This is a genomic window from Curvibacter sp. GW821-FHT01G03 (genome assembly GCF_059422285.1).
This window is the reverse complement of the sequence record NZ_JBWKWP010000016.1, coordinates 111,857-158,213: the sequence shown is the minus strand read 5'-3', so window position 1 is coordinate 158,213 and position 46,357 is coordinate 111,857. Positions and strand designations below refer to the sequence as shown.

The 46,357-nt window shown below is 63.5% G+C and carries 41 protein-coding genes and 1 pseudogene; 15 read left to right on the top strand and 27 right to left on the bottom strand.

From position 1 onward, the window contains the following. Together AC07VS_RS22120 and AC07VS_RS22115 are read left to right on the top strand one after the other, a co-directional pair. Nucleotides 1-180: pseudogene (locus AC07VS_RS22120) on the top strand (porin); the annotation flags it as partial. Nucleotides 181-489: 309 nt separating this feature from the next. Next, nucleotides 490-3,897 carry an EAL domain-containing protein gene (locus tag AC07VS_RS22115; protein ID WP_494752006.1) on the top strand — a complete coding sequence of 1,136 codons (3,408 nt, stop codon included), beginning with the start codon at nt 490-492 and terminating at the stop codon, nt 3,895-3,897. Nucleotides 3,898-3,943: 46 nt separating this feature from the next. On the opposite strand, the gene AC07VS_RS22110 is transcribed toward AC07VS_RS22115, so the two are convergent. The 4 genes from AC07VS_RS22110 to AC07VS_RS22095 form a co-directional block, all read right to left on the bottom strand. Continuing rightward, entirely contained in the window at nt 3,944-4,600 is a 657-nt protein-coding gene (locus tag AC07VS_RS22110) for a DUF799 domain-containing protein (protein WP_492345915.1), read from the bottom strand. Beyond that, nucleotides 4,587-4,949, bottom strand: a complete 363-nt coding sequence (locus AC07VS_RS22105) for a DUF4810 domain-containing protein (RefSeq protein ID WP_492345916.1) — start codon at nt 4,947-4,949, stop codon at nt 4,587-4,589. Before AC07VS_RS22105 ends, AC07VS_RS22110 begins: the two co-directional genes overlap by 14 nt. A gap of 5 nt (nt 4,950-4,954) precedes the next feature. Beyond that, a complete protein-coding gene (locus AC07VS_RS22100; protein WP_494752014.1) occupies nt 4,955-5,629 on the bottom strand; it encodes a CsgG/HfaB family protein in 675 nt (224 codons plus the stop codon). 683 nt (nt 5,630-6,312) lie between these two features. Further along, nucleotides 6,313-7,107 (bottom strand): sulfite exporter TauE/SafE family protein, encoded by a 795-nt coding sequence (locus AC07VS_RS22095; protein WP_494752005.1) that lies wholly within the window; start codon nt 7,105-7,107, stop codon nt 6,313-6,315. A 184-nt stretch (nt 7,108-7,291) separates the two neighbouring features. Here AC07VS_RS22095 and AC07VS_RS22090 point away from each other — a divergent pair, with 184 nt between their 5' ends. The 4 genes from AC07VS_RS22090 (at nt 7,292) to AC07VS_RS22075 (ending at nt 10,696) form a co-directional block, all read left to right on the top strand. Then, nucleotides 7,292-7,762 carry a sigma-70 family RNA polymerase sigma factor gene (locus AC07VS_RS22090; protein ID WP_494659013.1) on the top strand — a complete coding sequence of 157 codons (471 nt, stop codon included), beginning with the start codon at nt 7,292-7,294 and terminating at the stop codon, nt 7,760-7,762. A gap of 277 nt (nt 7,763-8,039) precedes the next feature. Beyond that, nucleotides 8,040-9,545 (top strand): cation:proton antiporter domain-containing protein, encoded by a 1,506-nt coding sequence (locus AC07VS_RS22085; RefSeq protein ID WP_494752004.1) that lies wholly within the window; start codon nt 8,040-8,042, stop codon nt 9,543-9,545. Further along, the gene (locus AC07VS_RS22080; protein ID WP_494752003.1) at nt 9,526-10,167 is read left to right on the top strand and encodes a hypothetical protein; all 642 of its coding nucleotides are present in this window, start codon (nt 9,526-9,528) and stop codon (nt 10,165-10,167) included. Before AC07VS_RS22085 ends, AC07VS_RS22080 begins: the two co-directional genes overlap by 20 nt. Before the next feature lie 94 nt (nt 10,168-10,261). Continuing rightward, entirely contained in the window at nt 10,262-10,696 is a 435-nt protein-coding gene (locus AC07VS_RS22075) for a DUF2267 domain-containing protein (RefSeq protein WP_492345920.1), read from the top strand. 187 nt (nt 10,697-10,883) lie between these two features. On the opposite strand, the gene AC07VS_RS22070 is transcribed toward AC07VS_RS22075, so the two are convergent. Both AC07VS_RS22070 and AC07VS_RS22065 read right to left on the bottom strand, forming a co-directional pair. Further along, nucleotides 10,884-11,537, bottom strand: a complete 654-nt coding sequence (locus AC07VS_RS22070; RefSeq protein WP_492345921.1) for an NAD(P)-dependent oxidoreductase — start codon at nt 11,535-11,537, stop codon at nt 10,884-10,886. Nucleotides 11,538-11,541: 4 nt separating this feature from the next. Next, the gene (locus AC07VS_RS22065) at nt 11,542-12,159 is read right to left on the bottom strand and encodes an FMN-dependent NADH-azoreductase (RefSeq protein WP_492345922.1); all 618 of its coding nucleotides are present in this window, start codon (nt 12,157-12,159) and stop codon (nt 11,542-11,544) included. A gap of 109 nt (nt 12,160-12,268) precedes the next feature. Between AC07VS_RS22065 and AC07VS_RS22060 the strand changes: the two genes are divergently transcribed. Beyond that, the gene (locus tag AC07VS_RS22060) at nt 12,269-12,703 is read left to right on the top strand and encodes a winged helix-turn-helix transcriptional regulator (RefSeq protein WP_492346162.1); all 435 of its coding nucleotides are present in this window, start codon (nt 12,269-12,271) and stop codon (nt 12,701-12,703) included. A 445-nt stretch (nt 12,704-13,148) separates the two neighbouring features. Here AC07VS_RS22060 and dkgB read toward each other — a convergent pair whose 3' ends face one another. Continuing rightward, nucleotides 13,149-13,961, bottom strand: coding sequence for a 2,5-didehydrogluconate reductase DkgB (gene dkgB, locus AC07VS_RS22055; protein ID WP_492345923.1), 813 nt, complete (start codon nt 13,959-13,961; stop codon nt 13,149-13,151). A 38-nt stretch (nt 13,962-13,999) separates the two neighbouring features. Further along, nucleotides 14,000-15,202, bottom strand: a complete 1,203-nt coding sequence (locus tag AC07VS_RS22050; RefSeq protein WP_494752002.1) for an MFS transporter — start codon at nt 15,200-15,202, stop codon at nt 14,000-14,002. A 98-nt stretch (nt 15,203-15,300) separates the two neighbouring features. On the opposite strand from AC07VS_RS22050, the gene AC07VS_RS22045 reads away from it, so the two are divergent. Then, the gene (locus tag AC07VS_RS22045) at nt 15,301-16,263 is read left to right on the top strand and encodes a LysR substrate-binding domain-containing protein (RefSeq protein WP_494752001.1); all 963 of its coding nucleotides are present in this window, start codon (nt 15,301-15,303) and stop codon (nt 16,261-16,263) included. 33 nt (nt 16,264-16,296) lie between these two features. Here AC07VS_RS22045 and AC07VS_RS22040 read toward each other — a convergent pair whose 3' ends face one another. The 4 genes from AC07VS_RS22040 to AC07VS_RS22025 are packed head-to-tail and all read right to left on the bottom strand — an operon-like array spanning nt 16,297 to nt 18,708. Then, nucleotides 16,297-16,491 carry a hypothetical protein gene (locus AC07VS_RS22040; protein WP_494659016.1) on the bottom strand — a complete coding sequence of 65 codons (195 nt, stop codon included), beginning with the start codon at nt 16,489-16,491 and terminating at the stop codon, nt 16,297-16,299. Next, nucleotides 16,488-17,348 (bottom strand): isocitrate lyase/PEP mutase family protein, encoded by an 861-nt coding sequence (locus AC07VS_RS22035; RefSeq protein WP_494752000.1) that lies wholly within the window; start codon nt 17,346-17,348, stop codon nt 16,488-16,490. The genes AC07VS_RS22040 and AC07VS_RS22035 overlap by 4 nt, the downstream gene beginning before the upstream one ends. A 17-nt stretch (nt 17,349-17,365) precedes the next feature. Beyond that, nucleotides 17,366-17,488, bottom strand: a complete 123-nt coding sequence (locus AC07VS_RS22030; protein WP_492345927.1) for a hypothetical protein — start codon at nt 17,486-17,488, stop codon at nt 17,366-17,368. Further along, complete coding sequence (locus AC07VS_RS22025) at nt 17,485-18,708, bottom strand: MFS transporter (RefSeq protein WP_494751999.1); 1,224 nt, start codon at nt 18,706-18,708, stop codon at nt 17,485-17,487. Before AC07VS_RS22025 ends, AC07VS_RS22030 begins: the two co-directional genes overlap by 4 nt. A 111-nt stretch (nt 18,709-18,819) precedes the next feature. Here AC07VS_RS22025 and AC07VS_RS22020 point away from each other — a divergent pair, with 111 nt between their 5' ends. Beyond that, nucleotides 18,820-19,749: a LysR substrate-binding domain-containing protein gene (locus tag AC07VS_RS22020; protein ID WP_494751998.1), complete on the top strand. Its 930-nt coding sequence runs from the start codon at nt 18,820-18,822 to the stop codon at nt 19,747-19,749. Here the strand turns inward: AC07VS_RS22020 and AC07VS_RS22015 are convergent. The 3 genes from AC07VS_RS22015 to AC07VS_RS22005 all read right to left on the bottom strand — a co-directional run bounded on the left by AC07VS_RS22015 (nt 19,746) and on the right by AC07VS_RS22005 (nt 22,660). Then, entirely contained in the window at nt 19,746-20,735 is a 990-nt protein-coding gene (locus AC07VS_RS22015; protein ID WP_494751997.1) for an alpha/beta hydrolase family protein, read from the bottom strand. The genes AC07VS_RS22020 and AC07VS_RS22015 overlap by 4 nt on opposite strands. A 315-nt stretch (nt 20,736-21,050) precedes the next feature. After that, the gene (locus AC07VS_RS22010) at nt 21,051-21,920 is read right to left on the bottom strand and encodes an HD-GYP domain-containing protein (RefSeq protein ID WP_492345931.1); all 870 of its coding nucleotides are present in this window, start codon (nt 21,918-21,920) and stop codon (nt 21,051-21,053) included. Between the two features lie 191 nt (nt 21,921-22,111). Next, nucleotides 22,112-22,660, bottom strand: a complete 549-nt coding sequence (locus AC07VS_RS22005) for a carboxymuconolactone decarboxylase family protein (protein ID WP_494751996.1) — start codon at nt 22,658-22,660, stop codon at nt 22,112-22,114. A 139-nt stretch (nt 22,661-22,799) separates the two neighbouring features. Between AC07VS_RS22005 and AC07VS_RS22000 the strand changes: the two genes are divergently transcribed. Beyond that, a complete protein-coding gene (locus AC07VS_RS22000) occupies nt 22,800-23,702 on the top strand; it encodes a LysR family transcriptional regulator (protein ID WP_492345933.1) in 903 nt (300 codons plus the stop codon). Between the two features lie 19 nt (nt 23,703-23,721). On the opposite strand, the gene AC07VS_RS21995 is transcribed toward AC07VS_RS22000, so the two are convergent. The 7 genes from AC07VS_RS21995 to AC07VS_RS21965 form a co-directional block, all read right to left on the bottom strand. Further along, the gene (locus AC07VS_RS21995) at nt 23,722-24,063 is read right to left on the bottom strand and encodes a hypothetical protein (RefSeq protein WP_492345934.1); all 342 of its coding nucleotides are present in this window, start codon (nt 24,061-24,063) and stop codon (nt 23,722-23,724) included. A gap of 85 nt (nt 24,064-24,148) precedes the next feature. After that, nucleotides 24,149-24,787, bottom strand: a complete 639-nt coding sequence (locus tag AC07VS_RS21990) for a pyridoxamine 5'-phosphate oxidase family protein (RefSeq protein ID WP_492345935.1) — start codon at nt 24,785-24,787, stop codon at nt 24,149-24,151. 140 nt (nt 24,788-24,927) lie between these two features. Then, nucleotides 24,928-26,139: a hypothetical protein gene (locus AC07VS_RS21985; protein ID WP_492345936.1), complete on the bottom strand. Its 1,212-nt coding sequence runs from the start codon at nt 26,137-26,139 to the stop codon at nt 24,928-24,930. 1 nt (nt 26,140) lies between these two features. Beyond that, nucleotides 26,141-26,956, bottom strand: coding sequence for an outer membrane lipoprotein-sorting protein (locus AC07VS_RS21980; protein WP_494751995.1), 816 nt, complete (start codon nt 26,954-26,956; stop codon nt 26,141-26,143). Beyond that, nucleotides 26,953-29,487: an RND transporter family protein gene (locus AC07VS_RS21975; RefSeq protein ID WP_494751994.1), complete on the bottom strand. Its 2,535-nt coding sequence runs from the start codon at nt 29,485-29,487 to the stop codon at nt 26,953-26,955. Before AC07VS_RS21975 ends, AC07VS_RS21980 begins: the two co-directional genes overlap by 4 nt. A 14-nt stretch (nt 29,488-29,501) precedes the next feature. After that, nucleotides 29,502-30,665 (bottom strand): hypothetical protein, encoded by a 1,164-nt coding sequence (locus AC07VS_RS21970; protein WP_494751993.1) that lies wholly within the window; start codon nt 30,663-30,665, stop codon nt 29,502-29,504. A gap of 112 nt (nt 30,666-30,777) precedes the next feature. Beyond that, nucleotides 30,778-32,661 carry a sensor histidine kinase gene (locus AC07VS_RS21965; RefSeq protein WP_494751992.1) on the bottom strand — a complete coding sequence of 628 codons (1,884 nt, stop codon included), beginning with the start codon at nt 32,659-32,661 and terminating at the stop codon, nt 30,778-30,780. Between the two features lie 19 nt (nt 32,662-32,680). Between AC07VS_RS21965 and AC07VS_RS21960 the strand changes: the two genes are divergently transcribed. After that, the gene (locus AC07VS_RS21960) at nt 32,681-33,340 is read left to right on the top strand and encodes a LuxR C-terminal-related transcriptional regulator (protein ID WP_494751991.1); all 660 of its coding nucleotides are present in this window, start codon (nt 32,681-32,683) and stop codon (nt 33,338-33,340) included. 126 nt (nt 33,341-33,466) lie between these two features. Here AC07VS_RS21960 and AC07VS_RS21955 read toward each other — a convergent pair whose 3' ends face one another. The 4 genes from AC07VS_RS21955 to AC07VS_RS21940 form a co-directional block, all read right to left on the bottom strand. Next, entirely contained in the window at nt 33,467-37,573 is a 4,107-nt protein-coding gene (locus AC07VS_RS21955) for a PAS domain S-box protein (RefSeq protein WP_494751990.1), read from the bottom strand. Next, nucleotides 37,483-38,109, bottom strand: a complete 627-nt coding sequence (locus AC07VS_RS21950; protein WP_494752013.1) for a GNAT family N-acetyltransferase — start codon at nt 38,107-38,109, stop codon at nt 37,483-37,485. The genes AC07VS_RS21955 and AC07VS_RS21950 overlap by 91 nt, the downstream gene beginning before the upstream one ends. A gap of 71 nt (nt 38,110-38,180) precedes the next feature. Continuing rightward, a complete protein-coding gene (locus AC07VS_RS21945) occupies nt 38,181-38,663 on the bottom strand; it encodes a GNAT family N-acetyltransferase (RefSeq protein ID WP_494751989.1) in 483 nt (160 codons plus the stop codon). Next, nucleotides 38,626-39,054, bottom strand: a complete 429-nt coding sequence (locus tag AC07VS_RS21940) for a type 2 periplasmic-binding domain-containing protein (RefSeq protein WP_494751988.1) — start codon at nt 39,052-39,054, stop codon at nt 38,626-38,628. The genes AC07VS_RS21945 and AC07VS_RS21940 overlap by 38 nt, the downstream gene beginning before the upstream one ends. 314 nt (nt 39,055-39,368) lie before the next feature. Here AC07VS_RS21940 and AC07VS_RS21935 point away from each other — a divergent pair, with 314 nt between their 5' ends. After that, entirely contained in the window at nt 39,369-40,640 is a 1,272-nt protein-coding gene (locus AC07VS_RS21935; RefSeq protein WP_494751987.1) for an HD-GYP domain-containing protein, read from the top strand. A gap of 658 nt (nt 40,641-41,298) precedes the next feature. Here AC07VS_RS21935 and AC07VS_RS21930 read toward each other — a convergent pair. Next, nucleotides 41,299-43,137 carry a SulP family inorganic anion transporter gene (locus AC07VS_RS21930; protein WP_494752012.1) on the bottom strand — a complete coding sequence of 613 codons (1,839 nt, stop codon included), beginning with the start codon at nt 43,135-43,137 and terminating at the stop codon, nt 41,299-41,301. A gap of 361 nt (nt 43,138-43,498) precedes the next feature. On the opposite strand from AC07VS_RS21930, the gene AC07VS_RS21925 reads away from it, so the two are divergent. The 3 genes from AC07VS_RS21925 (at nt 43,499) to moaA (ending at nt 46,298) form a co-directional block, all read left to right on the top strand. Continuing rightward, on the top strand, nt 43,499-43,936 hold the full coding sequence (locus AC07VS_RS21925) for a peptidylprolyl isomerase (RefSeq protein ID WP_492345956.1): 438 nt from the start codon (nt 43,499-43,501) through the stop codon (nt 43,934-43,936). Nucleotides 43,937-44,027: 91 nt separating this feature from the next. Further along, the gene (locus AC07VS_RS21920; RefSeq protein WP_494752011.1) at nt 44,028-45,215 is read left to right on the top strand and encodes an NAD(P)H-dependent flavin oxidoreductase; all 1,188 of its coding nucleotides are present in this window, start codon (nt 44,028-44,030) and stop codon (nt 45,213-45,215) included. Nucleotides 45,216-45,302: 87 nt separating this feature from the next. Further along, the gene (gene moaA, locus AC07VS_RS21915) at nt 45,303-46,298 is read left to right on the top strand and encodes a GTP 3',8-cyclase MoaA (RefSeq protein ID WP_494657045.1); all 996 of its coding nucleotides are present in this window, start codon (nt 45,303-45,305) and stop codon (nt 46,296-46,298) included. The last annotated feature ends 59 nt before the right edge of the window (nt 46,299-46,357 follow it).

Below are 46,357 nucleotides of genomic sequence, written 5' to 3'. Positions count from 1 at the left end.
ATCTACAACCTCTCCAAGCGCACCGCCGCCTACGCCACCCTGGCCCGCGTCAGCAACTCCGGCGGCGCCTCCATGGCCGCCAACTCCTACGGCTCCGGCGCCCTCGGCCCCGTCACCGGCGCCAACAACGTCAATGGCAACTCCACCGGCTTTGACATCGGCCTGCGCCTGGCGTTCTGACCCCAGGCCAGCACCGAGGGTGCTGTTGACCGCCCTTCGAGGGCGGCTGGCAGCTTCATTCATTCCATCCAAGGTTTGAGCCTCGCCGCCGGCGGGGCTCTTTTTTTTGGCGTCTTTTCACCCCTCATCTCAGCACATGCCTGGCTGGCTTGAAAGTTCAAATACGGCTAATCTTGGCGAAGCCGCATGCCTCAGCGTCGGACGAAGATCCGGACTGATCCATGCATCCCACCAATCAACGCCTTAAGGGAGGTGTTACATGTCGCCCCGATTGCCCCATGTGAATGGCCCTGGAACGGGCCCCGAAGCATGCTGCGTTTGACCATGGCCCCTCACCCTGAACTGCAAGGGGGGTTCAATGCCAAGGTATTGCTGGCCTTTGCCGCTGCCGCCCTGGTGGTCACCGCCCTCTTGGGACTGACCTGGAAGTTGGCCCGTGATGCGGCCATTGCCACCCAGAGCGTGCACCACACCCAGGAAGTGCTGAATTCGCTGGCCATCACCCGTGGCGACATGCTGCAGGTCGAGCTGAGCACGCAGAACTTCCGAATGACGGGCGACAACAGCTATCTGCTTGAGAGAGAAAAGGCCTCCCGCTCACGCGAAGCGGCCCTGGGCAGCCTGGCCCAACTCACCACCGACAACCCCGAGCAACAGAACCGCTGGCAGCAACTGCGCGAGGTGGTGGACCAGCGCATCGCCATTGCCCGCCAGGTCGAGTTGCTGCGCAAGACCCAGGGCGTCGAGGCGGCCACGGCCTATGTGGCCCAGGCGCCCTTGCGCGAAACCCGAGACAAGGTCTATGGTCTGCTGGACCAGATGCGCGACGAAGAACTGCGCCTGCTCAGTGCCCGGGACACCGAGCAACTGCGCAGCCGCCAATGGCTGTTGGGCGGGGGCTTGCTGGTATCGGCCCTGCTGTTGGGCTTGCTGGCGGCCACCTACAAATTGATCCAGCGTCAGTTGCAACAGCTGGCGCGCAATCGCGAGGCCCTGGCAGAGCGCGAGGAAGACCTGGCCATCACCCTTTGGTCCATCGGTGACGGTGTTCTGGCCACCGATCTCGAGGGCTGCATCACGCGCCTCAACCCCGTGGCAGAGCGACTGACCGGGTGGAGCGAAGCCGAGGCCCGCGGCCGCCCGGCCGAAGAGGTGTTCGTGATCGTCCACGAGAGCACCCGTGCGTCTGTCGAGGTGCCGATTGTCCGCGTGCTACAGACCGGCCAGCAACAGGATCTGGCCAACCACACCAGCCTGATCGCCCGTGATGGCAGCGAATGCCCCATTGCCGACAGCGCGGCACCGATCCGCGATGCCGCGGGCAAGATGCGCGGCACGGTGCTGGTGTTTCGCGACGTGACCCAACAGTACAAGGCCGAGTTGCAGATCGAACGCCAGAACGCCTTGCTGGAACAGCATGTGCGGGAGCGAACCCAGCAATTGCATGAAAGCGAAGAACACCTGCGCAGCGTGATGGCGGCGGTCCCGGCCTTGATCGGCTATGTCGACGCCCAGCAACGCTACGTGTATGTCAACGATCTATACCGGCGCCGGTTCGCACCCGAGCGGGCCGACATCACCGGATGCAGCGTGATCGAGATCCTGGGCCCGGATCGCTATGCCATCGCCGCACCCATGATTCAAAAGGCGCTGCAAGGCCAGGCACAGAGCTTTGACTGGCAGCCTGAACCCGACCTGTGGCACGCGGTGAATTATTTCCCGAAGCGCGACGAGCAGGGCCATGTGCTCGGCTATTACCTGCTGGGCAGCGACATCACCGAGCGCAAACGCAGCGAGGCCGCCATCCAGGACCTGAACGCCGAGTTGGCCCAACGCGTGCAAGAGCTGGAGCACCTGGGCCGGGCACTGCGCACCCTGAGCGCCGTCAACCGGACCATGCTGCGCGCCAATACGGAGGACGAGTTGCTGCAACACATGTGCCAAGCGATCGTCAGCACCGGCGGCTATGGCATGGCCGCCGTGTGGTATCGGCTCGACGACGCAGCCCAGACCTTGAAGCTGATGGCCCAAAGCGGCAACCAGCATGGCCTCGAATTCCTGAGCCGTCTGCCCCTGACCTGGGCCGATACCGAAAATGGGCAGGGGGCCACGGCCCAATCGGTGCGAACCGGCCAGACCACCGTGATCGCCAATGTGCTGGATAGCCCGGGCTACGTGCCCTGGCTGGAGTACCTGGACGGCAACCGATCCGCCCTGGCCTGCCCCTTGCGCGTCGGCCAGAAGGTCATTGGCGCACTGGCGCTCTATGACCGTGAACCCAACACCTTCAACCCCGACGAGGTGAGGTTGCTCAGTGAATCGGCCGACGATCTGGCCTTTGGCATCGCCACGCTGCGCAGCCAGGTCGAGCAGGCGCAGATCGAACAGGCCATGCAGCACCTGACCCGCCACGATGCCCTGACAGGCCTGCCCAACGAGACCCAGTTCACCGAAAGCCTCAGCATGGCGCTGGCGTTGGCGGAGCATCAGGGCCCGTCCAAGTTTGCGGTCTTGCAGATCAACATCGAGCGCATCGGCGAAATCAACGACGCCCTTGGCTTCAGTTTTGGCGATCAGCTGTTGTGCGAATTCGGCCAGAGATTGAGTCAGAGTGTGCCGCCTGACGCCAGTGTGGCCCGCCTGCGCGGCGACGAATTCGCCATCCTGCTGCCCGATGGCAATGCCCAGGCCGCGCTGGCTCAGGTGGAGAGACTGAACGCCGCCCTGACCCGACCCATGCCCCTGGACGACATCGAGATCGACATTTCGGCCCGCACCGGCATCGCGCTGTACCCCCAACACGGGACGACCCCGCACGATCTGTATCGGCACATGGACATTGCCTTGCAGATGGCGCGCAAGAAAGGGCTGCGGCAGGTGATCTTCGACCCGGCCAAAGGCGCCCGGCAGCCGCATCAGCTCAACCTGGCCGGCCAACTTCGCCGCGCCATCGAGGGCGGCGATCTGCTGCTGCACTTGCAGCCCAAGATCGACATGCGCAGTGGCGCCGTCTGCGGTGCCGAAGGCCTGGTGCGTTGGCAGCACAGCCAGCGCGGCCTGGTGCCCCCCATGGAGTTCATCGGCCTGGCCGAGCAGACCGGCCTGATCACCCCCCTGACCGATTGGGTGATCGAGGCCGCTCTGCGCCTGAACCACCACTGGGCCCTGCAGGGTTGCGCGGTGCCCATCGCCGTCAACCTGTCGGCCCGCAATCTGCGCGATGAGAACCTGCTGACACGGCTGCGCCATCTGCGCAGCACCTGGAACGGTGCGCCCCACCTGCTGGAGATGGAAATCACCGAATCCGCGGTGATGGAAGACGCCGAGTACGCGCTGGGCGTCTTGCAAAGCCTGCGTGCCGAGGGCATCGCCCTGTACATCGATGACTTTGGCACCGGCTATTCAGCGCTCAGTTACCTGCAGAAGCTGCCGGTCGACTACATCAAGATCGACCAGTCTTTTGTGCGCGACATGTGCAACAACAAGGATTCGGCCGCCATCGTGCGCTCGACCATCGATCTGGTGCACGACCTGGGCCGCAAGACTGTGGCCGAGGGCGTCGAAACCCAGGCCCACTGGGACCAACTGGCCAGCCTGGGTTGCGATTTTGCCCAGGGCTACCTCATGGCCCGGCCGATGCCGCCGGAAGCCTTTCAGGCCTGGCGGCAGGCCCATGAAGGCACCCATCAGGCCAAGAACCCACACCCCAAGGATTGAAACGCCACCTCGCCCCCGATCGGGCAGGCGCCCCTCTGGGCAACGATCAGTGCTTTGGATAGGCAGGGTGACGCGGCCCCGGAATCAATGCCCCAGGGCTTTGTGCGGACAGCAGGCGCTGCGTTGTCATGCCGGCAATGGGGAAGCTCTGATCCAGGGCAGTGGCCATCACCTGCTTGACCAGCGCCGTGATCAACATCCCGGCAATGCCGCCACTGCTTTGAGATTGCTCTTCGGAAGATGCCCGCGCCACACCACTCCAAAGCACCTCGCCCGTTCGAAGGTCGACCAAGCGGCCCTCGGCCGCCACCACCGTGTTGCTGCCGATCACATAATATTTGGAGCCATACTCTTTCACATCGATGTACAGAACTGCGTCCGCTCCAAACACCTCTCTCAATTTTCCGATGTCAATTGCGTGAATATCATCAGCAATGGTCAGGCCTTGCGCTTTGAAATGCTCATCGACCAATGAGATTGGCAGCACATAAAAGCCGGCTTCTGCGACCGGCTGAGATGTTTGAGCGTAAACACCATAAGTCGCTTTGACATCAGGACTGCTGTTTTTAGGCGGCAGAATCAAGATCGTCTTGGGATCAGCAGCGCGAAATGCAGAGTAGTCTTTGGCTTGAGGTGCTGCGCACCCTACCAGCACCGTCGACCCAAGCAAAGCGGCATACAAGACATATTTATTTTTTGACATCGGAAGCCCCCACTTTCGATTGACCGATCAGACGATCGATGTAATTTTTTGACTCTGGAAAATTGTCTTTCTCCTTCTGCAAAGCCGACATCTGATCAGCATCACGACCGACCTGGCCATAGAGAACGGCCAGATGCGCCATGTAGCCCGGCGGCAGGGATTTCCCAGAATCCCGCACGATCTGAGCATGCTTCTCCATGACATCAATCTGGGCCTGAGGTGATTCACTTTTGAAATGTGAATACAGCTGAGATTCATAGGGCCCCCACTGGTACAAGGTAGGTGGCCCCGCACAAGCCGCCAACGCCATCGACACAGTGATCACCGAAAATAATGTATAGGACCGCATGGGCATCACCTTGTCGCTGGCATTTGGAATGCACCTGAATCAGCGGCAGCAGCCAACTTATCAACTGCCTGACGGATGGCCAGATCAAGAACTTTCCCGTTCAGGGTAGCGTCATAGCCTGCAGTGCCACCGAAACCGATCACCTCACGATTGGACAAAGAGAATTCACCCGCCCCCTGGGCCGAGTAAATCACCTCAGAGCTTGATGCATCGACCACATTCAAAACAACTTTGGCATATGCGATCTGCTCTTTGGCGCGACCCAAGATGCCAAAAAGCTGATGATCGCCAACCTCTTTGCGCCCAAACTCAGTCACATCGCCCGCGATCAAAAAGTCAGCCCCTTTTATTTTCTGGGCTTGACCTTTTATTTTGGCTTCCTGGCTCGATTCACTCATGTTTTCGCGATCGAGCACAGAAAATCGATTGGACTGCTGCAAGTGGGAAATCAATATTGTTTTGGACTGATTACCCAGACGATCCACACCATCGCTGAAGATCCCACGCTGGAATGGCGATCTATTTTCGAACTTGCCAACCGATATGGGCAACTTCTGGCCCGTAAAGTGACTCGACGCGGCAGCGACAGTCTTGGTCTCAAGCACCCTGGAATTTTCCGTTGCGCAACCTGCCATGGTTGCAAGCACACACGCACCAGCCAACAGAGGAATCCATTTCATATTCAACGCTCCTTGCACATCACGACCAACTTGACTTTCGAATCGTGAATAGAAAATAAATCTCTCTTTCTCGCGATCCAAAAATCGGCAGCTCGTGAGTACAGCATCGGCGCCCACTCTCCAGAACGGGAAATGTAAGAAACCCCGCAGCTCACGCCGGCCCTGGACCTGAAGCGGCGCCCCCAAAAACGGATGATGAGCCCGTTCAAAACGCAGAACAGGCCGCTCAATCTGCAAGCCGCAAAATCCTGAAACAAAAATAGTTTCAGCCTGTATTGATCAAAATACTGATATGGCTTTTTGTTGCACTCTATCGGCCGCCAAGATAGCCCTTGGCATTGCCTGCGGCAGCGGCAGCGGCAGCGGCCACGCGCTTGCACAAGACCATGTGCCAAACCCGCTTGGATGGGGCCTGCTGCGCAGCAAATTGGCCTTGATCGGCAGATCCGCCTGCTCAAGGCCAGACCAAGGCCATGCGCACTTCACTGCAGACGGCAATCACTGGCACCACTGTTGACGTGGCCCGCCAACGACGTGCGCGCCTTGCTCAAGCGGCTTGCCGAGGTGCCAGCCACGGCATCGATGAACATCGAGGGTTTGGGCACCCGCTGTTCGGCATGCCCCCTTGCAGAAGCAGCCGGGGCCCCGCGCCAAGATCAAGCCGCCAGGCCTGACGCCTGGCCTCAACCCTGCGGCATGCCCCAGGCATCCATGATCAGCTTGAGCGACACCAGCAGCAGGCCGACCTGCACCAGGCGGTAGAACCAGGCGTCCGCCAGGCGGCGGGTCAGCCAGGCGCCGGCCACTGTGCCGGCCAGCGCAAAAGGCAACAGGGCTGCGGCCCCCCACAGCGCCTGGGCCGAGTAGGGGCGTAGAAACTGGTAGGGCACGATCTTGGCCAGATTGATGGCTGCAAACAACAGTGTGGCGGTGCCGGCAAACTGCGCCTTGGGCAGCTTCTGAGGCAACACATAAACCTGGAATGGCGGCGCTCCGGCGTGTGAAATGAAGCTGGTGAAGCCGGTCACCGTGCCCCAGAAGCACCCCTTGTACAGGTGGGCCGGCTGAGGTGGGGCATCGCTTTGCCGACGCAGCCAGGCATACAGGCAAAAACCCAGCCCCATCAAACCGATCAAGAAGGTGACCACCCGGTCTGACACCCAGGCCGCGGTGGCCCAGCCCAGCAAGACGCCGCCCAGCCCGGCCGGCACCAGGATGCGCAGATTGGGCGCGCTGAAGTCGCGCCGGTACAGCCACAGGCCCGCCATGTCAGACACCACATAGATCGGCAACAGCAGCACGGCGGCCTGCACGGGCGACATGGACAAGGCCATCAGGGGCACGGCCAGCATGCCAATGGCCGGCAGCCCCCCTTTGGACAGCCCCACCAGCAGGGCAGCCAAGGCAGCCACCCACGAGAAATGTTGCAGCAGTTCAGACACTCGGTACACCCGCAAATACAAGTTCAGCCCCAACATCCCGCAGGCGCCACGGCAAGACATTGTGCCCCGGGCACCTACCAGCGCAGGCAGCACGCCCCATGAAACCTGCCCAGGCAAGGACATTGGGGAGTGCGCCGGCGCGAAAGCCGCCGGCAAGGCACACTCCGGCCCCGCGATGAACGGAACCTTCCGACCGCCGACGGGTCAAGCCCTCTGCCCCATGACACATCCGACCGAATCCCACCGCCTGATCCAGCTGCTGGAACGCATCGCCCAGGGCGAGCGCCTGGCCTTGACCGAACTGCACGATGCCACCGCCAACCGCCTGTATGTTCTGGCCTTGATGCTGGTGGCCACGCCGCCCTGGGCCGAGCAGGTGCTGCAAGCCTGTTACGTGCGGGTTTGGCAGCAGGCACGGCAGTACCGCCGCAACACCGGCCCGGCCATTGACTGGATGGCCATGCTGTTGCGCCAGTGCGCCCAGCACCTGCTGCAGGGGCGAGCCGGTGAGCAGGCCCGCCAGGCCCGGGCACTGGACCAGTTGCTGGAAGCCCCCCGCGACCCCGCCGCATCGGCGGCGCCGGCCGCCGCGCGATCGACCACCACGCTGCCCGCCCCGGAAAGCCGCGAGGCCGAGCCCAAAGCCCCCCCGAAACGCCCGCGCCGCCTTCGCCTGAGCCGCCCAGCCTGAGACTGTGCTGCAGCACGCCCCCCCGCAGTGGAAGGGGTTTGGCCTCTTTTGCCTGTTTTTTCACGGCATTCAGTGCATCGATTGCAATGGCTTGCACTCTTTGCACACCTTGCTTGATCCAGGTGCTGCCGCCTGCGGCTGGCCCGGCGCAGACGGGGCTATCATGGCCCTGGCCTGGGTGCCTGCACCCGCCACGGCCTGTGATGGATGCCTTGCCGCCCCCCTACTTTCCCCCGCCCACTTCAGGACCGGTGCCTGACCGGCACCTGATCACCCCGTGCCCAGTCTTGCCGAACTGCTTGTTCTGACCGCCTGCCTGCTGGCCATCGTGGCCCTGGTGCAGGTCGCCTCCGCCCGCATGGGCGCCCCCGAATCCACCTTGCTGTCGCTGGTCGGCATCACCTTGGGGGCCAGCTATGTGGCCATCGACTCGGTGGCCCCCGAGTTTGCTGCCTTCTTTTTTGCCCCCCTGATCAGCCCCGACTTTCCGGCCGAGGCCTATCTGTGGCTGTTTCTGCCGCCGCTGCTGTTTCAGGTGGCGCTGACCGTGGACGTGCGCAACATGCTGCAGGATGCCGCGCCCATCCTATTGCTGGCCGTGGTGGCCGTGTTTGTGGCCACCGGGGCCATCGGCCTGGGCCTGGCACTGGTCGCGCCGCAAAGCCTGGTGGTGTGCCTGCTGCTGGGCGCCATCGTGGCCACCACCGACCCCTCGGCCGTGGTCGGCATCTTCCGTGACGTGGGCGCGCCCGGACGTCTGATCCGCCTGGTGGAGGGCGAAAGCCTGCTCAACGATGCCGCCGCCATTGCCCTGGCCGCCGTGCTCATGAGCATGCTGACCCGGCACGGGGCCTCGGTCAGTTGGGTAGACGGTCTGGCCAGCCTGGGCTATTCATTTGGCGGCGGGGTGGTGCTGGGCCTGGTGGTGGGTCGGGCCGTGGCCTTTGTGTTGCCGCTGATGAACAACATCGCCTCGGCCGAAACGGCTTTGACCATGGCGGTGCCCTACGCGCTGTACCTGCTGGGGGGCGAATGGCTGGATGTGTCGGGCGTGGTGGCGGTGGTCTGCGCCGGGCTGGTCATCAACGGCCTGGCCAAGACCCGGTTGGCGCCGCGCAATTGGGACCACGTGCAACTGGTGTGGGAACAGATCGCCGTGCTGGCCGGCGCCATCGTCTTTTTGCTGGCCGCGGTGCGGGTGCCCCATCTGTTGCAGGATGTGGCCTGGCACGACGTAGGGTACCTGCTCGCCACCGTGGTTGCCGCGTTTGTGGGGCGGCTGGCCGTGCTGTACCTGATGCTGCCCGCCCTGAGCAGGCTGCACTTGAGCGCCCCCATCTCTTCGGCCTACAAGCTGGCCATGGCCTGGGGGGGGGCTTCGGGGCGCCGTCACCCTGGTACTGGCCATGGGCGTGGCCGAAAACACCGCCCTGCCCGCGGCCACCCGGCATTTTGTGTCGGTGATTGCCACCGGCTTTGTGCTGTTCAGCCTGCTGGTCAATGGCAGCTCGCTGCGCTGGGTGATCCGGCAACTGGGGCTGGACCGACTCTCCGCCCAGGATCAGGCCCTGCAGCAGCAGGCTATCAACCTGTCCACCGAAGAGGTCGAGGCCACGGTCAAACGCATCGCCGCCACCTTTCACTTTCAGCCCGAGGCGGCCGCCGAGGTCAACCAGCTGTACCGCAATGGCCTGGCCCTGGGCCAGGCCCCGCTGGCCACCGACCTGACCGAACGCGAGCGCCTCGCCATCGGCCTGACCACCTTGGCCACGCGCGAGCGTGACCTGATCCCCGAGTACGGCAACGGCATTTTGAGTGTGCGCAACCTTGACGCCATGATGAGCAACACCGGCCACATGATCGATGCCGCCCGCAACGAGGGGCGCCTGGGTTACAACCGCGCCGCACGCCGCATCCTGGAGCCACACATCAGCTACCAGTTGGCCCTGTGGCTGCACCGCCACCTGCACCTCGACCGCCCCCTGGCAGCCGCCCTGGCCGACCGCTTCGAGCTGCTGATCTGCCGCCGCGCCGTGCTGGAGCGCCTGCACCGCTACAACCAGAGCCGCCTCAAACCCCTGCTGGGCGAGCGCATGGCCGGCTTGCTCGACACCGTGCTGCTGGCCCGCAGCCAATCAGCCGAACAAGCCATCCAGGCCCTGCGCGACGCCCACCCCGACTTCACCCAGGCCCTGGAACGCCGCCTGCTGCTGCTGTTTGCCCTGCGCCAGGGCCGCACCGCCCTGGAAGCCATGGTGTCAGAAAGCATGATTTCCAAAGAGGTCTACACCTGGGTCGATCAGGAACTGGGGCGTGCCTGGCAGTTGGGGGTGGCGCGACCGACGTTGAAGAGACGCCATGGGCCAGAAGCCACTCAGACGGGGGCCGAGGGGCCGCAAGGCTGAAGGGGACGTTGATTCGTGGGGGGATTGATTTGGGATGGGCTAGACTTTCCGCAAACGTCAGGCCTCAGCAACAAAGCCCTCACATCCGATCCCCATGCCATGGCCTCCTGAGTACCAGCGCGCCTCCATTGACTTCGAAAAATTCATGGTGACTGCGCGTGATCGCGCTGGTCTTGCGACGACGAACATGGCCTGGAACATGGTCGTAGGCGTACTCCATGCGTTCCGTCGTAGGCTTACGCTTCACCAAGCACTTCGCTTTGCAGATCAGTTACCACCAGCAATTCGTGGCCTCTTCATTGAAGGATGGAACCCTGGCGAGCAACCCGCAACGATTGGCAATCGGGATGACATCCTGAAAGAGGTTCGCTCGCTGCGTCACAAACACAACTTCTCGCCGGATAACGCCATTGAGGCCGTTGGCTTAGCATTGTTCTCGGTTGTTCCATCGGACGCTTTCGCCCGCGCGCTAGACGCCCTGCCACCCGAAATGCGCAAGCTTTGGAGTAGCGTTAGCTCGCACAACTGACCCCTGCCAGTCACTCCAGACGATGCCTCACCCCTTGCTCGGGCCGACTGCTCCGTTTCAATGGAGAACGGCAGTATTGGGGCGTCTGCAGAGGGCAGGTCAACGATAAAGGTCTTTCCGGTTTGATCGGGTACATCCGCGTTGGTGAATCCGCTCATGGCGCGAGCCTTGCCGAGAGGTTGTTGCGTCAATGATTAGCGATACCTGGTGCGGCACGCAAGAACTCCTCGTCGGTCACTTGGTCAACCAGGAACTTCGCAAGATTGCCTCTGGAGAGCTTCATGCTGAGTTTGGTCTTTCCATACCAACCCACATCCAAGCGGCCCTCGGCGGGGCCATCCTTGAGGTTCGGGATGCGGACCAGTGTCCAGTCCAGGTCTGAATTGGCGATCAATTCGCCGGTCGCCTTGATGTCCTCATACCCCTTGCGCGCGACTATCTTGAACAACAGCACGAATGCCTGGGTTTGGAAAGCAAAGCCATCCTTGGGATCACGATAAGCAGCGGTAGAAATCTGGACAAGGCGATGCACGCCCGCATGCTTCATCGCGGCGATGACGTGGCTTAAGCCGTTCATGACCGGTTTATCGCCTTGAACCTTGAGACTATTGGGGCCAAGGGCGCTGACGACCGCATCGGCGCCCAGGACGCATTTCGCAATGGCGCTTTGGTTTTGCAGGTCGCCGACCACAATTTCGATTCTTCCTGCGAACGATGCGAGTTTTTTCTCGTCGCGCGCATAGACCGTCAGGTGGTAACCCTGCTTCAAGGCTTCTTCGATGATGTGCCTTCCGGTCGGCCCCGTCGCACCGAACAGCGCGATTGATTTTTTTCCGGCCATTCGATTACGCGACCTTCGCCAATAAGGCTGTGATGGCCGTCTCGGTGCTGACGATCGCGGCCTTCACTGCCTCGGGGCCGAGAACCGTGCCTTCGACACGCACCACTTCGACGTCGGTCAGGCCGATGAAACCGAGCAGGTGCAGCAAATAGTTGGTCTGAAAGTCGAACGGTGCCCAGGAGCCCTCCGAGAACACGCCTCCCGCAGCGGTCACGAGATAGACCTTCTTGCCGGTGAGCAGCCCTTTCGGTCCGGTGTCGCCATAGCCGAATGTAACGCGTGGCCAGGTGACGTGATCGAACCACGCCTTGAGTTGTGAGGGCAGGCCGAAGTTGATCATGCCCGACCCGAGCACGATCACATCGGCAACTTTCAACTCATCGACCAACTCTTGCGCGACCTTCACAGCCTCGACTTGTTCCGGCGCGCGTTCTTCGGGCGAGGTGATCCGGCCTTGGATATAGGCCGGCGTGATGTGCGGCGGTGGATTCTCGGCGAGGTCGCGCACGGTCAGTGGGCCGCCCGAGCGGGCCCGGATGCCCTCGGCGATTTCGGTGGCAAAGCGAGTGGAAAGGCTGTCAGCCCCGCGCGGGCTGGAAGTGACAAGCAGGGTGTGGCTCATGGCGGCTCCTAGGTATAAATTAATAACTAAGTCATGTATTTATTCTGACTTACCAATTCATACAAAGGATGCTATGGTTTCCGCCGTTTCCTCACAAGAAGGCACACGCGTGTCACTTAGTCACACCGAATTGCTGGCCGATATGCCCGCACCTGATGCTGGCGGCTGTCTTGCAACCCGTGAAATCCTGGATCGCATCGGCGACAAGTGGAGCCTCTACATTGTCGCCATGCTGGCCAATGGCCCGCGGCGATTCAACGAGTTGAAGCGCAGCATCGACGGCATTTCCCAGCGGATGCTGACCCTGACATTGCGCGGGCTTGAACGCGATGGGCTGATCACGCGAACGATGTTTGCGACCATTCCTCCACGCGTTGATTACGAACTCACTGAAATGGGAAGAACGCTGTTGGAGCCTGTTATGGCACTGGTCAACTGGGCCAACAAGAACCAACTCGCCATTGCCGAGGCGCATCAACGTTTTGATGAGGAACCGGAGCCGGATCAGGTCTTGGTTCAGGGCGTTGTCTACCAGCGGCGATAAACGAGCCTGGACCGAAGGCTTGTGCAAACACAGCGGCAACATCCAAATGCCGGCTCGCGTTGGGGCCTGTGTCCCAATTCGGATCTTTCTTGGGGTGTCAAGGCGCAATACATTCACCGATCTATCCAAGCAAGAGTTGGTCACGACTGATCGAAAAAATCGCGTACACCACACGCCGGTTGCCGGTCGCGGCCCCAGCAGCAGGTGATCGCAACCTGCCGCAGCACCGTCGATGCAGACTTCCACGTCGGCAGCACTTCGCGGATCGGCAGCACGGCGGCGGCTGGAGGAACGAAGGGGCGAACGAAGGGGCGTATGGTGACACGTCACGAGCCCGCAGTGCCCGAAAGCCCAGGCGGACTGCCGTACTTGTCGAGCGAGGCTTTGATCCCGAGGCTCAAGTTGCCGGCCGTCAGGCGTGACGGGGTGCATCCAGGGGTACGAGTCAGTCCCACTTCGGGGCCAGACCTGCCGGATCGACTTCGCGACCGTTGCGCTCCAGCGTGGCGATCCTCGCCATGTCGTCAGCGTCGAGTTGCAGATCACGGGCTCGCAGGTTAGAAGCAAGGTTCTCGCGTTGGGTCGACGACGGGATCACGGCATAGCCCAGCTGCAAGGCCCAGGCCAACGCGACCTGCGCGACGGTGGCGTGATGCTTGGCCGCGATGTCAACCAGCACCGGGTCGTTGAGCACCTTGCCATAAGCCAATGTCATGTATGAAGTCACAGCGATGCCTTGCGCCTCCAGGAAGGCGGTGAGCTTGCGGCTCTGCAAGTAGGGGCTCAGCTCGATCTGGTTGGTGGCGATCACACCGGGGCCCACTGTGGCGACAGCCTGCCGGGTCAGCTCGATGTTGAAATTCGAGATACCGATCTCACGCGTCAAACCCTGCTCCCTGGCCGCCATCAATGCGCCGAGGGTTTCAGCAAGCGGCACGGCGCCACCCGGGGAAGGCCAGTGGATCAAGGTAAGGTCCACGTAGTCCGTGCGCAGCTTGGCAAGGCTCTCATCCAGGCTGGTCAGGAGGCGTTGAGGGCCGAGGTTCTCGGTCCAGATCTTGGTGGTCAGGAACAGCTGCGAGCGCGCAACGCTGGACTCGGCGATCGCCAGGCCAAGCTCGGCCTCGTTGCCGTAGATCTGGGCGGTGTCAATCGCGCGGTAGCCAAGCTCCAGTGCGTTGCGCACCGAATCGATGACAGTCTGGCCGGTGAGGCGGAAGGTGCCAAGACCGAAGTCGGGGATGCGGGGTTCGTTCATGAGGGTCCTTGGGTTCGAGGTTGTGGGGGCGGTGCAGGTCAGTGCCCCGCCGGGCGGGCGCCATTGAAGCGCAGAGGCACGCCGCTGCGACGGTCCAGCGCGCCGCTCCATGAGGTGAGCGCCAGCGACACCAGCACCACCAGCGCGCCGATCCAGGGCGTATGCATCAGCCCCAGATGGGTGACGATCAGGCCGCCGGCCCAGGCAGCGCCGGCGATGCCGAGGTTGAAGGCCGCGATGTTCAGGCCCGAGGCGACATCGACCGCCTGGGGGGCGACGCGCTCGGCCTGCTGCACCACGTAGACCTGCAGACCCGGCACGTTGCCGAAGGCGACCGCGCCCCACAGCAGCACCGTCGCGACGGCCAGCCAGGGATGCGGTGCGGTAAAGGTCAGCATCAGGAGCACGGCGGCGAGCAGCGCGAAGATGATCTGCAGTGCGGGAATCGCCCCCTTGCGGTCGGCCAGCTTGCCGCCCCACAAATTGCCGACGGCCACCGAGACGCCGTAGACCAGCATCACCCAACCGACCGCGCCCGGCGCGAAGCCTGAGATGTCCTGCAAGATCGGAGCGAGGAAGGTGAAAGGGATGAACGATCCCCCGTAGCCGATCGCGGTCTTGGCGTAGACAAGCAGCAGGCGTGGCTCGGCAAGCACACGCGCCTGCTGGAGCAGCGACGCCGGCGGCGCATGGCGCAGGTGGCCGGGCACGAACAGGGCACTGCCGACAAAGGCGATCACGCCCAGCGAGGACACCGCAAGAAAGGTCGCGCGCCAACCGAAATGCTGGCCGATGAAGGTCCCCAGCGGCACCCCGGTGACCAGCGCGACCGTCAGTCCGGTGAACATGATGGCAATGGCGCTAGCGGCCTTCTCCTTGGACACCAGGCTGGTCGCCAGGGTCGAGCCGATAGAGAAGAACACACCGTGTGCCAGGCCGGTCAGCACGCGTGCCACGACCAAGGACTCGTAGCCCGGCGCTTGCCAGGCCATCAGGTTGCCGAGCGTGAACAAGGCCATCAGTGAAAGCAATAGCGCCTTGCGCGGCAGCTTGCCGGTCAGCGCGGTGAGCACCGGCGCGCCAATGGCGACGCCGAGCGCATAGAGGCTGACCAGCAAGCCGGCCGAAGGCAAGCCGACGCCGAGGTCGGCGGCGACGGTGGGAATCAGACCGACGATGACAAACTCAGTCGTTCCGATCGCAAAAGCGCTGAGGGTCAGCGCAAACAGGGCAAGTGGCATGGGGGGCTCCGGACAAAATGTCGAGGTCGCAGTGTCCCAACCTTATTGATTCCCAAAAAGCCGCTATCAGGCAGAATTCTCTTGACTAGGAGTCAAGAATGAAAATCAGCCTCGACGAACTGCTCGCCTTCACCACGGTGATCGACAGCGGCTCGATCACCGCCGCAGCCGAGCAACTCGAACAGACGGTTTCTGGCACCAGCCGCGCCTTGGGCCGGCTGGAGAGCAAGCTCGGCACCACGCTGTTGAGACGCACGACGCGCAAGCTCGAACTGACCGAGGAAGGGGTGGTGTTTCTGACGCATGCGCGCGCCATCCTTGGTGCCGTGGAGATGGCCGAAGACCAGATGGCCACGCGCCACCAGCGCCCGGCAGGGCGGTTGCGCGTCAACGCGGCTTCGCCCTTCATGCTGCACGTCGTCGTGCCGCTGATCGGGGAGTTCTGCGAGCGCTTCCCCGAGATCGAAATCGAACTGCACAGCAGCGACAGCATCATCGATCTGATCGAACAGCGCACCGACGTGGCCCTTCGCATCGGCCACCTGCGCGATTCCACCTTGCATGCTCGCCCGCTCGGCAGTTTCCGATTGCGTGTGCTGGCGACGCCCGCCTACCTCGAAGCGAATGGGCGCCCCAAGCGCGTGGCTGATTTGCGAAAGCACCGCCTGATCGGCTTCACGCAACCAGAGAGCCTCAACCATTGGCCCTTGCGCAGCGAACACGGGCAAGCCTACGAGGTCATGCCGAACATCAAGGCCTCAAGCGGCGAGACAGTGAGGCAGTTGGCGCTGGCCGGTCAGGGCATCGCCTGCCTGGCTGACTTCATGACCCGTGATGACCGCATGCGCGGTGACCTCGTCCAGTTGCTGGCAAAGGACACGGTTGAGGTCCTGCAGCCGGTGCATGCCGTGTATTACCGCAACACGCCACTCACGGCACGGATTCGATGCTTTCTCGACTATCTCGCGACGCGGATGCCCACGCCATCGGCACTCGAACAGGATGCCAGCTCATCGTTGCAGGCGCCGGCTGGCTCTTGCGTCAGGTCGTCGTGCGGATGACCCCAACAACAGGGGGCAGCCGCTGATGGCCTCTCAGCGTTGTCGCCGGGTGGCGTCGCCCGCAAAGTGGCCGGCCTGAATGGCCACCCAATCAGCGTGGCAAAGCCCGAGGTCTTTGATGACCTCGGCGGGCAGACTGGGCTGGTCGAGGCGCCGTGGGCGCGACTTCCAGCGGGCTTTGAGCGCGGCCCACGTGCCAGACCAGCGGGCCAAGGCTTGCGCGATCATGGTGCGGGCCCTGGGGCTTGGCGGGCTGGCAGGCGCTTGGCAAAACGCTGATTCAGTTCAGGATTCGGAATCGCTTGATCCGCATAGCTGAAGCGGCCCTGGTGCTGCATGTCTTCGATGGCGCGGCACATGGCGGCCAGCGCGGTTCGAGCCAGCGAGCCGCCGAGGCTGATGCGCCGCACACCGAGCTCGCTCAGCGCCTGGAGACCAAACTCGGGCGAGGCAAACCCCATCATCACGTTCACCGGTCGGTCGACCGATTGCGTCAAGGTGGCGATGTGCTGAAGTGAGCGCATGCCCGGCGCAAACAAGACGTCGGCGCCCGCTTTGTCGTAGGCCTGCAGCCTGCAGAGCGCATCATCAAGGTCTGGGTGGGTACAGCAGACGAAGTTCTCAGCACGTGCCGTGAGTGTGAATGGAAAGCTCAGACTTCGAGCGGCCTCAGCCGCCGCCTGAATGCGCTCCACGGCCAATGACAGTGGGTACAAAGGCGCACCGGGGTTGCCGGTCGAGTCTTCGATCGAGCCCCCCACCACCCCGGCCTCGGCGGCCCGGACGATGGTGCGGGCGACCTCCTCGGGCGAATGTCCGAAGCCGTTTTCCAGATCGGCACTGACGGGCAGGTGCGTCGCCGATGTCAGCGCCTTCAGATGTTGCAGCGTTCGCTCCAGGCCCACCTGGTTGTCAGGCAGACCGCATGAGAATGCCAGGCCTGCACCGGTGCTGGCCAGGGCCTGAAAGCCCATCTGCTCCAGCAGGATGGCCGAGCCGGCATCCCAGGGGTTGGGGGTGACAAAGGTCTGGGCTTGGGCATGCAAGGCCTTGAACCTGGCCGCCTTTTGGTATTGGGATGTCATGGCAGATCCTTGAAACGTCATGGGCAAAATGTGCTGAGCGCCGCCAGCTTGCGGGCCAGTTCGGGCACCGACCAGGCCTTGAACACCACAACCAGGGCACAGGCCAGGCCGCAAAGCTGAAGCACGCGGGCGGGCCTCATGCGGGCACCTCAGAAGCACTTGGCAGGGCCCGGTCATCGATCGGAAAGTGCAGGCAGGCCGCCGCCAGACCCAAAGCCATGCTGATCACCCACAGCGGCAGGTACGAGTGGGTGGCTTCGAAAACGTAACCACCCAACCAGACCCCGAAAAACGCACCGAGTTGATGACCGAAAAACACAAAGCCGAACAAGGTGCTGAGGTAGCGCAGGCCAAACACCTGCGAGATCAGCCCCGTGGTCAAAGGCACGGTGCCCAGCCATAAAAAGCCCATCACCGCACAAAACGCATACAGGCTCCAGGTGCTGAGGGGCAGCAGCACAAACAAGGCCATGGCGGCAGACCGGATCAGGTAGAGGCTGCTGAGCAGGTGCTTGCGCCGGCCCTGTCCGCCCAGCCAGCCGCACGCATAGGTACCGGCCACATTGGCCAGGGCAATGATGGCCAGGCCAGTGACGGCCTCCGACGCCCGCAAGCCCTGGTCCATCACATAGGCCGGCAGGTGCGAGGCGATGAAGGCCAGTTGAAAGCCGCAGGCCAGAAACCCGAGGTTGAGCAACCAGAACCCACGGAGCGAAAACGCCTCGGCCAGCGCGGCCTTCAGGCTTTGCTGCCGCTGGCCCTCGGCCTGAGGCCGGTCCTGGATGGGCAGCACACAGGGCAGCAGCATGACGCAGCCGGCTGCCAGGGCCGCCAAAGCCCCGGCCCATCCCAGGCTCTGGATCAAGCCCTGCGACAAGGGCACGAGCACAAACTGCCCCAAGCCGCCGACCGCGCCAGCCACACCCAAACCCCAACTGCGACTTTCCGCGGGCAGCATGCGGCTGAGCGCACCGTACACCACCCCGAAGGCCGTGCCAGACAAGCCCAGCCCCACCCCCAGACCAGCACAGAACAGGAAACCAGAGGGCGTCGCCGCCACCGACATGCCCAGCAAGCCCAGGGCATACAAGACAAGCCCCCCCACCAGCACAGGGCGCGAACCATGTCGGTCCGCCCACATGCCGGTGAAAGGTTGCGCCAGGCCCCACAGCAGGTTTTGCAAGGCGATGGCCAAACCGAAATCTTCGCGCGACCAGCCCCGGTCCAGGGTGATGGGCAACAGAAAAATGCCTTGCGCGTGGCGCACCCCCAGCGACAAACCCATGATCAAGCCGGCGGACAAGACCAGGGGCCAAAGGCTGGAGGAGCTTGGCGATGAAAGTGGTTGACGAGACTGCATGTGTTTTTACATTCTTTTTGAGAATGTGAAAATGAAAGAACAGCCTCATTAAAATCTTCAAGCTTCTTCTATTCAAACGACTTCTAGTCCCCACTTACATTCATATTGAGAATGTCAAAACCCCTGGTCAGCTTGCCCTCCCTCGACGGTATCAAAGGCTTTGTCGTCGTGGGCCGGCGCATGAGCATCACCTTGGCGGCCCAAGACCTTTGTTTGACGCAATCTGCCGTCAGTCGCCAGATCCAGACGCTGGAAGAGGCCCTGGGCATGAAACTTCTGGAGCGCGGCCATCGCCGCATCGCCTTCACCCCGGAGGGTGAACGGCTGTTCCGCAGCGCCGATACGGCGGTGCAGCAGATTCAGGACGTGGTGGAAGCCCTTCAGCCAAGCCGAGGTGCCAAGCTGGTCACACTGACCACCACCGTGGGCTTTGCCGGGCTGTGGTTGCTGCCTCGGCTGGGCCGGTTCATCGAGGCCCATCCCGACATCGATGTGCGCATGTCGGCGGGCAATCGCCTGGCCGATCTGCAGGCCGAGGGGGTGGACCTGGCCATCCGCTACGGCAACCACCACTCGGTGCCGGCCGGTGCCCATCGCCTGTTCAGCGAGACGGTGGTGCCGGTTGCGCACCCCTCGCTGAGCGCGGGTGCGCTGATCGAGCCCGAGCAATTGGCCCAACAGGTGCTGCTGGAGTTCGACGGCCCCTACCGCCCCTGGCTGCAGTGGGGCGAGTGGCTGGCCGCACGAGGCTGGGCAGGAGTTCGGCCCAGAGGCATGCTGCGATTCAACCAATACGACCAGATCATCCATGCCACCGTGGCCGGGCAAGGCATTGCACTCGGTCGCCAACCGCTGGTGAATGACATGCTGGCCGATGGCCGTCTGGTGGAACTGCCCTGCCGCCCCCCCCTGACCGGGTCGGAGCCCCTGCAGGACGATGGCCACGCGTTCTGGTTGATCCAGGCCGACGCCCTGCCCCGCCCTGAAGTCAGGAAGGTGATCGATTGGGTACTGGCCCAGTCTGCAGGGCTGGCGAGCTAGCTCGCTACATTTGGCCAGGCTCGCCCCTGGCGTGTCAGCTCGCCCTTCAGGCCGGGGTGCAGTCGAGCGTGGCCCAACCAATCCAGGGCCAAGGGCCAGAGGCTGTGCTCAAAACGTTGGTGAAAGAACGCGAAATGCCCCACCCCCGCGGCACCCGCCTCGCCCAGGGCCCGGGGGTCAAGGTGCAGATGAACCCGCTCGCAACCCGAAAAATAGGCCAACAGGCGATCGATGGCGGCCACGGTTCCAAATTCGTCGTCGCTCAGGCTCAGTGCCAGCAGATCGGCCTGCAGGGCTGCAAACCGGCTGACCAGCGCTTGCCGCTCCGCCACACTCAGTGCCGCCTCGCCGCGGCGCCAAAGGTCTTCAAACCGCGGGGCTGGCGAGGTCCAGTCACGCACCACGCCCTTGGGCGTGTCTTCCAGCCAGCCAAGGCGCTTGCCTGGAAAGTAGCCGAACACCGCCGTCAATGCCGGCATCACCACATGCCATTTGAGCCACATGCGCCAGCGCTTGTCGCGGGCATAGTCCCGCCAGTGCGCGTACTGGGCCCCCACGGTGAACGCGCGCGAAACCAGCGCGCTGGAGGGCGCCAACCCGATCAGAAAGCCCCCCACGCTGTGACCCACCACCTGGATCGGCTGGCCCGCAAACCGGTGCCTTGCCCACTGCAGCACGGCCTCGAAATCCAGCCGCCCCCAGTCGATCCACCCGGCCCGAAAGCCGCGCAGACTGGGGGGACGCGACTCGCCAATGCCCCGGTAGTCGTAGGTCAGCACATCCCATCCGTGTTGATGCAGATACGCCGCAAACCGCGCGTAATACCGGCAACACACGGAGGTTGCAGGGTTGATCACCACCACAGGCCGCGGTGTGGTGCCGCAGGCGCTGCCGCCATGGCGCCAGCATTGGCCCTTCAGCCGATAGCCATCGCTTGCCGTGATCTCGATGGCCTGAGGCAAAGCGGTGCGTCTGGGGTGGTTCATCGTTCGATCCGGGACGGGTTCAGTGAAAAAGAGTCCATGGGTCGAATCTAGCGATGCAGAAAACGGCTTCAAGCGAAAAAATGGACGCCCACGCATGAGGCGCATGCATGGGTGACAGTGGCGCCTGGGCCTTGGGGACTGCAATGCCGACGCGACGTCGATGAAGGGGCTCAAAAGCCATCCAAACTCAGCCCAGGCGATCGCGCCCCGCCAATCCGGCCCATTTCAAAGACCCAGACCCGAGCGGATGCCCTGCGGCACTGCCGGTACTGGCTGCGGTGCGGCCAAGAGGCCGTGCCCTGGCAAGGCAGGCCTTCAAAGCCCCGTCAACGCGTCGCCCCAATCAAGCACCAGGGCCTCGATCTGGACCCGGTCCAGCCCAGGCTCCAGTTCGGCCGCCGTCGCAGGCTCGCCGGTCGGTACGGCACGGAGCCCGTGTGCCGTGTCGGCCCAGGCAAAGCGCGCCGTGCAGGCCGGACAACCCAAGTGGTCGCCCGCGCGCGCACTGCGTGTGCGGACAAGGGTGGGCCCACAGACCGGACAGTGCTGCAACGGCATGGCCTCGTCACTGTGGCCCACGATGGCGTCGAAAGCGCCGCGACGGCCCATCTGCACGAACGTGCTGCCCAGCGCCAGATCAAACTGCTGGCCGAGCTCGGATTCGATGATGTCCAGGGCTTTGGCGATGGACATGCCGGTGCGGTAGGGCCGAGTGCTGGTCATGGCATCGAAGGCATCGCAGATCCCCACCAGGCGGGCGTCGTGCGGGATCTCCGTATCGACCAGCCCCATGGGGTAGCCCCGGCCGTTGGGCATTTCGTGGTGGTGGTGAATCACCTCGACGACCAGCGCCGCCAGGGGATGGCCAGCCAACATGCGAGCTCCGACCCTGGGGTGCGTCTTGATCGTGGCGAACTCTTCATCGCTGAGTCGGCCCGGCTTGCGCAGGATGGCATCTGGAATGCCCACTTTGCCCAGGTCGTGCAAAAACCCGGCCACGGCGACGCGACTGGCCTCACGCGGCGTGCTGCCCGACGCCAGCGCCAGTGCATGGGCCATGCGAGCCACCCGCCAGAGGTGACCACCGGTATAAGGGTCACGCGCCTCGACCATCCAGGCAGAGACCAGGAGGCTGGCCAGCAAAGCCTGGCGCAGCGCCCCTGCTTCATGATTCGGTGCTTGCATTTCGGAATTTCTCATGTCTCGTCTGCGGGGGCGCCATGGCGCGAGCCAAAGCCATGGGCCGCCCCCTTCCCCGCTGCACGGGTCTTCAGCGCTGGGGATGTCGTGCCGCCCGGTCGCGGGGCGCCCGACGCCAAGAAGGTGCTTCGGGTCGCGATGGCGGGGTGCAAGGTGCCAGCGTGTGAGCCAGCCGCTCAGGCCGCCTGCCGGGCGCTGACCCGCGGAAAGTCAATGTCGGTCTGCGCCACGTTGTTGACGTAGTTGGTCAACACGTTGAGCGCGACGTTCAAGACAATCTCCAGCACAGCGGCTTCGTCGAAGCCGGCGGCACGCAGCGTGGCCAGGTCAGCGTCAGACACCTGGCCCCGCGTTTCGGCCACCCGGCGGGCAAAATGCAACGCGGCGGCGGCGCGCGCATCCTCAGAGCGGCCATCGCGGGCCGCGTCGATTTCGACGGCACTGAGCTTGGCGACGTTCGTGCTCAGGTAGCTGTGCACCGACAGGCAGTAGTCGCAGCCATTGAACTCGGCGATGGCCAAGGCAATGCGCTCGCGCAGCGGATGGCTCAAATGGCCCTTGTTCAGGGCACCGTTGAGCGCCAGATAGCCCTCCAGCGCGGCAGGGCTGTGGCCCACCAGTTTCATCAGGTTGGGCACCACACCCAGTTGCTTTTCGACGGCGGCCAGCAGCGGCTTGCTGGCGGCGAGGGATTGGTCAACGGTAGGGATGCTGAGTCGGGACATGTTCAATCTCCAAAGTGGATCAAAGGGGTTTCAGGTTTCGCATCCGCTGCGTATTCAGCGAATGGATGAACTGTCGTTGAATCGGCAGACGATTAGAATCACATAAAAACCCAATTCACCATTACGAATGGAGGAACAATTGGATCGACTGCATCTCATCAATGTCTTTGTGGCGGTGGTTGATGTGGGTGGCTTTGCCGGGGCAGCCCGCAAGCTGGGCATTTCCCCTCCAGCCGTGACCCGGGCCATCGGCGAGCTGGAAACCCACTTGGGGGCCCGGCTGCTGACGCGCACGACGCGGGTTGTGCGGGTGACCGAGGCCGGGGCCCGTTATGTGGAGGACTGCAGGCGCATCCTGGCGGAACTGGCCGAGGCCGACGAGTCGGTCAGCGGCCTGCACGGGGCGCCCCGGGGGCGCCTGACGGTCACTGCGCCCATGTTGTTTGGCGCGCTGCATGTGACGCCCGTGGTGACTGAGTTTTTACAGCGCTACCCCGAGGTCACGGCCTCGTGCTGGTTTCTGGACCGGGTGGTGAACCTGACGGACGAAGGCGTGGATGTGGCCGTGCGCATTGGCGAACTGCCGGATTCCTCGCTGCAGGCGGTTCGGGTGGGCAGCGTGCGCCGCGTGATCTGTGGCGCCCCCAGCTACCTGGCAGAGCACGGTGAGCCGCAGCGGCCCGAAGACCTGCTTGGCCACACGCTGATTTCGGCAAATGCGGTCACGCCGGCACCCGAGTGGCGCTTCAAGGTGGCCGACGGGATCAGCGCAGTCAAGGTCACGCCACGCCTGCTGACCACCACCAACGATGCGGCCGTTGCAGCCACCGTGGGCGGGTTTGGCTTGACCCGATTGATGTCCTACCAGGTTGACGAGTTGGTACGCAAGGGACAACTGCGGCGGGTGCTGGAGCCATTTGAATTGGCGCCGCTTCCGGTGCACCTGGTGCACCGGGAGGGCCGCCATGCCTCACTCAAGGCACGGGCCTTCCTCGACCTGGCGCTGGAGAGGCTGCGCGAGCGCCTGGGCGCCCTCGCCTGAAGCGATGGCGGCAGGGCTCTCAGGCCGTCTTGCTGACGATCAGGTTGCAGACCTGCTCGTGAAGGTCTTGCAGATCTTGGGGTGCCTGCGAGAAGTTCATCTTCTGGTCCATGCGCATGCGCGCATCGGCCAGCGCGGCCTTGCTCGGGCGATCCCATTGGGGCCCGAGCAAGCCTTTCATGACGACGGTGGCATGGTGCTCGGCCTGCTCATCGCTGAGGGGCCTGCCCAGCAAGGCCGCGCCGCGCTTGAGTGTCTCGCCATGGATGGTGACAAAACAACCGAGCATCGCGTCGCGCGCTTCGACCGGGGTGATGGCGGCGTCAGAACGGGCCTTGCTGAGCATTTGCTTGATGTGCATGAGAGAACTCCTTGGGTTGAGGCGGGATGGGCAGGCCAGCCCCGGTGGCCTCGCACCGGGACTGAGGTAACAAAGGCGCGACGGCTCAGGTCTGGAGCGACGGAGCGGCCTGCAAGCTGGCCCGAAGGCGGGCCACTTCGCCTCGCAGTTGTTCGAGTTCGGTGCGCAAGGGCTGCACGGCCTGCTCGACCTCGGCCTCAGTGAAGCGCGGCGTGATGTGCTGCGGGCAGTTCCAGTCGAAGGCCTCGACAGCGATGACGACTGCCCGTTCGACCTGGGCGCGGTAAGACGGCAGCCTGAGCTGCGCCAGTACTGCGGGGGCTTCGGCCTCACTCAGCAAGCGCACGCGGCCAAGGATCTTCAGGCGCTGCCGGCTCGCGTAGTCCATCAGCATCAGCGAGACGCGCTCGTTGCCGCCCAGATTGCCCACGCTGATGTACTGCCGATTGCCGCGAAAGTCGCCATAGGCCAGGGTCTTGGCATCCAGCACCTTGAGAAAGCCAGCCGGGCCCCCTCTGAACTGCACGTAGGGCCAGCCAGTTTCGCTGACGGTGGCCTGGTAGAAGCCGTCACGCTCACGGATGAAGTCAGCCTCCAACTCGGTCAGCACGTCGCGCCTGTCGTCAGTGCGGTCCAGTTGGGCGTAAGCCGATCGGCTGCCCATGCGGGTCTGCATGGCACGCACCGCAGGCGTGAAGGCAAGATCAGAGTAGGCGCGGCTCATGGTTCGGTCCCTCAGGGTTGACGCCGTCGCGATGGGTGCAACAGGCGATGCAACTATCGTCGGGCCCCGCCAAAAACAGAACGCCTACCGGCCCGAATGCAGTGTTCCGCCGAGCGGAATGACGGCATCCGGGGTCCGGCCTACAGCCGCCACAACAGGCTGGCGGTCCAGCGGCTGAGGCGCCGGTACTGGCCCCAGAAGGTGTCCGGTTGCCCAGCAATGGCCACAGCCCCCAAGGTCAGCTCCAGCTGGTTGTTGAGGCGCCGCTGCGCCTCCAGCCGGATGAAGCGCTGGCGCTCGCCCGGCTTCCAGCTGCCTTCCAGGCTCAGGCGCCAGGCCTCGGGGTCATCGGTCTGTTGCTGCGCACGGGCCAGCATCTGGTGGTTGAACAGCCGCCTGAAGTCCCACCACCCTTCGGGGATCTCGGGGGAGCGGCGCACGGCGTATTCGCCCTGCCACTGCAGAACCAGGTGCCAGTCCTCATTGCCCGGGCCATTCAGCGTCTGTTCAATGCCCGCCACCCATTGACTGAAGCTGTCGCTGCGCCGGGCCTGGTGCAGCCCCCACTCCAGACGCAGCAGAGACTGTGACCCCAACTCACGGACATGCCCCAGCGCCACGGCATTGAGCCGGTCTTGCAGCGGCTGCAAGGCGGGCAGACCAGCGTCGGTCTGCGCCCAGACCGCGGTGGGCGCATGGCTGTGGCCGTGGTAAAGAACCAGGCTGGTGTCGCCACCCAGCGCCTGCCCGGTCCAGCGCAAACCGAGCTGGGCCTGTTGCGCTGGGTGTTGCACCGGCAACAGGCTGATGCCCACGGGCAACGCGGGCGCCCAGACGCCGTCGGGCAGGCGCGAGGCCGTGGCCCCAGGGCTGAAGACCAGCTCCAACTGATGGCCAGCCTGGGCATGGCGCAGGCTCAACGAGGGCAGCGCGATCTTGCGCGAGCGGGTCGGGTCACGCCAGTCGCGGGGGTTCAGCAGGTCGCTGGGCGAAACCGTGTCGGTGACGCCCCAGTCGTGGACCTGTCGGCCCAAGGTCCATTGCCAGTGCCCCTGTCGATGCCGGTAAAAGGCCTGCCCCAGGCGAGCCTCCTGCACACCCCGGGCACGCCACAGGCCCTCCAGCTCCAGGTGCCATTGCTGCTCGTCGGCCTGCTTCCAGTTCAGGTGCTGTTGCCAGCGTGTCTCGGCTTCATCGCTTTCATGGCCCTGCCAGCCCAGACCGAGCCGGGTTTCACTGCGGGCATCGCTCGACCTTTGCCACGGCCCTGGGTCGGCGACAGCCGCAGCACCTGATGCGCCGGCCCAGACCCCCAGGGCCAGCCACCACACCGCTTGCTTGCTGAGGTTCATGTCAGTCGTTGCTCAGGTCGTCTGGGTTGAAGCGGTTGGCGATGGTACCGGGGTCAAATTGACGCTGGGTGATCTCGATCACCGTGCGGCGGTCCTCCTGCAGGTTGTCGATCACCACCTGCAGGGGGCGCCAGCGGCCCGATCCCTCCAGTTGCAGCTGCGGGTGGCGCTGCACCTTCAAGAGCCGGCCCTGGGTGTCGTGGTAGTCGATGCGCTCCACCGCCAAAGCGGGCGTCAGCTGGATGATCCGTTTGCCGTACGCGCTGAGCACGCCCGGCTTGGGACGGGCTTCGATGCGCCAGCCGGTAGGGTCGGCGGCCAGCAACTGGTAGTCAAAATCGGCCACCGCCTCACCCAGCAACTGGCGGTTGTCCTCGAACGTGAGGTCGGTACCGCCAAAGTAGCGGCTCTCGCGATCACCACTCAGGCGCCGGGCCTGGGTCCAGCTGGGCATGCGCAGCCACATCTGGGTGCCGTTGCCGGCGGCCTGGGCCTGCCTGACCACCAACAGGCCCAGGCCTTTGTCCAGCGCAGGTTCAGTGAATTGCACCCGAACCTTGTCGCCCTCGCTGGAGAACCGGGTCCACCGGACCAGGGATTTCAGTTCAGGCTGGCGCTGGGGCCGCTCCACACGCACCTGGATCTGCTCCAGCTCGGTCTGGACACCGCTGCGGTACAGGCTCCAGCTGCGGGCGATCAACTGCGCGGGATCGGGGGGCGCCCCCCAGGCGCTCCAGGCCCCGCAGGCCAGCCCGGCGAGGCAAAAAAGGCTGAGAGCCCGCCGCCCGATGCAGCGCGGTGCTGGGTTGTGCATCATGTCAGGGCCTCCGGGGCCAGGGTGGTGTCTGCCTCCACGCAACTGCGCAGCACACCGGTCATGAGAAACAGCGCACCAAAGGCGCAGGCCAACAGAAGCACCATCATCATCAGGCCCAGTCGCTGGATGGGCAGGAAGGGCGAGCACAGCAAAAAGCTGAAACACACCGCGTTGAGTTGGGCATCGATCAGCGTGACCCGCCCGCGGTCATGCAAGGCGTAATGCAGGGCCGCATCCGGCGAATCACCCTGGCCCAGCCGGCTGGCAAAGTCATCCACCACATAGATGTCAAAGTCGATGGCGGCATTGATGCCCAGCGCCGTGGCACACGCGGTGGCCTGGTCCAAGGGGATCTGGCAAAGCGCCATCATCATCACCACCAGCGAATAGGCAAACACGAAGGGCAGGCTGATGGCCAGGGCGCTGCGCAACGGGGCCAGCGTCCGGGCGCCCACCGCGCGGCTTTTGCGCTGGGCGACCTGCCGCCAACCCAGCCAGATCAGGCACACGCCCAGCACCAGCGGGAACGACGTCAGGACGTTCAGAGGCTTGCCCTGGCTGATGTACTGGTCGGTCTGATGGTAGGTGTGCAAGCGGCCAAAGGGCAGCACCTGCAGGCCCGGAAAATCGTGTTCGGCCAGCGCCATCGTCGCATCGGCGAAATCACGCAAATCGCGCGAGTTGTCTGCCGCGTGGGCGGCATACAGCACCAGGCCCTGGTCCGACCAGAAGTAGCCGGCCAGCTTGTCGTCATCCAGATCCCAGCGGATCATCTGTAGCAGCTCATGGGCCTGGGCCCGGTCGTGTGGCAAGGCCGCGTGCACGTCGGGGCTGCGCTCGGCCAGCTGGCCCAGCTTGTCGAGCACCGAGCGCACCGGCATCGCCCCCGGCAGGGCCGCCACCCGCTTCTGAAATTCAAAGGCCTGGGCCAGAAAGGCAGGGTCTTCGATGGCGGCCTGCCCGGCCTGGACGTGGCGCGGCAGCACCAGGTAGGACAGGCGCGCGAAGCCCGCGCCACCAGGCCGGTTGAGCATGGCACGCGCACGGTCGACAATGGTGTGGGGCAGGTAGTCGATCGGCCGTTCCTGCACCTTGACCCAGGCGTTGGCGGGGTGCCCGACATCGTGCAACACGATGCCCAGTGCGCCGCCCAGGGCCAGCCCGGTCAGGCCCAGCGAGAGCAACAGGCTTTGCCGTGGACGCAAGGCGGCAATCAGACGCCAGGCGGCCCGGGGCGGCCCATCGATCACCTGCAGGTATCGCGCATGCAGGCGGCTCAGCCGACCCGACCGATGTGGTCCCAGCTCGTCGTGCAGCCCACCCACGCACAGATGCAAGGCCGGCAACACCTGGCCTGCCAGCAGGCGCTGCAAGGCAATGCCCAGAGCAGACAGCACGCCCACCTCCATGATGCCGCGAATGCCAATCTGGGGCAGCGTGGCAAAGTTCAGGAAGGCGATCAGGGCCACCACATTGAACTTGCCGCGCAAGCCTGCGCCCACCTGGCGCCACCGCTCGGCCGGCGGGGTGGCCGGGTGCTCGCGCCAGGCGTCGTTGTAGGCCTCGAAGGCGCGCACATTGAAAGAGATGCCCGACACGATCAAGGCTGACAACACCAACAGAAAATACACCCGCTCATACACCGGCAGGCCCTGAAAGCGAAGCCCCAGCCAGTCCATCACCGGGATGGCGGCGCGCACCAGCACGAAGGACATGAGGATCAAGGCGCTGACCTGCAAGGCCTGGCGCCACGACCCGAGCGAGAACACCGCCGCCAGGGTTGCAATGAGCAGGCCCAGGGTCGAGTAGAACAGCACATCCGAGATCAGCGCGTAATGCATCAGGCCCCGGGCCACGGCCCACCCGCCCAGGCTGACGTTGGCATAGGCGGGGGCTGGCCGGATGTCCCCTTTGAACAGCATCCACTGCCAGGTGGGGGTGTCGCGCTGCTCCAGGTAGCGCGCGCAGCGCTCAAGAATGCCTTGCTCGCTGTAGTCGGGCGGCAAAAAGACCACGATCTGGGCGTGATCAAAGCCAGGGCCGATCAGCACCGGATACACCGAGCGGTCCTGCTGCACCTGCTGCTTCCAGGCGGCCAGGTCGAAATCGGCCGCAACATGGCCATGGGGGTCCAGCAGAGCCTGGGACAGGTGGGGGCGACTCTCCAGGGTGGCCCTGCCCTGCTGCGCATCGACCCGGTAGTCGGCGCTGTTGCTGGCCAGGCTCCAGACCACCCCCTCAGGAAACTGCGCGCGAAGCTCCTGGCTCATGCGGATGATCTGGCCCAGACCCTCAGCGCCGATGCCCTGCGGAAAATCCAGGACAAAGGACAGCGTGTCGCCCTGCGTGAGGTCGGGGTGGGCGGCCGCCTCGCGCTGCCAGCGCTCGTAGCGGTTGTCGCCATCCAGCAGCGCGTCCTGAACAATACCAGCGCTTTGCACATGCAGGTTGAGCCAGGCCCCTGCCAGGGTGATCAGCAGCGCAAACGCAACCAGCCACCGCGCTCTTGTCGGGTTGAGCATCAGGTTCATGATCGGCGCCGGATTCAGGTGGAAGATGCCGCACCCAGGCCCGCGGCGCTCATGCACGCGCCGCCTGCGGGCATCTGCTCCAGCCCGAAGTCGGTCACCAGGCGACCGAAGCAATGAGGCGCTGGCAAACCCAGATCCAGGGACTGGAAGGCCTCGCGCACCAGGGCCATGTTGCCGTCTGTGACCTCGAACCAGTCACGGGTGAGCGCGCTGGGGTTGTGCTCCCGGTACACCGCGTGGAACAAGGACATGGCCTCGGCGAAGCAGCCAAAGACCGTGCCTTGCGACAGGTGAAGCTTGTTCCAGCTGAGTGGGCCCAGCACGTATTTCAGGTGGGGCGAGTGGCCATTGCCGGCGTCCTGGCGCACCACCTTGCCTGCACAACGGGCCAGTGTTTCCGCGTCCAGGTTGGCCGGTTCGGCCACATCCACCACCAGCAGACGCCGGTGGGGCCGGCGCAGGTGATCGACGGCGGCGGGGTCCAGCTTCGATTCTTCGCTGTGGGTGCAGGCCACCACCACATCGAAATGGCCGGCATGCTCAAGGTCACTGGTCACCTGGATTCCCGTCTCGGCCCAGAACCGGGACAGAAGGCCGGCGTTGACCCCATAGCCCACCACATCGTGGCGTTGGCGCTGCAGCTCGCGCGAGACCGCCGAACCCAGGATGCCATAAGCCCCGATCACCAGAATGCGGGGCCGCAGCAGACCCGCACGGCGAATCGCGCGGGCCACGTCGTGGCAAAGCAGGTGGGCCGTGCCGTTGTCGCCGATGGTGAAAAGCAGGTCCGGAAAGCGCTCGCGCAGCTCGGCACCGTCGCGACCGAACAGGCGCTTGGTCGAGGCGGCCAGCAGCACCACCCGGGCGCCCTGGTCTTGCGACCAGGCCACGGCATCGATGAAGACCTTCTTGGCGCGTTTGCGCTCCTCGCGGTCGACCATCTGCGCCGCGGTGAACGGGATTCCCCGCACCTGACCCGCCACATCCCCCAGGTAGATGCGGGGCCCGCTGGCATGGCGGTGCGCCGGCGAGCCGGCCGGAAAAAAGCGCCGTCGCTCGGCTTCGTCGCGGATGTTGGTGATGAAGGCCACATCGAGGCCGGGGCGGTCGGTCAACAGGCGCATGGCCTTGCGGTGGTCTGCGGCGGCAAGCGCTGCGCGCCAGAGTGTGCTGAGCATGGGCGGGGTTCCTCCGGGCCCGTCGATTCCCGTTGGGAATGTGTCGGCTGACCCATGGCGTCCATGCTAGAAAAGGCCCGAGGGCCTTCCCATACGGTACTGACCGTAGTTTTCAGCGCGGCCCGGGCAGCGGGCGCACGGGTGCGTCGGGCACCAGGATGCCAAAACAGCTGCCCTGCCTGAGGCGGGAGCGGACCCGCAGCACATAGCCGCTTCGCTCACACAGCGATCGCACGATGAACAACCCCAGGCCATGGCCTTCGGGGGCCGCATGGTGGCCCTGACGAAACGACGCCTGCAGCCCCTGGATATCGGCGGGCAGCAGGCCCGGCCCCGTGTCGAGGACCTGGATCTCGAAGCCCCCCTGCCGGCGTCGCACCCCCAGCAGCACGCGCCCCTTGGGCGGCGTGTAACGCAAGGCGTTGCTGATCAGATTGCCAAGAATACGGCGCAGCACCGTGCGTGACGCATCGATGTCGACGCGATTGTCGACATAGCTCAGCTGCAGATCGCGCGCCCGGGCCTGATCGCGGTGGTCGCGCACCAGCTCGGCCAGCAGGGTGCCCAGTTCGATGCGCTCAGGCGGTTCGGGCAGGCCGTCACGGGTTTCCTCGATGATGCCGCGCAGCAGTGACTCGGCATAGTCCAGGCTGCGATGCAGGTGCTGTGCAATGCCTTCGGCCTGGCCTTGGTTTTGCAGGGCGCCGATGGCCAGGCGCAAAGCCCCCAGGGGCTGTGAAATATCGTGGCTGGCACTGGCCAGTTGCAGGCCCTGGCGCTGGGCGTGCTGCAGAGCGGTGCGGCGCTCAGTCTCGGCATGCAGCAGTTCATCGGCCTCGGCCATGCGACGCACCCGGGCTTCGGCCTGGTGCCGTTGGGCCAGCCGCACCTGGTTGACCAGGGCGACCGAAAAGAACGTGCATTCCAGCAGCAGCCCCAACTTGGGGTAGTGGAAAAAGTTCACGCCGGGCAAGGGGTTGAGGCCCAGGATGCCCATGAGAAACAGCGCAAAGCCAAACAGGACCAGGCAGGCCGACCCGAGCAGGTACAGGCGCGCCCCAGGCAGGCGGTCGCGCAATGCCAGGGTCGCAGTGATCAAGGCCAGCACCCCATAGGCGCTGGCCCAGGCCATCAGCATGGGTTCGATCTGAGGGCGGTTGATCCAGGGCAGTGTGCAGGCCATCAGGATCAGCCCGCCCAGATGCACGACGTACAGGCGGGGGTAGCGTTCGCGCACCCTCAGAAAGTGCATGGCAAACAAAGCATGGCTGGCCAGGCAGAACAGCGCGAACAACGAGGGCGCCGCATTGTTCCAGCGGGGCGATTCTGGCCACAGGTAGGCAAAACCATAACCGCTGGTTTGCGAGACCAGGCACATCTCGCTGAACACCAGTGCGGCGTAGGCCAGATAGGCCCGCGGCCCACCCACAAAGCGGTAGACAAACACCACGGCGAGCAGGGTCAGCATGATGCCCAGCACCATGCCGTGCAGCAGGTGCTCCAGGGTGTTCTGGCGCTGGGCTGTGGCCGGGTCCATCAGCTGCAGCTGCAGGCGTCCGTTGACGTGCAGCCTGTAATCCAGTTCGATGACCTGGTGCCCGGGCGCCAGCGTCAGCGGCAGCTGCCATTGGGGCTGCAGCAACGGGCGGTCGGCAAACCCCGCCGCCGGGCCCTGGTTCACCAAGGCTTGCTGGGTGGCGGCATCGCGCTGCGTGACCCGCAAGGCCAACACATCCGGCACCCCCAGATGCAGCACCGCGCTTTGCGGCTGGCTCTGATCGTTGTACAGCCACACCCGCTCGTGGCGCAGGCCGTCTGTGGTGGGCAAGTCCTGCAGGCAGCCGGTCAGCATCAGCACCTGCGCGCCGATGGCTGGGCGGCATGCCGTCTGCGCGGGGCTGATCAGCCCCGAGGGGGCGACCTGGGCCCCGGTGGCCGACTTGTAGAATCCGGCCCACCCCAAGATCAGCGCCGCGCTCAAGGCGAGCCAAGTCATTTGAATCCAACGTCGTGCCATGTCTGCAACCGTTCCCAAGACACTCCTGCTCGCCGATGACCACACCTTGTTCCGCGAGGGTTTGAAATTGTTGCTGGGCACCATGCCCGGCGTGCGCATTGTCGCGGAGACGGGCACGCTGACCGAGCTCAAGGCGCTGGTACAGCAACATCAGCCTGATCTTTTGCTGTTGGATTACCACATGCCCGGCGGCGACACCACCGCGCTAGCCATGTACTTGCGCCAGCGCCATCCTGCCATGCGCCTCGTGATGCTGACGGGCGCCGCCAGCCCCTGGGTGCTGCGGCAACTGATGGATCTGGGCGCCGATGCCGTGCTGCTCAAAGAACTGGACGCCCGGACCCTGCAGCACTGCCTGGCCGAAGTTCTGGCCGGCCGACAGGTGTTGCCGCCCGAGGTCAAGGCCTTGATCGGGCAGCATGACGTCGACCTGACCCGGCGCGAAATGCAGATCCTGAAACTGGTTTACGACGGCTTGTCCAACGCGGCAATCGCCGATCTGCTGTCACTCTCGCCCAAGACGGTGGACAAACATCGAGAGAACCTGATGCGAAAAATGGGCGTCAGCAGCGCCGCGCAGCTGATTCGGAAAGTGCATGAGATGCAGCTGTTTGAATTGCAAGCTCAGCCGGCACCACTGGCTGGCAGCGGTGCGTGAGCTGGGGTGCGGGCCTGGACGATGTCCAAGGGATCTCATCCATGATCAGGCCTGATTTCCTCCCACCCCACGCACTTCACCCACTTCTCCCAACTGCACCGCCAGCGCCCCCTCCCCGCAGCCGGCTCAGCCAGAAGGGAACTGCGCTGAAAGCCAGGCCAACAGGGTTTCGTAGAGCAGTGGGGGATCCACGGGCTTGGCAATGAAGTCGCTCATGCCAGCGTCCAGGCAGCGGGCCTTGTCCTCTGCGAAGGCATTGGCGGTCATGGCCACGATGGGCGTGTGCTGGTAGCCAGGAAGCTGCCTGATCTGGCGGGTGGCCTGCAGACCGTCCAGAACGGGCATCTGCATGTCCATCAAAATCAGGTCATAGGCCTTGGCCTGGGCCATTCGCACGGCGATCTCACCGTTTTCGGCCTGATCAGCCCGCAGGCCCACGTCACTGAGCAGCATGTCCGCAATATCGCGGTTGATGGGTTCGTCCTCCACCAGCAGGACGCTCTTGTGCGCGTGCTCATTCTTCAGCAGTGTCTCGACCTCGCCGCTAGGCCGCACATGAGCCTGGTACACCGCCTGCTCTTCCTTGCGCAAACGTGCCGTGAACCAGAAGGTGCTGCCCTGCCCCGGCACACTGCTGACGCCTGCCGAGCCTCCCATCAATTCAGCGATCTTCTTGGTGATGGCCAGACCCAGGCCTGTGCCGCCATACTTGCGGGACATCGAGCTGTCGGCCTGCTCAAAGGCGCCGAACAACTTGGGCGTGACCTCGGGCGTGATGCCAATGCCCGAGTCCTCGACCTCAAAGCGCAGAAGAACGGTAGCCGCATCCTCATGCACTGACCGGGCGCGAAACGTCACCCGGCCGCGCTCGGTGAATTTGATGGCATTCGACGCGTAGTTGAGCAAGGCCTGCTGCAAGCGGGTGGCGTCACCACGCAGCCTCTGCGACAGCCAGGTGTTGTCGATGCGCAGGTCCAGCCCCTTTTCCTTGGCCTTCTCACCCAGCATCGAGGCCACATTGCCAAGCAGGCTCTGCACATGGACAGCGCCATCCTCCAGGGTGAGCTTGCCCGCCTCGATCTTGGACAGGTCCAGCACATCGTTGATGACTTCCAGCAGGTGTTTGCCGGAGGCGTCAATGACCGCCAGTTTGGCGTCCTGCTCGGCGCTCACGCCCGTTCGGCGCAGCAAATAGACCATGCCGCAAATGGCATTCATCGGGGTGCGGATCTCATGGCTCATGTTGGCCAGGAAGGCACTCTTGGCCACATTGGCCGTTTCTGCCGCCTCTTTGGCCAGCGTCAGATCGGCGGTCTGCTGATCGACCAGCAGTTGCAAATGGCGGCGATGCAACTCCAGCTCGTTCTCAACCTGGCGCCGAGCCGTGATGTCGTGTCCGATGCCCAACACACCGATCAATTGCCCCCCGACATCGCGCATGGGGACCTTGGTGGTTTCCAACAATTCACGATGGCCATCCGAGGCAAACGTGACCTCTTCTTCATTGACTGAGGCGCTGTTCCTCTCCATCGCGTTCTTGTCGTTGGCACGGAAGAAATCGGCCAACTCGGCGGGCACGAAATCGAAGTCGGTCTTGCCGAGAATGGCTTCTTCGCTGGCGCCGAAAAACGCCTCGAAACGGCGGTTGCAACGCAGGTAGACGCCCGCGGCGTCCTTCAGCCAAATCATGTCGGGCAGGGTGTCGATCAAGGTGCGGTACATGGCCCGCTCACGCTCCAGTGCCGCCTCGATGCGTTTGCGTTGCGTGATGTCTCGGGCGATCTTGGAGATACCGATCACCCGACCTTCGCTGTCATGAATCGGTGAAATGGTGACCGAAACATCAATCAGCGCGCCGTTCTGATGCAGCCGCACCGTTTCATGGTGATTGAACGAGTGATCCATGGCCAGCCGCTCCAGGATGTCGCGCTCTTCGTCGACCCGGTCGGGCGGAAAGATCCGCAAAAGCGATTGGCCAATCATCTCGGCCGCGCTGTAACCAAAAATGGCCTCGGCCCCCGGGTTCCAACTCGTGACCTGCCCCTTCAGAGTCTTGCTGATGATGGCATCGTCGGAGGACTGGACGATCTGGCCAAAATGCTGCAAAGCAAGCTCTGACTTCTTGATCGCGGTGATATCGACGAAGGTCTCCAGGAACAGCGCCGAAGTGCTGGAGGGCAGGGGTGAGCCCGCCAGCAGGACGGTCATCGTCTCGCCCATTCGGGTGTGGACTTCCGCTTCAATGGGCTCAAACCGGCCGGCTCCGGCCTGCGAAGCCGCCAGGTGCGATTGCCAACGCGCCTGCACCCGGCGGCGGTACTCGGGGTCAGGAAAGGCGTTCTCCAGCCAGTGCTGGACCGTGGGGATGTCTGCACAGTCGTAACCAAAGGTCTGAACAAACGACTGGTTCAGGTAGGTGATCTGATGCTGGGCATCAATCAAGGCCATGGGAATGGGCGCGGCATCAATCACGCCCTTGAACTGAGCGCCTGACTCACGCAACTCATTTTGCAGTCGAACATGGTCGGTGATGTCTTGCACGGTGCCGCGCAAGGCCACGATGCGGCCTTGGCCGTCCACGTCGGCCTCACCTCTCACCGTCACCCACAACGGACTGCCACTGTCGTTGTGGATGCGGGCATCGCAGGCAAAGGCCAATCCATCACGGCGACAGGCTTCGATGGACCTGGCCAGGGGCTCCCAGTCGTCTGCGGCAAAGAGGCCCTGGATGTCCGAAAACGAGATCGGTGCTCCCCCGGGCTGCAGGCCATAGAACCGATACACATCGGCCGACCATTCATAGCGGTCGTTCACCAGATCCCAGCGCCAGTGGCCCAGTTTGGCCAAATGGCTGGCCGCCCGCAGAGAGGCCTCACTGGTACGCAAGCGGGCCTGGGCTGCTTGGCGCTCGCTGATGTCACGGCAGGCCATGTACAACAGATCCGTCCCGTCGGACACCATGGGTTTGATGCTGACTTCAGCGCTGAACTCGCTGCCATCCTTGCGCCGGTATCGAGCTTCAAACTGGTCTGGCTGGCCTGTGGCCAGCGCCGCCTGCACCGCACGGCGGATGGGGCCCTGCCCGGTCCCGGCCTCCCATTGGTCGAGCCCCATGCCCAGCAGGTCCTGTCGGGTGTAGCCCAACAGCGCACAGAAGGCATCACTGACCTCGATCAGGGTGCCATCGCGGTCCAGGATATGAACCCCATCGCTCGCGTTCTTGAGCAGGGCCAGCGCGTGGTTGCCTTCGCGACGCAAACCCGCCAGCATTTTCAACAGCACCCAGCTCATCACCAGCGTGGTGACCAGGAACACCCCGTTCCCGATCACGGTCTGCTGCACCCGGCTTTGCCAGGGCTGCAGATAATCAGCGTGCGCCAAGCCGACAATCAGGTGGAAGGGCATCGACTTCAGGCGCTGGTAGGTGATCAGGCGCGGGTAACCATCGGGCGTCGCCTGAGTGTGGTACGAAAAGCTGCCCTGGCCAGCGGCGATGCCGGCGATCAGCGTCTTGTTGTATATCGGGGCACCCAACTGCCCTTCGGGCTGTTGGAGCGCAGGATGGCGGGTGATCAGCTTGAGGTCGGAATCTCGCAAGATGACGTTGCCATGAGCGCCATACTCGAGTCTGGCCAATTGCTCATGCAGGTATGACACCGGGAGCGCCATCGAAACCACCCCCGCAAAGGCGCCCCCCGCATCGCGATAGCGACGGGAAACGGGAATGACGGGCACTTTGGCGATCTGCCCCAGCACAGGGTCGCTGATCAAGGTTGCGGCATCGGGCTTGTCCCTCAGGACGGAAAAGAAGCCACGCTCAGCCCAGGAAGCCTGACCCGCGATCACCCCTTGGCCCAACACCAACTGGCCGTGCGCGTCGGATACCCGGATTCGCGCGCCGGGAACCAGTCGGCCCTCCTGACGCTCCAGAAAAGCGTTCAAGCCTGCCACGTCCCATGGCCTGTGCAGCACGGCCTCCTCTTCGAGTCGGTCCACCACCGCTGCCAGCGTAATCTCGACCTTGCCCATGCTGACGGCCAGGTTCTCGTCCAGCGCACGGGCTAGGTTGCGCCCCTGCATCTCAGCCCGTTGGTGGTAGAGGTCACGCTGCTCAGACAGGGTGTAGGCATTGAACAGGATGGCTAACGCGTTGACCAATGCGACCAGCGCCAGCAAGGTGCGCCGAAACACCTTTTCTTGACCGACCGACAGCGGATTGAAGGCAGCGCGCATACCGAAAGTCCTGAGGTTGGCGGTACATGGGAGCAGGCAACGCCTTTGACTGTATCCCAGAGGCCGGCCCCATGCACTGATTCAACTCGGATCGGCCGCGAAAGGCTTGGCCGAAAACCCAGTGCAGGTCGAACATCTTCAAGCTGAATGCACGGGGTTGAATGAATGACACCACTCAAGCTTCCACAAGCCCGCATTCTCGTCTTCATGCCGCCCCCATTTTCCGCACCACCAGGTCTTTGGTTTGGCGATGAAGGCTTGTTTTTGTGACGATCAATGCCCGATGACTCGTAGAAACCCAGCGTGGCCTCGTCCTTTCGGAGCGTCATCAGCATGACCTTGTAACAGCCAGCAGACCAAGCCTGCGCCAGCGCATGCTGGAGAATCGCCTTGCCGTGACCTTGATTTCGATGATCAGCATGGGTCACCACATTTTCAACCACCCCATACGGTTTGCACGCCCTGCAATTCAGCGGTATCAGGCGTCTGATCTCGATGTGCTGAGCCCTTCGCTGTGTGAAGAAGCCCGCGTTCATTCGTTGAAACTGCATCCCAGTTTTCGTCCAGAATTACCGACAATTTCTGGCAACAGGCGACAGAGGCCATTTCAAGTGCATGACACGTGATGGCACCGGCGCATCAATGCGTTCGCCAGCACCACGCCCCTGCGCACAGGCCAACGGCGCTCCAGCACCTGAAAACCATGCAATGCAAAAAACGGCTCGGCCGTCACGCTCACTTCGGCCGTCAGTTCGGCCAGGCCCCTTGAGTCGGCCTGGGCCAGGATGTGCAGCATCAAGCGCGCGCCAATGCCTTGGCGTGGGTGTTGGCCAGATACATAGAAGTGGTCGACGTGCCCCTGCGCCTGCAGGTCGGCATAGCCCACGATCTCACCGCCCCGCTCGGCTACAAAGGGCTTGAGGGTTTGCATGCGCTGGGCCCACAGGTCCTGATCCATGTCGGCCGGGGCCCAAGCCTGGGTTTGCGCGGGTGTGTAGTCTCGGCAAGCCAGTCCGTGCACGGCGCTGAAAAAGACCTGGAACAGCGCGGCTTCATCGCCGGGCCTGAAATTTCGAATCGTCGTCTCCATCGGTAGTCCCCCTGGGCCTGCCGGCCAGCTCATGCGCCCGAAAGACCGCATCCGGGTCATTTTCAAACATCGACTTGATCCATTCGCGAAGCCAGACGATGGCGGGGTCTTTGTGAAAGCGGGGGTGCCAATGCTGATGAAGGGCAAACGGTGGCAATGAGGAGGGAACCTCGATCGTGCGCAAGAACCCGTATTCCTCAAAGGCACGTGCCAGTTCTTGGGGCATGGTGGCCACCAGTTCGGGGTTGTGCTTGATCAAAAAGGGCACGGTCAGGAAATGCGGCGTGGTGACAGCGATCTTGCGTTGCAGGCCTTGCTGCTCGACCACGTCAGCCGCCCACCCAATCCGGACGCCGCCTGTTGGGAAGCTCGGCTTGAGACCGGGATGCATGCCAACCGTCGGGCGATCCGAACTGGGCTCAGCCCACAAGGCAGTAGACGTCTGTGAGGCGTGCCCTGAAATCAAAGGGTCAATGGCGTTCACAGTTCGTGCTGTCTGAACAAAAAGCCAGGCTTGCGCGCCCATTGACAGTGATGGCGGCAGGTCTGGTCAATGTCAATCGCATCCCTTCGTTCAGATTTCCTTCATGTCATCTTGAAACAATCCCCCAATCGTCCGGGGTTGCCCTAGGCTCAAATTTCATCAAGACGGCTACTTGCGGGAAAAGGGCTTCCTTGAATTGATGATGATCAATGATATCGCCCATGAACTCTCTCAATAAGCAGATTGCCATTCGAATCGGACTGGTCAGTTTGCTACTGGCCTCCATCACGAGTCCGATCGCATGGATCGTTGCTCGCGAGAACGCAGAAGACAGCATTGTTTCTCTCGCCTACGAAGAAACCGGTCGACTGATCAATCACCTGGAGTTATCTCAGCTCAATGGATCTGGGGCAGCAGAGCAGGCCGCACATGCAGCCAACTCCATCATTGGGGGCATGTTCGATATTGCCGAGATTTATGATGATCGAAGTAATAAAATCGCTGAAGCACTCACCCCCCAGGGCAAGGCGGTTGAGCAACTCCTGACCAAACACGATAGGCCAGGTTCTTTGACGGCGGTTTACGAAACATTGGAAACCACGACCAAACACTGGGTGTTGCGCGTCTTTGTCCCACTCAGGTCGAATGCGCTTGACAAAAAATCGCCAATCACCGGGTATTTTGAAGGTGTCAGGGTCGTACCACAATGGCAGCAGGATCAAATATTCAGGGCATCATGGATTTCAGTGTTGATGGTGTGTTTGGCATCCTTGGCATGTGGGGCCATGCTTTACCCCGTGATGGTTCATTTATCGACTGACAATGTTCGCAAGGCCCGCGAAGTGCTTGACTCACACATTGCCATGATGGAGGCTCTGGGGCGCGCCATCGCCCGGCGTGATTCCGACACAGGTGCCCACAATTATCGCGTGGCATGGCTTGCAGCGAGGGTCGGCACGCAAATGGGCCTGTCCAAGACCGCCATGCAGGAATTGATTGTAGGTAGCTTCCTGCACGATGTAGGCAAAATAGGCATTCCTGACAAAATATTGCTGAAGCCCGGCAAACTGGACCCAGAAGAAATCGAGATCATGCGCACCCACGTGCATCATGGCGAAAACATATTGCACGGCATTGGCTGGCTTGGCGGTGCCAGCGAAGTCGTTGCAGCGCATCACGAAAAATGGAATGGCACGGGTTACCCCAGAGGCCTGGCAGGTGCCATCATTCCATTGCCTGCCCGCATCTTTGCAGTCGTTGATGTTTTTGATGCCTTGTGCTCCAAAAGACCTTACAAAGAAGCCATGGGGTTTGAAAATGCCATGAAAATCCTTGAAAAAGACACAGGATCACATTTCGACCCAGAAGTCATGGCGGCTTTTTCTCCCATCGCCAACGGGCTTTATGAGAGGCTGGAGAATACGAGTGAGGATGAGGCCCGAGTTCTGATGGAAGAGCAGGTGAGAAACTATTTCGGCGAAGAAACCAACTGACTCACGAAGCATTGACAACCAAGACGCACATGGCCTGCCGATCGGCTGCTGCTGATAAATCAAGCGGAAGCGAGGCGTCGATGAATACCACGTTTCTTTCACCCGAATAAGCGATGAAATACTCTGGCAATGGCCAAACTGCCCAGAGCGATCAGCACGCCAATCAACAAGACCCCCAGCCAACCAATCCTGGATGATTTTTCAGGTGTATTTTCATGACGCTTGGCCTCTTCATCCGAGAACAACTTGGATGGAATCGTATCTGGTTGCAATGGGTCGTCTCGCCTGTATCAATTCAACGCCCGCGACAGCTCGCACTCTTGAAATGATGTTGTCGGCGCATTGATGCAAAACTCCCTGATCACATCGTGCCGGGCCAATATGAAGCGGACATGAATTGAAACCGCGACGCGCGCCATCCCTGTGAGCCCACCCGCCAGAAGGGAATGCCGTGCTCGTCAGTTCGCGATGCGCCCTCCAACCATCAAAAAATGACGGTCCCGATCCTGGGTTGATCGAATTTTGGAGCGAAACGAAGCTGAAACACCTCGCCGCGGCAAAGCCAATGAAGCCGCCCAAGGTGGACCAATGACGCAGAGCCCCAAGCCGTCGTGCTGACGCCCAAAGGAGGCGACATCGGTGCCCGGCCCCTGGCTCATCATCGGGCTGCTGCCGATGGATCGCTCAAAAGGGCCGTGGAGGCTTCTTTCGGCCTCCCGGGCGTGGCCTCCCCGGCGCGATCCTCCCAGTCCTCCCACGCCACAGACTCAGCCACGAGATAGCGCTTCACCGCTTCTCCGAGCGTCGAAAAAAAGCGTTGCTCGCCGAGTCTGGAAAACAGCCCAAAGCGCTTGAGCTTGTCTTTGACGGGGCCCTTCATTTCTGCAAAGCACAGCTCAATGCCCGCCTGGTGCAGCGTCTGGTCGAGTTCGTCAAGCACATCGGCTGAGGTCACGTCCACACTGGTCATCGGCTCGGCACCGACAACCACCCAACGAACCGGCGTGGGGGAGTTGGCGACCACCTCCAGCATGCGGTCTCGAAACAACTCGGCGTTGGCGAAGAACAGCGGCGCATCCCACCGGAACAGCACCAGCCCTGGCACCACCCGGGCCTCTGGGTGGCGAATGATGTCGTGATACCCCTTGACGCCGTCTACCCTGCCCAGCACGGCTGAGTAGGGGCGCCAGCCATCCCACAGGAATTCGATGACCGCAGCGACAATCGCCAAACCAATGCCCGGTATGGCTCCCAGCAGTGCCACGCCGAGCAGGCAGCCAATGGACAACCAGAACTCCCAGCGCTGGATACGCCAGATGCGGCGCAGGTCACTGATTTCGATGAGTCCGATGGCAGAGGCGATCACCACGGCAGACAGCGCCGCGACCGGCACGTTGCGCACCAGACCGGGTGCCAGCAACAACAGAGCGCCCACCGCACAGGCCCCGACGACACCGGCCAGCTGCGTTTTTGCCCCCGCGGCCTCGGCCACCGGCGTGCGTGAGGCACTGGCACTGATCGGAAAGCCCTGGAACAGCCCTGCAGCCAGATTGGCGGCCCCCAGGCCAACCATCTCCTGATTGGGATCGACATGGGTGCCCGAACGACCGGCGTAGGTTCGCGACAACACGCTGGTGTCGGCGAACGAGATCAGCGCCACCGCCAGCCCACCCAGCAGCACCGGCGCGACGTCGTTGGAGCCGATCCATGGCAGCGAGAAGTGAGGGAGTCCCTGGGGCAATGCGCCGAGTACAGGCACACCTGCCTGGCCGTCGGTCAACGCCAAGTCCTGCAGGGTGACAACCAGAGTGGCCCCCAGTACGCCGATCAAGACACCTGGCGCGCGTGGATACCGCCTGAGCAGAAGAAGCGCCAGCAAGGTACCCGCACCAATGACCAGCGCTCTGGGGTTCGACTGGCCCGCCGCCAGGGCCCATCCGAATTGCCAGGCCTCGCCCAACAGCCCGCGGGCATCGACACTGAAGCCGAACAGTCCCGGCAACTGACTGACGATCACGGTCAGTGCGATACCGTTCATGTAACCGTACCGGATCGGCTTGGACAACAACTCGGTGACAAAGCCCAATCGCAGGGCGCCGGCACCGATGCACAGCGCGCCCGACACCAGCGCCATCATGCTGGCCAGCGCGACCGCCCGTTGGGGATCGCCCGCCGAAAGCGGCAACACCACGGCCAGGATCAGGGCGGCCAGCGAGGAATCCGGGCCCAACACCAGGATGCGACTCGGCCCGAACAAGGCATACGCCAGCAGGCCAGCCAGAGTGGCATACAAGCCGCAGATGCCGGGCAGCCCAGAGGCGACCGCGTAAGCAATGCCCACCGGAACCAACACCGCGGTCAGCGCCAGACCGGCCACGAGGTCATGCCCCAGCCATCCGATCGGGTAGTGGCGGACCCTCTGAAGGCACGGAAGCCAGCGCGCCCAGCCCACAGCAGGCCGCACGGACCTTCGGCCAGGCACTCGCTGCGCTGGCAGCGTTTTGGTCTGAGTTGGTTGCGGATTCACCCTGGCAATTTACCCCGAACCCAGGTGGCTCAAATCGACCTGATGTGCACCCCACCCTCGCGTCAGCCGCGCCACGCAGGGCTTACCCCAGAAGCTCGGGGCCAAGGAAGCTGCGCCGCACTTGAGGCCTTGTTCGCCGCAGGGTCTTCAAAAATCGGTCGACAGAAACGGCAAGCCACATATGATTCACAAAAAATACATTTTATAGAGAAGCCTTGTTGACTCCCCACTGGCAAAGGTCTCGAACCTGCTCCGAGGTCCAGGCATCCAAGCCTGCACCTCAGCCAGCAGACCCGACGCCTGTGCCAGTGACTGAACCGCGTGTTTCGCCATGTCACACCGACCTGACCGCCCCTTGCACGAACCGCCTGAGGCCCTGCCGGCGCAAGCGGGCCCGAGCGTGTACCTGTGCCACATCCTGTTTGCCCAGGCCCCCGGGCAGGATGCCCATGCCCTGCGCCTGCAGGCCGAACGGGTCTTGCTGGCCCTCACCAGCGCCCAGGCCGAGCCAGACCAGTTCGCCCGCCTGGCACGCCAATGGTCCGCCTGCCCATCGGCGCACAGAGGCGGTGAATTGGGCTGGGTGCGCCCTCAGGACTGCGCCCCCGAGATGCTCAATGAGTTGTTCGAAATGCGCGAACCTGCCTGGGGCATGGGCGTGCATCCCCGCCTGGTTCATACGGATCAAGGCGTCCACATCGTCCAGGTGCTGGGCCGCCGTCGCACAGACCGCCGCCCTTCACGGACCGAGCTTCCGCTTTCGTTGTAAAGGAGTGCCCATGGCACCGTCAGTCTCTTCCGCCCCGACCTTCGAGTCCGGGATTTCTTCGCTGCCCGAGGGCGACTGCCCCAGTCAGTCAATGCAGGCCTTGTGCCATCAAAACAATTTGCGGCCCTGGTCACTCAAGGGGCGCAGCCTGCTGCCCGTGGTACAGGGGGGCATGGGCGTGGGGGTGTCGGCCGGGGGCCTCGCGGGGGCCGTGGCCCGCTTGGGCGCGATGGGCACGATTTCATCGGTCGATCTGCGGCGCAAACATGCCGATCTGTTTGAGCAGACCCGGCACCTTGAACACGAACCCGATGCCAAGCAACGCATCGATGCCGCCAACCTGGAGGCGCTGGCGCGCGAAATCCGCCGGGCCCGCGAAGTGGCCGGGGGTCAGGGCGCGATTGCCGTCAATGTCATGAAGGCCCTCAGCGAATACGAGGCCTACGTCCGCCAGGCGCTGGCCTGCGGGGTGGATGCCCTGGTGGTGGGCGCCGGGCTGCCGCTCGACCTGCCCGACCTGGCGCGCGAGCACCCGCAGACCGCCCTGATCCCCATCCTGTCGGACGCCCGGGGCGTGCAGTTGCTGGTGCGCAAATGGGACAAAAAGGGCCGCCTGCCTGACGCCATCATCATCGAGCACCCCCGGCTGGCGGGTGGGCACCTGGGCGCGGCCCGAGTGGCCGACCTGCAAGACGCCCGCTTTGACTTCGACGTGGTGCTGCCCCAGGTGCAGGCCTTTTTCCAGAGTGCCGGCCTGGAGCGCGACATTCCCCTGATCGTGGCCGGGGGCATCGGCAGTCAGGAGGAACTGCGTCGCTGGCAATCCATGGGCGCCGCCGCAGTGCAAATGGGCACCGCCTTTGCCGTGACCGAAGAGTGCGATGCGGATCTCGCGTTCAAGCACATCCTGGCTCAGGCCCGGCCCGAAGACCTGGTGGAGTTCACCAGCGTGGCCGGCCTGCCCGCCCGCGCCGTGCGCACGCCCTGGCTCGACAAGTACCTGCGCCTCGAACCCCGCCTGAAGGCGGTGGCCCATCCCAAGCCACGCTGCACCCTGGCCTTTGACTGCCTGGCCCACTGTGGCCTGCGCGACGGCGACGCCAGCGTGGGCCAGTTCTGCATCGACCGGGCCCTGGGTCATGCCTTGCGCGGGGACCCGGGCAAGGGCTTGTTTTTCAGAGGTGCCGGACGCCTGCCGTTTGGCTCGCACATCCGCCCGGTGCAGGATCTGATGCGTTGGATGTTGGGCGCCCTGCGCCCCGCCGACCTGGTGGCGTGATACCCCAGGCCCCGGGGCGCAGTGGTCCAGACCATCCTCCTTCCGGGTAATGGCGCGCAGCCCCCGTCATGCCTACAGTCAAGCACCATGTCTGATCCCCTCCTGCCGGCCCTGGTCGATACCTTCGGGCGGCGCATCGATTATTTGCGCGTCTCCATCACCGACCGGTGCGATCTGCGCTGCACCTATTGCCTGCCCAAAGGCTTCAAAGGCTACGAAGAGCCGGCCCACTGGCTGCGCCCGCCCGAGCTGCTGCGCCTGCTGGGCCTGTTTGTGCGCAGCGGCGTGTCCAAGGTGCGACTCACCGGCGGTGAGCCGCTGCTGCGGGGTGGTCTGACCGGGCTGGTGCGCGGCATTGCGGCCTTGCCGGGCCTGCGCGATCTGTCCTTGTCCAGCAACGGCACCCAACTGGCCCGGCTGGCCCGCGAATTGCGCGAAGCCGGCCTGCAGCGCCTCAACATCAGCCTGGACACCCTGGACCGGGGCTGTTTTGCCCGCATCACCGGACGTGACGCGCTGGGCAGCGTGCTGGAGGGCCTGCAGGCGGCCCAGGCCGCAGGCTTCAGCCCCATCAAACTCAACATGGTGGTGCAACCGGGCGTGAACCTCGACGAGGTGGCGAGCGTGCTGGCCTTCGCCATGGCCCATGGCCATGTGTTGCGGCTGATCGAGCCCATGCCCATGGGCACCACTGGCCAGGCTGTGGCGCCGCCCGACCTCAGTGCCCTGGGCCAAAGCCTGGCGCAGCAGCACGGCCTGCTGCCTTGCGTGATGGGCCAGGGCGGGGGCCCCGCACGCTACTGGGCCAGCCCGGACGGTCGCGCCAGCCTGGGCGTGATCACGCCCCTGTCGCAGCACTTCTGCGCCACCTGCAACCGCGTGCGCCTGGGGGTGGACGGCACCCTTTACCTTTGCCTGGGGCAGAACGACCGGGTGCCGCTGGGCCCGATGCTGCGGGCCGGTGCCAGCGACGCCGAGTTGTTGAAGGCGCTTCATGCGGGCATCGCGGCAAAGCCCGAGCGCCATGTGTTTCAAGAGCAACCCCAGCATGTGATGCGATTCATGGCGCAAACCGGCGGATGAAGGACATCACCAAATCACCAAAGCGCACAATTCATGCTGCAAACGATTGGAGAATGGAT

Excerpts from the sequence above, each read along its gene's own strand:
- AC07VS_RS21935 (WP_494751987.1), top strand. The coding sequence starts at position 39,369 with ATGAACTCTCTCAATAAGCAGATTGCCATTCGAATCGGACTGGTCAGT.
- AC07VS_RS22035 (WP_494752000.1), bottom strand. The coding sequence starts at position 17,348 with ATGACATCCCAATACCAAAAGGCGGCCAGGTTCAAGGCCTTGCATGCC.
- AC07VS_RS22050 (WP_494752002.1), bottom strand. The coding sequence starts at position 15,202 with ATGCCACTTGCCCTGTTTGCGCTGACCCTCAGCGCTTTTGCGATCGGA.
- AC07VS_RS22065 (WP_492345922.1), bottom strand. The coding sequence starts at position 12,159 with ATGAGCCACACCCTGCTTGTCACTTCCAGCCCGCGCGGGGCTGACAGC.
- dkgB (WP_492345923.1), bottom strand. The coding sequence starts at position 13,961 with ATGAACGAACCCCGCATCCCCGACTTCGGTCTTGGCACCTTCCGCCTC.
- AC07VS_RS22110 (WP_492345915.1), bottom strand. The coding sequence starts at position 4,600 with ATGTCAAAAAATAAATATGTCTTGTATGCCGCTTTGCTTGGGTCGACG.
- AC07VS_RS21920 (WP_494752011.1), top strand. The coding sequence starts at position 44,028 with ATGCAGGCCTTGTGCCATCAAAACAATTTGCGGCCCTGGTCACTCAAG.
- AC07VS_RS22100 (WP_494752014.1), bottom strand. The coding sequence starts at position 5,629 with ATGAAATGGATTCCTCTGTTGGCTGGTGCGTGTGTGCTTGCAACCATG.
- AC07VS_RS22090 (WP_494659013.1), top strand. The coding sequence starts at position 7,292 with ATGACACATCCGACCGAATCCCACCGCCTGATCCAGCTGCTGGAACGC.
- AC07VS_RS22025 (WP_494751999.1), bottom strand. The coding sequence starts at position 18,708 with ATGCAGTCTCGTCAACCACTTTCATCGCCAAGCTCCTCCAGCCTTTGG.
- AC07VS_RS21970 (WP_494751993.1), bottom strand. The coding sequence starts at position 30,665 with ATGCTCAGCACACTCTGGCGCGCAGCGCTTGCCGCCGCAGACCACCGC.
- AC07VS_RS22115 (WP_494752006.1), top strand. The coding sequence starts at position 490 with ATGCTGCGTTTGACCATGGCCCCTCACCCTGAACTGCAAGGGGGGTTC.
- AC07VS_RS21950 (WP_494752013.1), bottom strand. The coding sequence starts at position 38,109 with ATGAACGCGGGCTTCTTCACACAGCGAAGGGCTCAGCACATCGAGATC.
- AC07VS_RS22070 (WP_492345921.1), bottom strand. The coding sequence starts at position 11,537 with ATGGCCGGAAAAAAATCAATCGCGCTGTTCGGTGCGACGGGGCCGACC.
- AC07VS_RS21965 (WP_494751992.1), bottom strand. The coding sequence starts at position 32,661 with ATGACTTGGCTCGCCTTGAGCGCGGCGCTGATCTTGGGGTGGGCCGGA.
- moaA (WP_494657045.1), top strand. The coding sequence starts at position 45,303 with ATGTCTGATCCCCTCCTGCCGGCCCTGGTCGATACCTTCGGGCGGCGC.
- AC07VS_RS21975 (WP_494751994.1), bottom strand. The coding sequence starts at position 29,487 with ATGAACCTGATGCTCAACCCGACAAGAGCGCGGTGGCTGGTTGCGTTT.
- AC07VS_RS22005 (WP_494751996.1), bottom strand. The coding sequence starts at position 22,660 with ATGTCCCGACTCAGCATCCCTACCGTTGACCAATCCCTCGCCGCCAGC.
- AC07VS_RS21960 (WP_494751991.1), top strand. The coding sequence starts at position 32,681 with ATGTCTGCAACCGTTCCCAAGACACTCCTGCTCGCCGATGACCACACC.
- AC07VS_RS21990 (WP_492345935.1), bottom strand. The coding sequence starts at position 24,787 with ATGAGCCGCGCCTACTCTGATCTTGCCTTCACGCCTGCGGTGCGTGCC.
- AC07VS_RS22010 (WP_492345931.1), bottom strand. The coding sequence starts at position 21,920 with ATGCAAGCACCGAATCATGAAGCAGGGGCGCTGCGCCAGGCTTTGCTG.
- AC07VS_RS21940 (WP_494751988.1), bottom strand. The coding sequence starts at position 39,054 with ATGCATCCCGGTCTCAAGCCGAGCTTCCCAACAGGCGGCGTCCGGATT.
- AC07VS_RS22015 (WP_494751997.1), bottom strand. The coding sequence starts at position 20,735 with ATGAACCACCCCAGACGCACCGCTTTGCCTCAGGCCATCGAGATCACG.
- AC07VS_RS21955 (WP_494751990.1), bottom strand. The coding sequence starts at position 37,573 with ATGCGCGCTGCCTTCAATCCGCTGTCGGTCGGTCAAGAAAAGGTGTTT.
- AC07VS_RS22105 (WP_492345916.1), bottom strand. The coding sequence starts at position 4,949 with ATGCGGTCCTATACATTATTTTCGGTGATCACTGTGTCGATGGCGTTG.
- AC07VS_RS21945 (WP_494751989.1), bottom strand. The coding sequence starts at position 38,663 with ATGGAGACGACGATTCGAAATTTCAGGCCCGGCGATGAAGCCGCGCTG.
- AC07VS_RS21985 (WP_492345936.1), bottom strand. The coding sequence starts at position 26,139 with ATGAACCTCAGCAAGCAAGCGGTGTGGTGGCTGGCCCTGGGGGTCTGG.
- AC07VS_RS22095 (WP_494752005.1), bottom strand. The coding sequence starts at position 7,107 with ATGTTGGGGCTGAACTTGTATTTGCGGGTGTACCGAGTGTCTGAACTG.
- AC07VS_RS22020 (WP_494751998.1), top strand. The coding sequence starts at position 18,820 with ATGTCAAAACCCCTGGTCAGCTTGCCCTCCCTCGACGGTATCAAAGGC.
- AC07VS_RS21980 (WP_494751995.1), bottom strand. The coding sequence starts at position 26,956 with ATGATGCACAACCCAGCACCGCGCTGCATCGGGCGGCGGGCTCTCAGC.
- AC07VS_RS22075 (WP_492345920.1), top strand. The coding sequence starts at position 10,262 with ATGCCATGGCCTCCTGAGTACCAGCGCGCCTCCATTGACTTCGAAAAA.
- AC07VS_RS21925 (WP_492345956.1), top strand. The coding sequence starts at position 43,499 with ATGTCACACCGACCTGACCGCCCCTTGCACGAACCGCCTGAGGCCCTG.
- AC07VS_RS22040 (WP_494659016.1), bottom strand. The coding sequence starts at position 16,491 with ATGATCGCGCAAGCCTTGGCCCGCTGGTCTGGCACGTGGGCCGCGCTC.
- AC07VS_RS22030 (WP_492345927.1), bottom strand. The coding sequence starts at position 17,488 with ATGAGGCCCGCCCGCGTGCTTCAGCTTTGCGGCCTGGCCTGTGCCCTG.
- AC07VS_RS21995 (WP_492345934.1), bottom strand. The coding sequence starts at position 24,063 with ATGCACATCAAGCAAATGCTCAGCAAGGCCCGTTCTGACGCCGCCATC.
- AC07VS_RS22045 (WP_494752001.1), top strand. The coding sequence starts at position 15,301 with ATGAAAATCAGCCTCGACGAACTGCTCGCCTTCACCACGGTGATCGAC.